This is a genomic window from Nisaea sp., from assembly GCF_034670185.1.
Classification (GTDB): domain Bacteria; phylum Pseudomonadota; class Alphaproteobacteria; order Thalassobaculales; family Thalassobaculaceae; genus Nisaea.
Window position 1 is genome coordinate 1,592,562 of record NZ_JAXMNY010000001.1, and the last position, 56,598, is coordinate 1,649,159.

57 protein-coding genes (2 of these 57 running past the window's edge) are annotated in these 56,598 nt (G+C 57.6%); 24 read left to right on the forward strand and 33 right to left on the reverse strand.

Annotated features, from left to right (window positions below; genetic code table 11):
• Nucleotides 1-221: the 3' portion of a GNAT family N-acetyltransferase gene (locus tag VOI22_RS07590; protein ID WP_323795923.1), read on the forward strand. Its footprint begins 208 nt before the window's first position; the window shows 221 of its 429 coding nt (coding positions 209-429); its start codon lies beyond the left edge, outside the window; the stop codon is at nt 219-221.
• Between the two features lie 68 nt (nt 222-289).
• Here the strand turns inward: VOI22_RS07590 and VOI22_RS07595 are convergent, their stop codons facing one another.
• The 11 genes from VOI22_RS07595 to flgB all read right to left on the reverse strand — a co-directional run bounded on the left by VOI22_RS07595 (nt 290) and on the right by flgB (nt 11,617).
• Entirely contained in the window at nt 290-658 is a 369-nt protein-coding gene (locus VOI22_RS07595; protein ID WP_028464654.1) for a hypothetical protein, read from the reverse strand.
• On the reverse strand, nt 658-1,518 hold the full coding sequence (locus tag VOI22_RS07600; RefSeq protein ID WP_028464653.1) for an AAA family ATPase: 861 nt from the start codon (nt 1,516-1,518) through the stop codon (nt 658-660). Before VOI22_RS07600 ends, VOI22_RS07595 begins: the two co-directional genes overlap by 1 nt.
• A 138-nt stretch (nt 1,519-1,656) precedes the next feature.
• Nucleotides 1,657-4,317, reverse strand: coding sequence for an alanine--tRNA ligase (gene alaS, locus VOI22_RS07605; RefSeq protein ID WP_323795924.1), 2,661 nt, complete (start codon nt 4,315-4,317; stop codon nt 1,657-1,659).
• A 312-nt stretch (nt 4,318-4,629) separates the two neighbouring features.
• A complete protein-coding gene (gene recA / locus VOI22_RS07610) occupies nt 4,630-5,706 on the reverse strand; it encodes a recombinase RecA (RefSeq protein ID WP_323795925.1) in 1,077 nt (358 codons plus the stop codon).
• Nucleotides 5,707-5,978: 272 nt separating this feature from the next.
• A complete protein-coding gene (locus tag VOI22_RS07615) occupies nt 5,979-8,006 on the reverse strand; it encodes an ATP-binding protein (protein WP_323795926.1) in 2,028 nt (675 codons plus the stop codon).
• A gap of 72 nt (nt 8,007-8,078) precedes the next feature.
• Nucleotides 8,079-9,158, reverse strand: a complete 1,080-nt coding sequence (gene flhB / locus VOI22_RS07620; protein ID WP_028464650.1) for a flagellar biosynthesis protein FlhB — start codon at nt 9,156-9,158, stop codon at nt 8,079-8,081.
• A 57-nt stretch (nt 9,159-9,215) separates the two neighbouring features.
• Complete coding sequence (gene fliR / locus VOI22_RS07625) at nt 9,216-9,980, reverse strand: flagellar biosynthetic protein FliR (protein WP_323795927.1); 765 nt, start codon at nt 9,978-9,980, stop codon at nt 9,216-9,218.
• A 15-nt stretch (nt 9,981-9,995) separates the two neighbouring features.
• The gene (fliQ, locus tag VOI22_RS07630; protein ID WP_028464648.1) at nt 9,996-10,262 is read right to left on the reverse strand and encodes a flagellar biosynthesis protein FliQ; all 267 of its coding nucleotides are present in this window, start codon (nt 10,260-10,262) and stop codon (nt 9,996-9,998) included.
• A gap of 110 nt (nt 10,263-10,372) precedes the next feature.
• Nucleotides 10,373-10,678 (reverse strand): flagellar hook-basal body complex protein FliE, encoded by a 306-nt coding sequence (locus tag VOI22_RS07635; RefSeq protein WP_028464647.1) that lies wholly within the window; start codon nt 10,676-10,678, stop codon nt 10,373-10,375.
• A gap of 68 nt (nt 10,679-10,746) precedes the next feature.
• Complete coding sequence (gene flgC, locus VOI22_RS07640; protein ID WP_323795928.1) at nt 10,747-11,157, reverse strand: flagellar basal body rod protein FlgC; 411 nt, start codon at nt 11,155-11,157, stop codon at nt 10,747-10,749.
• Nucleotides 11,158-11,203: 46 nt separating this feature from the next.
• On the reverse strand, nt 11,204-11,617 hold the full coding sequence (gene flgB, locus VOI22_RS07645) for a flagellar basal body rod protein FlgB (RefSeq protein WP_323795929.1): 414 nt from the start codon (nt 11,615-11,617) through the stop codon (nt 11,204-11,206).
• A gap of 164 nt (nt 11,618-11,781) precedes the next feature.
• Here flgB and VOI22_RS07650 point away from each other — a divergent pair, with 164 nt between their 5' ends.
• The 4 genes from VOI22_RS07650 to fliP all read left to right on the forward strand — a co-directional run bounded on the left by VOI22_RS07650 (nt 11,782) and on the right by fliP (nt 13,712).
• Nucleotides 11,782-12,150 (forward strand): EscU/YscU/HrcU family type III secretion system export apparatus switch protein, encoded by a 369-nt coding sequence (locus tag VOI22_RS07650; protein ID WP_323795930.1) that lies wholly within the window; start codon nt 11,782-11,784, stop codon nt 12,148-12,150.
• Nucleotides 12,147-12,479 carry a hypothetical protein gene (locus tag VOI22_RS07655; RefSeq protein WP_323795931.1) on the forward strand — a complete coding sequence of 111 codons (333 nt, stop codon included), beginning with the start codon at nt 12,147-12,149 and terminating at the stop codon, nt 12,477-12,479. The genes VOI22_RS07650 and VOI22_RS07655 overlap by 4 nt, the downstream gene beginning before the upstream one ends.
• A 127-nt stretch (nt 12,480-12,606) precedes the next feature.
• On the forward strand, nt 12,607-12,939 hold the full coding sequence (locus VOI22_RS07660) for a flagellar biosynthetic protein FliO (protein WP_323795932.1): 333 nt from the start codon (nt 12,607-12,609) through the stop codon (nt 12,937-12,939).
• Nucleotides 12,936-13,712: a flagellar type III secretion system pore protein FliP gene (gene fliP, locus VOI22_RS07665; protein WP_416366108.1), complete on the forward strand. Its 777-nt coding sequence runs from the start codon at nt 12,936-12,938 to the stop codon at nt 13,710-13,712. Before VOI22_RS07660 ends, fliP begins: the two co-directional genes overlap by 4 nt.
• A gap of 43 nt (nt 13,713-13,755) precedes the next feature.
• Here the strand turns inward: fliP and VOI22_RS07670 are convergent, their stop codons facing one another.
• The 9 genes from VOI22_RS07670 to VOI22_RS07710 form a co-directional block, all read right to left on the reverse strand.
• A complete protein-coding gene (locus VOI22_RS07670) occupies nt 13,756-17,472 on the reverse strand; it encodes a hypothetical protein (RefSeq protein ID WP_323795933.1) in 3,717 nt (1,238 codons plus the stop codon).
• Between the two features lie 56 nt (nt 17,473-17,528).
• Nucleotides 17,529-18,239: an OmpA/MotB family protein gene (locus VOI22_RS07675; RefSeq protein ID WP_323795934.1), complete on the reverse strand. Its 711-nt coding sequence runs from the start codon at nt 18,237-18,239 to the stop codon at nt 17,529-17,531.
• 8 nt (nt 18,240-18,247) lie between these two features.
• Nucleotides 18,248-18,892 carry a hypothetical protein gene (locus VOI22_RS07680; RefSeq protein WP_323795935.1) on the reverse strand — a complete coding sequence of 215 codons (645 nt, stop codon included), beginning with the start codon at nt 18,890-18,892 and terminating at the stop codon, nt 18,248-18,250.
• A 3-nt stretch (nt 18,893-18,895) separates the two neighbouring features.
• On the reverse strand, nt 18,896-19,366 hold the full coding sequence (locus VOI22_RS07685) for a hypothetical protein (protein WP_323795936.1): 471 nt from the start codon (nt 19,364-19,366) through the stop codon (nt 18,896-18,898).
• Between the two features lie 45 nt (nt 19,367-19,411).
• On the reverse strand, nt 19,412-19,801 hold the full coding sequence (locus VOI22_RS07690; RefSeq protein WP_028464636.1) for a response regulator: 390 nt from the start codon (nt 19,799-19,801) through the stop codon (nt 19,412-19,414).
• A gap of 189 nt (nt 19,802-19,990) precedes the next feature.
• The gene (locus VOI22_RS07695; protein WP_323795937.1) at nt 19,991-20,854 is read right to left on the reverse strand and encodes a hypothetical protein; all 864 of its coding nucleotides are present in this window, start codon (nt 20,852-20,854) and stop codon (nt 19,991-19,993) included.
• A complete protein-coding gene (locus VOI22_RS07700) occupies nt 20,854-21,303 on the reverse strand; it encodes a DUF6468 domain-containing protein (RefSeq protein WP_323795938.1) in 450 nt (149 codons plus the stop codon). The genes VOI22_RS07695 and VOI22_RS07700 overlap by 1 nt, the downstream gene beginning before the upstream one ends.
• 86 nt (nt 21,304-21,389) lie before the next feature.
• Nucleotides 21,390-22,430: a flagellar motor switch protein FliM gene (gene fliM / locus VOI22_RS07705; protein WP_028464634.1), complete on the reverse strand. Its 1,041-nt coding sequence runs from the start codon at nt 22,428-22,430 to the stop codon at nt 21,390-21,392.
• Between the two features lie 9 nt (nt 22,431-22,439).
• The gene (locus VOI22_RS07710; protein WP_028464633.1) at nt 22,440-22,979 is read right to left on the reverse strand and encodes a flagellar basal body-associated FliL family protein; all 540 of its coding nucleotides are present in this window, start codon (nt 22,977-22,979) and stop codon (nt 22,440-22,442) included.
• A 449-nt stretch (nt 22,980-23,428) separates the two neighbouring features.
• Between VOI22_RS07710 and flgF the strand changes: the two genes are divergently transcribed.
• From flgF to flgH, 4 genes are read left to right on the forward strand one after another with little or no spacing between them, the layout of a single operon-like run.
• Nucleotides 23,429-24,154, forward strand: a complete 726-nt coding sequence (flgF, locus tag VOI22_RS07715) for a flagellar basal-body rod protein FlgF (protein ID WP_323795939.1) — start codon at nt 23,429-23,431, stop codon at nt 24,152-24,154.
• Between the two features lie 24 nt (nt 24,155-24,178).
• Nucleotides 24,179-24,964: a flagellar basal-body rod protein FlgG gene (flgG, locus tag VOI22_RS07720; RefSeq protein WP_028464631.1), complete on the forward strand. Its 786-nt coding sequence runs from the start codon at nt 24,179-24,181 to the stop codon at nt 24,962-24,964.
• Between the two features lie 34 nt (nt 24,965-24,998).
• On the forward strand, nt 24,999-25,985 hold the full coding sequence (flgA, locus tag VOI22_RS07725) for a flagellar basal body P-ring formation chaperone FlgA (RefSeq protein ID WP_323795940.1): 987 nt from the start codon (nt 24,999-25,001) through the stop codon (nt 25,983-25,985).
• A gap of 25 nt (nt 25,986-26,010) precedes the next feature.
• On the forward strand, nt 26,011-26,775 hold the full coding sequence (gene flgH / locus VOI22_RS07730) for a flagellar basal body L-ring protein FlgH (protein WP_036553073.1): 765 nt from the start codon (nt 26,011-26,013) through the stop codon (nt 26,773-26,775).
• A gap of 152 nt (nt 26,776-26,927) precedes the next feature.
• On the opposite strand, the gene dksA is transcribed toward flgH, so the two are convergent.
• Together dksA and VOI22_RS07740 are read right to left on the reverse strand one after the other, a co-directional pair.
• Nucleotides 26,928-27,344: an RNA polymerase-binding protein DksA gene (gene dksA / locus VOI22_RS07735; protein WP_028464628.1), complete on the reverse strand. Its 417-nt coding sequence runs from the start codon at nt 27,342-27,344 to the stop codon at nt 26,928-26,930.
• A gap of 176 nt (nt 27,345-27,520) precedes the next feature.
• The gene (locus tag VOI22_RS07740; protein ID WP_323795941.1) at nt 27,521-27,943 is read right to left on the reverse strand and encodes a flagellar assembly protein FliX; all 423 of its coding nucleotides are present in this window, start codon (nt 27,941-27,943) and stop codon (nt 27,521-27,523) included.
• Nucleotides 27,944-28,166: 223 nt separating this feature from the next.
• On the opposite strand from VOI22_RS07740, the gene VOI22_RS07745 reads away from it, so the two are divergent.
• From VOI22_RS07745 to VOI22_RS07755, 3 genes are read left to right on the forward strand one after another with little or no spacing between them, the layout of a single operon-like run.
• A complete protein-coding gene (locus VOI22_RS07745) occupies nt 28,167-29,324 on the forward strand; it encodes a flagellar basal body P-ring protein FlgI (protein WP_416366109.1) in 1,158 nt (385 codons plus the stop codon).
• 9 nt (nt 29,325-29,333) lie between these two features.
• Nucleotides 29,334-29,672 (forward strand): rod-binding protein, encoded by a 339-nt coding sequence (locus VOI22_RS07750; RefSeq protein ID WP_028464625.1) that lies wholly within the window; start codon nt 29,334-29,336, stop codon nt 29,670-29,672.
• 1 nt (nt 29,673) lies between these two features.
• Nucleotides 29,674-30,120, forward strand: a complete 447-nt coding sequence (locus tag VOI22_RS07755; RefSeq protein WP_323795942.1) for a hypothetical protein — start codon at nt 29,674-29,676, stop codon at nt 30,118-30,120.
• Between the two features lie 54 nt (nt 30,121-30,174).
• On the opposite strand, the gene VOI22_RS07760 is transcribed toward VOI22_RS07755, so the two are convergent.
• The 4 genes from VOI22_RS07760 to flgK form a co-directional block, all read right to left on the reverse strand.
• Nucleotides 30,175-31,104, reverse strand: coding sequence for a tetratricopeptide repeat protein (locus VOI22_RS07760; protein ID WP_323795943.1), 930 nt, complete (start codon nt 31,102-31,104; stop codon nt 30,175-30,177).
• 225 nt (nt 31,105-31,329) lie between these two features.
• Nucleotides 31,330-31,719, reverse strand: coding sequence for a hypothetical protein (locus VOI22_RS07765; RefSeq protein ID WP_323795944.1), 390 nt, complete (start codon nt 31,717-31,719; stop codon nt 31,330-31,332).
• A gap of 176 nt (nt 31,720-31,895) precedes the next feature.
• Entirely contained in the window at nt 31,896-32,900 is a 1,005-nt protein-coding gene (locus VOI22_RS07770) for a flagellin (protein ID WP_323795945.1), read from the reverse strand.
• A gap of 14 nt (nt 32,901-32,914) precedes the next feature.
• Complete coding sequence (gene flgK / locus VOI22_RS07775) at nt 32,915-34,387, reverse strand: flagellar hook-associated protein FlgK (protein ID WP_323795946.1); 1,473 nt, start codon at nt 34,385-34,387, stop codon at nt 32,915-32,917.
• A 132-nt stretch (nt 34,388-34,519) separates the two neighbouring features.
• Between flgK and VOI22_RS07780 the strand changes: the two genes are divergently transcribed.
• Nucleotides 34,520-36,259, forward strand: a complete 1,740-nt coding sequence (locus tag VOI22_RS07780) for a tetratricopeptide repeat protein (protein WP_323795947.1) — start codon at nt 34,520-34,522, stop codon at nt 36,257-36,259.
• Between the two features lie 29 nt (nt 36,260-36,288).
• Here VOI22_RS07780 and flaF (VOI22_RS07785) read toward each other — a convergent pair whose 3' ends face one another.
• The 6 genes from flaF (VOI22_RS07785) to VOI22_RS07810 all read right to left on the reverse strand — a co-directional run bounded on the left by flaF (VOI22_RS07785) (nt 36,289) and on the right by VOI22_RS07810 (nt 41,491).
• Entirely contained in the window at nt 36,289-36,663 is a 375-nt protein-coding gene (gene flaF, locus VOI22_RS07785; protein ID WP_323795948.1) for a flagellar biosynthesis regulator FlaF, read from the reverse strand.
• 33 nt (nt 36,664-36,696) lie between these two features.
• Nucleotides 36,697-37,629, reverse strand: coding sequence for a flagellin (locus tag VOI22_RS07790; RefSeq protein WP_323795949.1), 933 nt, complete (start codon nt 37,627-37,629; stop codon nt 36,697-36,699).
• Between the two features lie 791 nt (nt 37,630-38,420).
• Nucleotides 38,421-38,858, reverse strand: a complete 438-nt coding sequence (flaF, locus tag VOI22_RS07795; protein ID WP_323795950.1) for a flagellar biosynthesis regulator FlaF — start codon at nt 38,856-38,858, stop codon at nt 38,421-38,423.
• Entirely contained in the window at nt 38,858-39,274 is a 417-nt protein-coding gene (locus VOI22_RS07800) for a flagellar biosynthesis repressor FlbT (protein ID WP_028464615.1), read from the reverse strand. Before VOI22_RS07800 ends, flaF (VOI22_RS07795) begins: the two co-directional genes overlap by 1 nt.
• A gap of 217 nt (nt 39,275-39,491) precedes the next feature.
• Entirely contained in the window at nt 39,492-40,319 is an 828-nt protein-coding gene (locus VOI22_RS07805) for a flagellin (protein ID WP_323795951.1), read from the reverse strand.
• Nucleotides 40,320-40,663: 344 nt separating this feature from the next.
• Nucleotides 40,664-41,491 (reverse strand): flagellin, encoded by an 828-nt coding sequence (locus tag VOI22_RS07810; RefSeq protein WP_323795952.1) that lies wholly within the window; start codon nt 41,489-41,491, stop codon nt 40,664-40,666.
• 417 nt (nt 41,492-41,908) lie between these two features.
• Between VOI22_RS07810 and VOI22_RS07815 the strand changes: the two genes are divergently transcribed.
• From VOI22_RS07815 to VOI22_RS07830, 4 genes are all read left to right on the forward strand, one after another.
• Entirely contained in the window at nt 41,909-44,065 is a 2,157-nt protein-coding gene (locus VOI22_RS07815; RefSeq protein ID WP_323795953.1) for a flagellar hook-length control protein FliK, read from the forward strand.
• 12 nt (nt 44,066-44,077) lie between these two features.
• Nucleotides 44,078-44,743, forward strand: a complete 666-nt coding sequence (locus VOI22_RS07820; protein ID WP_323795954.1) for a flagellar hook assembly protein FlgD — start codon at nt 44,078-44,080, stop codon at nt 44,741-44,743.
• A 111-nt stretch (nt 44,744-44,854) separates the two neighbouring features.
• Nucleotides 44,855-46,165 carry a flagellar hook protein FlgE gene (gene flgE / locus VOI22_RS07825; RefSeq protein WP_323795955.1) on the forward strand — a complete coding sequence of 437 codons (1,311 nt, stop codon included), beginning with the start codon at nt 44,855-44,857 and terminating at the stop codon, nt 46,163-46,165.
• Nucleotides 46,166-46,327: 162 nt separating this feature from the next.
• Nucleotides 46,328-46,642, forward strand: a complete 315-nt coding sequence (locus tag VOI22_RS07830; protein ID WP_323795956.1) for a DUF1153 domain-containing protein — start codon at nt 46,328-46,330, stop codon at nt 46,640-46,642.
• Here the strand turns inward: VOI22_RS07830 and VOI22_RS07835 are convergent.
• Complete coding sequence (locus VOI22_RS07835) at nt 46,631-47,944, reverse strand: tetratricopeptide repeat protein (protein ID WP_323795957.1); 1,314 nt, start codon at nt 47,942-47,944, stop codon at nt 46,631-46,633. The genes VOI22_RS07830 and VOI22_RS07835 overlap by 12 nt on opposite strands.
• A gap of 525 nt (nt 47,945-48,469) precedes the next feature.
• On the opposite strand from VOI22_RS07835, the gene fliF reads away from it, so the two are divergent.
• The 7 genes from fliF to VOI22_RS07870 all read left to right on the forward strand — a co-directional run.
• Nucleotides 48,470-50,161 carry a flagellar basal-body MS-ring/collar protein FliF gene (gene fliF, locus VOI22_RS07840; protein ID WP_323795958.1) on the forward strand — a complete coding sequence of 564 codons (1,692 nt, stop codon included), beginning with the start codon at nt 48,470-48,472 and terminating at the stop codon, nt 50,159-50,161.
• A gap of 49 nt (nt 50,162-50,210) precedes the next feature.
• On the forward strand, nt 50,211-51,137 hold the full coding sequence (locus VOI22_RS07845; protein ID WP_323795959.1) for a hypothetical protein: 927 nt from the start codon (nt 50,211-50,213) through the stop codon (nt 51,135-51,137).
• A gap of 28 nt (nt 51,138-51,165) precedes the next feature.
• A complete protein-coding gene (gene fliN, locus VOI22_RS07850; RefSeq protein ID WP_028464607.1) occupies nt 51,166-51,540 on the forward strand; it encodes a flagellar motor switch protein FliN in 375 nt (124 codons plus the stop codon).
• A 22-nt stretch (nt 51,541-51,562) separates the two neighbouring features.
• On the forward strand, nt 51,563-52,420 hold the full coding sequence (locus VOI22_RS07855) for a motility protein A (protein ID WP_323795960.1): 858 nt from the start codon (nt 51,563-51,565) through the stop codon (nt 52,418-52,420).
• Between the two features lie 48 nt (nt 52,421-52,468).
• The gene (locus tag VOI22_RS07860; RefSeq protein WP_323795961.1) at nt 52,469-53,947 is read left to right on the forward strand and encodes a sigma-54 dependent transcriptional regulator; all 1,479 of its coding nucleotides are present in this window, start codon (nt 52,469-52,471) and stop codon (nt 53,945-53,947) included.
• 68 nt (nt 53,948-54,015) lie between these two features.
• Nucleotides 54,016-56,151 (forward strand): flagellar biosynthesis protein FlhA, encoded by a 2,136-nt coding sequence (gene flhA, locus VOI22_RS07865; protein ID WP_028464604.1) that lies wholly within the window; start codon nt 54,016-54,018, stop codon nt 56,149-56,151.
• Between the two features lie 47 nt (nt 56,152-56,198).
• A protein-coding gene (locus VOI22_RS07870; RefSeq protein ID WP_323795962.1) for a hypothetical protein crosses the window boundary here: on the forward strand, nt 56,199-56,598 show its beginning. 596 nt of this gene lie beyond the right edge of the window; the window shows 400 of its 996 coding nt (coding positions 1-400); the start codon lies at nt 56,199-56,201; the stop codon falls past the right edge of the window.

The window sequence follows — 56,598 nt, forward strand, 5'->3', positions numbered from 1 at the left end:
TCGGCGGGCTGTTTCTTTGCCCCTCCTGCCATGGGCAGGGACTGGGCAAAATACTGGTGGATCACGCAGCAGGCCTCAAAGGTCCCTTAAGCGTTGAGGTTTTCGAGCGGAACCATATCGGCCGACATTTCTATGATCGATACGGATTCTCTGAAACCGGGCGATACAGGCATGATGCATCAGGAGAAATGACAATCAGGATGACGATGCCGTCAGTCTGAACCACAACACCGGAAGGCGCCCTTTACTGGGCGCCTTCTTTTTGAACTCATGCCACCGCAACGCGCCGCTAGTTGAGCGCAGCCTGCAGGGCCTTCTGCTTCTCAAGAAGATCGGTTGCCAGGGATCGGCCTCCGTCTTCGGTGCAATGATGATTCTCGATTTCAGCGGCAGCGCTGGACTTTTGCATCGCAATCGCGATTGCCGCCCATTCGAGCGGACCGGCGCCCGCTTTCTCGGCAAGCTGTTTCACTTGCGCGATAAAGTAGGCAAGTTCCTTGTCCGGGCCACCGCAGAACGGCACAGAGGCCGCAATCGTTCCGGCCGCGCTTCCATAGTCCTCAAGGGCTTGTTTCAAGGTCTCGTCGGCCGCGCCAGCCGGCGCTGAAAAAGCCGCGATGGTCAGCGCGGCGGATAGCATCAAACCAAGGCCCTTCATTACCCCCGTCCCTCCCGGCGGGCCATGAAAGCCAGCCGTTCAAACATGTGCACATCCTGCTCATTCTTCAGCAGAGCGCCATAAAGCGGCGGAATAATGTCCTTCTTGTCCTTGGACCGCAGCGTCTCCGGCGGGATGTCCTCGACCACCAGAAGCTTGATCCAGTCCAGCAGCTCGGATGTCGAGGGCTTCTTCTTCAATCCCGGCACCTCGCGCACCTCATAGAAGGAGGTCAACGCCTCGCGCAGCATGTTCTGCTTCAGCTTCGGGAAATGCACCTCGACGATTTCCGCCATCACCTCGGGCTCAGGGAAGCGGATATAGTGGAAGAAGCAGCGACGCAGGAAGGCGTCCGGCAACTCCTTCTCGTTGTTCGAGGTGATGATCACGATCGGCCGCTGTTTGGCCTTCACCACCTGCTGCGTCTCGTAGACGAAGAATTCCATCCGGTCGAGTTCGAGCAGCAGGTCGTTCGGAAACTCGATATCGGCCTTGTCGATCTCGTCGATCAGCAGGATCGACGGCTTTTCCGCCTCGAAGGCATCCCAGAGTTTTCCGCGCACGATGTAGTTGGAAATATCGTGCACCTTCTCGTCACCGAGCTGGCTGTCACGCAGACGGGAGACCGCGTCATATTCATAGAGGCCTTGTTGCGCCTTGGTGGTGGACTTGATGTGCCACTCGATCAGCGGCATGCCGAGAGCGCGGGCCACCTCGTGGGCAAGGACTGTTTTGCCGGTACCGGGCTCCCCCTTGATCAGGAGCGGACGCTGCAGGGTGATCGCCGCGTTCACAGCGACCTTGAGGTCCTCCGTCGCGATATACCCGTCCGTTCCGGAAAAGCGTGACGTCTCGGTCATGAAAACTCCCTCGGGCGCGTGATGCCGTCCGGCAGTAACCCACTGCGAACGGAAAGGAAAAAGCGCCCCCGAAGCGGGCGCCTCCTCGTTAAGGTAAGGCGATCAGTCGCTGCCTGTCGATGGCAAAGCTACCGCCAATCAGGCGAGTTTTTCAGCCAGGGCGGCTTCGATGGCGGCAATCGCCGCCGGCCCTGCATCCGCGTCCGGGCCGCCGGCCTGTGCCATATCCGCACGGCCGCCGCCGCCTTTTCCGCCAAGGGCTTCGGAGCCGACGCGCACCAGGTCCACCGCGCTGACCTTCTCCGTCAGATCCGCCGTAACACCGACCACCAGGGACGCCTTGCCCTCATCGGAGGACACAACAGCCACGACGCCAGTGCCGATCTGCTGCTTCAGGCCGTCCGCGACGCCTTTCAGCTCGCGCGCGGGCACGCCTTCAAGGGCACGGCCGGCGAATGTGACACCCGCCACATCCTTGCTCTGCGCCTCGCCTGCTCCGCCGCCCTCTGCAAGCTTGCGCCGCAGGTCCTGCACTTCGCGCTCTAGTTTGCGGCGATCCTCGATGAGGGTACCGATCCGGTCAGGCAACTGATCGACGGAAACCTTCGCCACCGTCGCTGCTGCCGTCAGCAAACCCTCGCGGCCATCGAGATATTCCAGCGCACCGGCGCCCGTGACAGCCTCGATCCGGCGCACCCCGGACGCGACCGCCCCTTCAGAGATGATATGCAGGACACCGATATCGCCGGTCCGGTTCACATGGATGCCGCCGCAAAGCTCGGTCGAGTAATGCTGCTTACCGGGATCGTCCGTCGCCCCGCCCATGCTGACAACCCGAACCTCGTCGCCGTATTTCTCGCCGAACAGCGCCATGGCACCGGCCTTGATAGCGCTTTCCGGATCCATAAGGGCTGTGGTGACGCCGCTATTGCCGCGAATGCGCTCATTCACTTCCGTCTCGACAGCCTTCAGCTCCATATGGGACATGGCTTTCGGGTGAGCGAAATCGAAACGCAAACGCCCCGGCGCGACGAGCGAGCCTTTCTGCGTCACATGTTTGCCAAGGTGCCGCCGCAATGCCTCGTGCAGCAGGTGGGTGGCCGAATGGTTGGCCTGCGTGTGACCCCTGCGCTCCTTGTCGACAGTGAGCTCGACCGCATCGCCGACCTCGACGACGCCTTCCGCCACTTTGGCGAAGTGAACCCAGAGATCGCCGACTTTCTTCTGTGTATCCGAAACGTCGATCTCCGTGCCGCCAAGGGTACGGGCAGCCCCCGCATCTCCGACCTGACCACCGGATTCGCCATAGAATGGTGTCTGGTTCACGATCATGGCGAACTCAGCCGGTCCCTCTATACGCGTTACCGGCTTGCCATCCAGCACCAGTGCCTCGATCTGGCCTTCCGCATGATCGGTGCCGTAGCCGAGGAATTCGGTGGCGCCGCATTGCTCACGCAATTCGAACCAGACCGCATCGGTCGCCGCCTCGCCGGAGCCGGACCAGGCGGCACGAGCCGCCGCGCGCTGGCGTTCCATGGCGGTTTGGAATCCGTCCGTATCCACAAGGCGGCCCTGACCACGCAGGATGTCCTGGGTCAGATCGAGCGGGAAACCGTAGGTGTCATAAAGCTTGAAAGCCACCTCACCGGCGAGGGTTTCGCCATCGCCAAGACGCGACGTCTCATCTTCCAGGTGCTTCAGACCCCGGTCGAGGGTTTCCTTGAAGCGGGTTTCTTCCAGCTTCAGGGTTTCCTTGATCAGGCTTTCCGCGCGGCCGAGTTCCGGGAAAGCGTCGCCCATCTGCTTGACCAGTGCCGGCACCAGCTTCCAGACCAGCGGGTCCTTGCAGCCCATGATATGAGCATGGCGCATGGCCCGGCGCATGATCCGTCGCAGAACGTAGCCTCGGCCCTCATTGGACGGCAACACTCCGTCGGCGATCAGGAAGCTTGAAGCGCGCAAGTGATCGGCGACCACCCGGTGGGAAATCTTGAATGGCCCGTCCGGGTCAACATTCGCCTCATGGGCCGACGCCTCGATTAGGGCACGCATTAGATCGATGTCGTAATTGTCATGATGGCCCTGCAACACGGCGGCGATGCGTTCCAGCCCCATACCTGTATCGATCGACGGGCGCGGCAGGTTCACCCGGTTGCCCGGCGCGATCTGCTCGTACTGCATGAAGACCAGATTCCAGATCTCGATGAACCGGTCGCCGTCCTCGTCCGGGCTGCCCGGAGGGCCACCCGGAATGTCCGGGCCATGATCGAAAAAGATCTCGGAGCACGGGCCGCACGGGCCGGTATCGCCCATCGCCCAGAAATTGTCAGAGGTGGCGATACGGATGATGCGGTCGTCGGACAGGCCCGCAATCTTGCGCCAGAGCGCCGCCGCCTCCTCGTCCTCGTGATATACCGTCACCAGCAGCTTGTCGGCCGGCAGGCCGTAGCGCTTGGTGATCAGGGTCCAGGCATGCTCGATGGCCTGTTCCTTGAAATAATCGCCAAAGGAAAAGTTCCCCAGCATCTCGAAGAATGTGTGGTGCCGGGCCGTATAGCCGACATTCTCAAGATCGTTGTGCTTGCCGCCAGCACGCACGCATTTCTGGGAAGTGGCAGCCCGGTTGTAGTCGCGATGCTCCTGCCCGGTGAAGACGTTCTTGAACTGCACCATCCCGGCATTGGTGAAAAGCAGGGTCGGGTCGTTCCGCGGCACCAGAGGACTGGAAGCGACTTCGGCGTGACCGTTCTCGACGAAGTAATCGAGGAATGTGCGTCGGATCTCGTTCGCGGTCTGCATATCGTCCCTCCGGACCGGCGGAGCGCGTCTCTTGCCGCCGGAATAACCGTGCCTGTCAGCCCGCCGCGCCATCGCAGCAGGCGGGGTCCGCTTTTACTGAAGAAGCCCTCTTCTGTCCAGCACGCGGCCATTGGGAATCCGCCATTTTCCATTTGGCAAATAGCTCGGTCGATAGGCCCGGGGGAGCCGGGTTGCAGCGGCCGGCTCCAAGCTTATTCAAAAGAAAGCCCTGGACCGAGACCGGTCCAGGGCTTTCTGCTTTTAATCTGCGGCGGAAAAGCCAGCTCTTGAGCCAGATTTCCTTATCCGGAGTCAGCCATCGGTTGCTGGTGCCGTATCGTCCGGCCCCTGCATCATCGCATCCGCGACCAGGCCCGCATTCTGCCGGATCTGCTGTTCGATCTCACTGGCGATTTCCTTGTTCTCGGTCAGGAAGCGCTTGGCATTCTCACGGCCCTGGCCGATGCGCTGACCGCTGTAGGAGAACCATGCGCCGGACTTCTCGACGATCCCGGCATTGACGCCGAGATCAAGGATCTCTCCGGTCTTGGAAATGCCTTCGCCATACATGATGTCGAACTCGACCACCCTGAAGGGCGGCGCCATCTTGTTCTTCACCACCTTGACCCGGGTCTGGTTACCGACCACCTCGTCCCGATCCTTGATCGCGCCGATCCGCCGGATATCCAGCCGTACGGAGGCATAGAACTTGAGCGCGTTGCCGCCGGACGTGGTTTCCGGGTTACCGAACATCACACCGATTTTCAGACGAATCTGGTTGATGAAGATGACAAGGCAGCGGGACTTTGAAATCGAGGAGGTCAGCTTGCGCAGCGCCTGACTCATCAGTCGAGCCTGCAGGCCGACATGACTGTCGCCCATCTCGCCTTCAAGTTCCGCCCGCGGCACCAAGGCTGCGACAGAGTCGACAACCAGCACATCGATAGCGCCGGAGCGTACCAACGTATCGGTAATTTCCAGCGCCTGCTCACCGGCGTCCGGCTGGGAAATCAGCAGCTCATCGAGATCAACGCCAAGCTTGCGGGCATAGATCGGGTCAAGCGCGTGTTCCGCATCGACAAAGGCGCAAGTGCCGCCATTCTTCTGGGCTTCCGCAATGGCATGCAGTGCAAGAGTGGTTTTGCCGGAGCTTTCCGGGCCGTAAATCTCGACGATGCGACCGCGTGGCAAGCCGCCAATTCCCAATCCGATATCGAGCCCGATAGAGCCGGTCGAGACGGCTTCGGCTTCAGCCACCTGCTCGTTCTGGCCGAGCTTCATAATCGAGCCCTTGCCAAATGCCTTCTCGATCTGGCCGAGGGCAGCTTCCAACGCCTTTGTCTTGTCCATGGGGTCCCGTTCGATGACTCTGAGTGCTAGTTCCGACATACCCGATCCTCCATATCCCACAAGGACGCCTGCAATGGCAATCAGCGCCGCCCCGTTTGTCCAATTAACGTTATGGAAGGGACTGAACTGAAATTCGGATTTCAGTATGTACCAGCTTTGTTCTCATTTACAAGAACATTTTCCCCTTTTGTTCACGTTCGAAATCTAGGATTCACTTTACGACTGCCTACGACATTTTGCGTCTGGGCGATGAGATCAGCATTATGTTCTCACCTTGTTCCAATTCCGTCGTCCGAATCACCATGGAGCACTCATAGCGGGTGGAGCACATCTTTCACCGTTCCCGCAAGCTGCTTCAGGCTGAAGGGCTTCGGCAGGAAATGAATGTTGGTGTCTTCCTCGATGCGCTGGCGCAGGGCGTCCTCTGAATAGCCTGAAATACAGATAACCCGGAGATCCGGCCGGTCCTCCCGCACCTTGCGCACCAGGGTCGGACCATCCATCCCCGGCATCACCACATCGGTGATCAACAGGTCGATCTCCTCGCTCTTGTCCGACAGCAATTGCAGGGCCGCCTCTCCGTTACGAGCCTCGATTACCTTGTAGCCCTTGTTCCGCAGGGCACGCGCGCCGAACAGACGGACCGGATCCTCGTCCTCGACCAGCATGATGGTTTCCACCCCGGTCAGATCCTTGCGTGATTCGGTGCCATCCATCTGCCCGTCGCCATGCCGGCTGAGCGCCTCCTTACCCTCGTAGGCGGGCAGGAATACGGAGAACGTCGTGCCCTCTCCGACTGTGCTTTCCACCGAAATGAAGCCGTTGATCTGCTTCACGATGCCATAGACAGTGGAGAGACCGAGCCCGGTTCCCTGCCCGACCTCCTTGGTCGAGAAGAACGGCTCGAAAATCCGGCCTATGATCTTCTCTTCAATGCCGGTTCCGGTATCCACCACATCGAGCTGCACATAGCGCCCGGCGGGCATCATGTCATCACCGCGCCGAACCGGCACCTGAGTGACAAAGTCATGGGTTTTCATCGTGATCTTGCCACCGCCAGGGCAGGCGTCACGGGCATTCACGACCAGATTGATCACCACCTGCTCAAGTTGCCCCTGATCGACCCGGATCGGTGCCAGCTCGCGGCCATGGGTGATTTTCAGAACGATGTTCTCACCGATCAGGCGGCGCAACAGGTGCGACAGGTCCGCAACGGTCTCGGTGACATCGAGCACCCGCGCGATCATCGTCTGCTGACGGGAAAACGCGAGCAACTGGCGCACCAGATTAGCCGCCCGGTTGGCGTTCTGCTTTACCTGCATGACATCCGAGAAGGACTGGTCTCCCGGCCGGTGACGGGCGAGCAGGAGATCGCAATACCCGTTCATGGCCGTCAGCAGATTGTTGAAATCATGTGCGACACCGCCTGCGAGCTGGCCGACAGCCTGCATCTTCTGCGACTGGGCGACCTGCGCCTCCAACTGACGGCGGCGACCGATATCGATCAGATATACGACGAGCGTCGCGCCATCCGGACCTTCCCCGACTTTAAGGGAACGGCAAAAAACAGCGACCTCGATGCCGTCCCCACCTTCGCGGTCGACAAGCTGGACTTCGATGTTCTCTCCATCTGCGGAGGCTCCCTCCAGGAACCGGGCCGCGGCCTCGCGGTCTTCCTGGTCGATAAGATCGACAAAGAGCGTGCCCCTGTCCGCCGCTCCCGGCCCGGTGCCTTCGACCAGCGCCCTATAAGCCGCATTCGCATGAATGGTTTTGAAATCGCCGCCGAGGAAAACAATGCCGGCCGGGGCGTAATCGAGAGCCGGAGCCGTCCAGCTATCCGTCTCGGGCAACAGCAATGCCAGAATGCTTCCGCCGTCCTCCGCGTCCCGATCAACGGCAAGCTGCACCTGCCAGGCTGACTGGCCCTCCGCCGACGGCACCGTTCCAGCCGTGACAAGCACTCCCGGCTCTGCAGCCCGGGCCTGCTCCATGTGCTTGCTGACCATGAGGCGCAATCGGAGAACAACCTTGTTTGAGGCGATATCGTCCCCGTCACCCGCAGCAAACAAATCGACGAAAGCCTGATTGGCGGACAGAAAACGGCCTTCGTCGGAAAACCTGCAGACCGGAAGCATTGGCGTGGCTTCCGCTTTCTCCGCCTGAGTTCGCTCAGAGAGTTCTGACGTCAAGGCCGCAACGTCTGCCCGTAATTGTTCACGCTCCGCCTCGAGTATTCTCAAGGCCGCGCGGGAGCGCCTGAGTTTGACAGTCGCAGCGACACCAATGGCAGCGGCCACCAAAAAGCCGCTCGCCGCGGGCACAATCATCGGATCCATCCGGTCTCCCCAAGGGTCGAGACATTTGTGCGGAACGATTGCACGTGCCCTCCGCCCTGTCTTTTTTCTAATTTATAGAGAGATGTTCGCGGGCACGTTCGATTTGTTCAACTTGAAGACATAGCTGATCACCTCGGCAACGGCCTTGAAATATTCTTCCGGGATTTCCTCGTCTATCTCGGCATTCTCGAATAGCGCGCGCGCCAACGGCCGGTTTTCAACGATCGGAACATCGCTGTCTGTCGCGACTTCCCGGATTTTCAGGGCAACAGCGTCCACGCCCTTGGCAACGACTCGCGGGGCGGCCATAGCGTCCATTTCATATTTCAGCGCCACGGCAAAGTGGGTCGGGTTCGTTACCACCACCGTCGCGTTTGGCACCTCGGCAATCATTCGCGTGCGGGCCCGTTCCGCCCGGAGCTGACGCAGCCGGGCTTTCACATGCGGATCGCCTTCGGTCTGCTTGTGCTCGTCCTTCACTTCCTGCTTGGACATGCGCTGCTGCTTCATGAACTCATAGCGCTGATAGAGGTAGTCTACGGTCGCCAACACACCCATTATCGCCAGCACACCGACGAACAACTTGATCGCCACCCAATGGGTTTCATTGAGCAGTTCCGTGATGTCCATCTGCACCATCAGCTCGACGCGCGAGAATTCCGGAGAGACGATCAGATAGGCGACGAAGCCGACCAGAACCATCTTGACGATGCCCTTGAGCAGCTCAACGACCGATTTCAAGCTGAACAGACGTTTTGCACCGGCGATTGGTGAGATTTTCTCAAGCTTCGGTTCGATCGCTGACGGAGCAATCAGCCAGCCTATCTGTGCGAGAATTCCTCCAGCCGCCAGAACGACAAGAAGGCCCAATGCCGGCGCGACTGCGATCCCCACATTAAGCAGAGTATCGTAAAGGACCGGTCCGACGGCGCTCATGTCGACACGGTCGGGACGCTCGATGAAAAACAGCAGTGCGCGGCTCATATCCGTCAGCAGAAAAGGCCCGATCAGTCCGACAATCAACGTCGCCCCCAAAAGGACGGCGAAATTGTTCACCTCTTTGGAACTGAGGGTTTGCCCTTTCTCCCGCGCTTGCGAGAGTTTTCGCGCAGACGGTTCTTCTGACTTATCTGCATCGTCCTGGTCGGCCATGCCACCGGCTCCGATCGCCCCGGCTGCCGCAACTCCATTGTCGCGGCGCCACACATTTTAGGTCGGGATCACGTAACTCCCGATACTCGCGCCATAATACTCCAAAAAGACCAGCATGGCCCCACTGAGAACCAGTGAAAGAACCATCAACCCCATCACCACCTGTATCGGCAGCGCGACGAAAAAGATCTGCAATTGCGGCATCAGCCGCGCCATGACCCCCATCACCAGATAGAAAAGCAGCCCCAGCACAATGAACGGCGAGGCAAGCTGGACCGCAAGCTGGAAGCTTTTCGAAATGATCGTCGAAATCGCATCAGCAAAACCTGCAATGGGAAGCGACTCCCCTGGAGGGAACAGGGAGTAGCTGTCAATCAAGGCGCGGATCAGCAAATGATGCAGGTCCGTGATCAGCAAAAGCAGGGTCGCGATATTCAGCAGGAAGAAGCCGGGCAGAGAGCCTTGCGTAGCGATGGCCGGGTTGAATATCTGCGCATTCGAAAGCCCTGTATTCATGGCGATGATCTGACCTGCCGTATCCATCGTCAATAACAGGATCCGCGCAACGATCCCGAAATAGAGCCCGATCACCATTTCAAAAAATATCAGGCGCGCCAGCTCCGGTGCAGACGGCGCCAGCGGGATTGTGTCCGCGACCAACGGTGCAACGACGAGGCTCAGCCCAAGAGTCAAGATCAGCCGGTACTGGACGGGAACGAAGGTCTCCCCGATACCCGGTATGAGCATCATGGTCCCACCCAGCCGGCTCAAGACCAGCAGAATGATGTAGACCTGAGTCGGGAGGAAATCCTCAAGAGGCATGAACCTGCGCCAGCCCTATCCGAGCGATATGATTTTGTCTGCTATGGACTGCATGAAGGCAGTTATTGTGTTCAGCATGAACGGCAGGAAGAAAATAAGCCCGCCGAACACGATGATGATCTTCGGCACGAACACCAGTGTCATTTCCTGCAACTGGGTCAGGGCCTGAAACAAGGAAATCATCAGGCCGATGGCAAGGCCAAGCAACATGATCGGCGTCGACATTGTCAGCATTGTGATAACGGCCTCGCGGCCGATCTCGATGGCATCAGCTTCATTCATGGTCTCATCCCGGCCACGGTCTCATCCCGGCAAACATGTGCAGCCCGGCAATTCCTGCCGGGCAATTCATGACCAATCGATTATGACCCGAAAAGGAGCCGCAAGCGCCATCAAACTGGCATGCGGATGACTTCCTGATAGGCCTGAACCATGCGATCCCGGAGGGTCACGATTGTCCTGAGCGTAATATCGGCGCTGTTCACCGCCTGCACCACGTCGGTCAGGTCCGCCTCGCCGGCAATCCCCTTCATGGACATCTGCTCGCCAGACTCCATCACACCGACTGCATCCTGAGCCGCCTGCTTCACGAAGCTGGAAAAATCGGTCCCGACCATGTCGGCGGATTTTGCTCCATCGGCACCTGGAACCTTACCGATTCCGGCAGCTCCTAGCGCATTTCCGATATTGCTTACCATGGAGAACTCCATTTCTATTCAACCCGATATTACTCGGAATCACGCTTTCTTTCCAGCCCAGCCCATATTTAGCCGCGTAACAGATCAACCGTCCGCTGCAGCATGCTACGCGCCATCTCGATCGAGGAAAGGTTGGCCTCGTAACTGCGCTGCGCTTCCCGCATGTCCATCATTTCAATCAGGCTGTTCACATTCGGGCGACGCACATATCCCTCTTCATCGGCCAGAGGATGGAACGGCTCGTATGCCAGCTCGAACTCCGAATCGTCCCGCCCGATCTTCGCAACACGGACCATTTCGGCATCCGCCTCCCGGTTCACATAGTTCTCGAAGACGATGGTTTTACGGCGATAAGGGTCTACTCCCTTGACCGAACCGAGTGAGTCCGCGTTGGCCACGTTTTCGGAAATGACCCTGAGCCGCGTGCCCTGGGTTCGCATACCGGATGCGGAAATCTTGATCGCAGAATTGAGATCCATGACTTAATCCTTTCCTGTCCACGCCTGTTTTTACTGGGGGGCCTGCTTACCGGGCACCACCGCCGCCAAGTGCAGTGCGGAACATGCCGATCTGCTTGTTGTAGAGGTTCAGCGCGAGGTCGTACTGCAGCTTGGTGTCTTGCACGGCGATCATCTGTTCTTCCAGAACGACGCCGTTGCCGTTCGGGCTCGCCTCGTAAACGTCCTTGTAACTCGTTTTATCGATACGGAAATCATTGCGCGGCGTGGTTCCGGTCATGTGGCTGCCTTCCGTCACTGCGACGGGAAGCTTGATCACTTGCTCAACCTCTCGCTTGAAGTTGATCGGTGTAAGGTCCTGCGACCGGTAGCTCGGAGAGTCGGCATTCGCGATGTTCTGCGCCAACACGGACTGGCGTTCGGAAAGCCAGTTCAGCTTGTGCTGTGCCATGTTCATCAGTGTCAGATTGGTGATCGACATATCGACTCTCGCTCGCGCACTTTTCGTTCATCTCAGAGAACCTTCATAGCTCCCGCAACAGTAAAAGCAAACATCATGCCAAGATTGGCTTGTTTGGGTTGGGCGCCTGCGCGCATATACTTCTCCCTATGACAGACCGTTCGCGAGACCTGACAGGAATTTCGGTGTCCGACGCAGAAGCCCTCCCTAATCGGGAGGGGCAGCGCGCGGCAATGGAGCGGCGTGCCGCCAAAGCCCGGCGTGAAGCCAACGCGGCGAAAGACCGCCAGATTGCAATCGCACTCGACCACGATGACGGCACCGAAGACGCACCGCGGGTGATCGCCAAAGGTTATGGCGAGGTCGCGGAAAAAATTCTGCGCCTTGCTTTTGAAAACGATGTGAAAGTGCGGAAAGATCCGGACCTGGTGCAGATCCTCGCTGCCGTCGAAGTGGATTGCGAAATCCCGGTTGAAGCCTTCGCGGCCGTCGCAGAGATCCTAACCTATGTATATCGCGCCAACGAACGGATCCGTGTCGAGGAGCAGAAATGACAGCCGCAAATCCTGAAACCCCAGCAGAACGGCTGACATCGGTGCGTGCACGCCTTGAGGCCGCCCTGAAGGAGCCGTCGTCAATCATCTCCGGCTCGCTTATCGGCCTTGAAACGGATGTAGCGTCCGTCTGTACAACGATCCCGGACCTGCCGCCGAAAGAAGCCCACGCCCTCGCTCCGGAAATGAAACATGTCATCGGGCTGCTTGAATTGCTGTCGGAGGTAATGGCCAAAAAGGCGGCTGAGGAAGCGCCCCCTTCCGATTCCGCGAACCTGCGCAGGAAGGCCGCAGCAGCCTATGGCGGCAAAGGGCGCGGCAACGGCTGACCGCATCCAAACGTGTCGCCTTGATTTCCGGCCCTGCCCGGCTTCTCTCCACAGATCACCGTTACTTCGCATCACGGACATCGGCTTGCCGGTTCCCATCCGCGACACCTTGTGAAATGCTTTCGTCATGGGTTTTGATATTTATGTTCGGTTTTTCCTCGGCTTCGCCTTCACGATCGGCTTGATCGGCGTGGTCTATTGGGTTGCCCGCCGCTATGCGGGGAGGCTTGGTATCGTGCGCACCCACAATACCGGGCGTCTCTCAGTGACCGGTCAGATATCTCTCGACCCGCGGCGTCGCGTGATGCTCGTTCGCTGCGATGACCGCGAGCATTTACTGCTGCTTGGCCCGAATAACGATCTGATTATCGCCTCAGACTTGGGCACGAGCAGCTTTCAGTCCGCCTTGAAAGCCGCCGGAACCGCCGACAAGCTGGCTGAAAAGGGAGAGCAGGCATGAGACAGGCCCTTTTCACCCTCCGCTGGCCGCACTGGGCCGGCATCGCAGGAGTTATCTGCACCGCCCTGATCTGCCTGATTATGGCGCCGGATGCAGTGGCGCAGACCCTGACTCTGGATATCGGTGAGCCCGGCGGCTCGACAACGGCGCGCCTGATCCAGCTTGTTGGCGTCGTGACACTGCTCTCCATTGCGCCGGGCATTCTGGTGACCGTCACATCTTTCACCCGGCTGGTGATCGTCTTCTCTCTGCTCCGTACCGCGCTCGGCACCCAGCAATCGCCGCCGAATATCGTAATGATCAGCCTCGCACTGTTCCTGACCGGCTTCATCATGGCGCCAACACTTGAAAAAGCGTGGCAGGACGGCATCTCTCCGTTGATCGAGGAACGGATAGACGAGTTTGAAGCCTTCGAGCGCGCTGCTGAACCATTCCGTGTATTCATGCTCAGCCAGGTCCGCGACAAGGATCTTCAGCTTTTTGAGGATATTGGCCGGGTCGGCCCGGACGAAATCGGCGCTAACGCGCCTCTTAAAGTGCTCGTCCCCGCCTTCATGATCAGCGAGCTAAGACGTGCCTTCGAGATCGGCTTCCTGATCTACCTGCCGTTCGTCATCATCGATATGGTCGTGGCGTCAATCCTGATGTCCATGGGCATGATGATGGTGCCGCCGGTCATCGTCTCCCTGCCCTTCAAGCTGATCTTCTTCGTTCTGGTGGATGGCTGGTATCTGATCGCCGGAAGTCTGGTGCGAAGTTTCGGCGCCTCATAGCCAGAGACACCGTCACACTCACAACACGAAGTGCGGGCACAACCTAGTTTGTTGCACTCAGCGGCTTGTCCTTGAGACGGTCCCGATAGGACGTCAGGAAAGCCTGAAACCGGCCAATCTCACCGAACCGGTCCGCCAACGTCCGGAAATCGTCGAGATCTCCCTCGGTCTTGTTGGTAATCAGGCGGAAAGCTTCGCGGAACGGCGTGTTGTCCATCTGCTGGGTGAAAATCTGCCGAACCCGGCTCAACTGCTCAATATTGTTGCTAAGCGACAAGGATACAGCCCAGTTCAGGATCAGAGTCGCTGCGCGATCGTCGATCCGACGCCCGTCCTGACCCGACCGTCCAACCAGACGCTGGAAAACCTCGGCAGCCTGAGCCCAGCGCTGGGTCCGCCAGAAAACATCCGCGCGCAACAAATCCGCATCCCGACTCTGATCACCGGACAGCAGCCTCAATGCACCGTCCGCATCCCCCAATTCAAACTCGGCGCGGGCGCGGAGGCGCTTACGCTCCAGCGCCAGATCTGCCCCCATACCGGGAGCGACACTTTCATCCAGCGCGGCCAGTGCTTCTTCAGGTCTGCGGTCCAACAAACGGATCAGAGCGAGCCTGGCGCCGACACGCGCCTTGTCTCCGCCCTGCAGACGGAACTTCACCTGCCGTTCCAGCAGAATGGATGCACGATCAAGCAGATCGACCTGGACCAGACGATCCGCCAGCCTCTGGATGATCTCGTCTCCGCGGGCGCCGACAGGGGTAAGTTCACGGAACTGATCGTAAAGCGACAACGCCTGGATCGGCGTCATCTTGTCAGCGTCGCCCTCGGTGAAGATCCGGCTGAAGGAATCCGTCATCTCCTCGGCGACCTGCTCGGCATATAGATTTTCCGGGAAGAAGGTCACCGCTTCACGCAGCGCATTCAGTCCGTCAATATATTCGTTTTCTTCCAGGTAAAGCTTGCCCAATTCGCGCAACAGGTCGAACTCAACCTGGTCCCCACGCCACGTGTAGCGCAGGCTCTCAAGCCCGGCGATTGCATCCGTAGGACTGATCTGGCCAGCCCTCAGACCATGTTCGATCAGAGCCCGCTCGGCACGGACCCGTGACCAGCGGTCCAGCCCCTGGGATAGACGCCGCCAGTAATCCAGCGCCGTGTCGATATCTCCCGACGCGTAAAGAATCCGCCCCCGCAGATAATTCAGGCGGGATTGCTCGCCGGGTGTCGGCTGGCCTTCAGCGACAACATCGATGAAGGCGCCAGCGCCACGATAGTCGCCAGCGCGGATCGCCGCTTCAGCGGCCAGCAGCGCCATCTGTGTCGCGACGTTTCTCGGATATCCACCCGGTATTTCACCGGCGCGGGCGAAATGCTCGACCGCTTCCGGCCACCGCCCCTGAGACGCCTTCGTCGCACCGCGCCATAGCTCTGCCTCCGATAGACCGCTGAGATTGCGGTCCATCAGATCTTCCTCGGCTTCCTTGTAACGCCCGAGCATGAAATGAGCCGCGCCACGCAGCGCTTTCACGTCCGGCCTGCGGGAGAGATCTTCGTCCTCGGCCTCGATCGTCCGAAGCAGCCCCATCGCTTCGGCGGAAAGGCCGTGCGCGAAGTAAAAATGAGCCAGCTCCAGGCGGGGACCGCTACGCGCGATACTGGTCGCTTCGGAAATCCGCCTCTGGATCGCCTGCTTTTCCTGCAGGAAATCTTCCGTGCCGCCTTTACGCCAATTGCTGAAATCGAATATCCGGCCAGGCGCCAATCCGGGCGGCAATCCATCTATACGCTGAGCAACCTGATCGTCCGTCGATTGCTGCACATTTCGAGAAATCGTCAGCCCGCCGAGCTTGGTGATGGCAACACCATCCGGCAAGGACCGGATGGTGACATCATCGGCCAAAGGCTGAACAACCACGCCCTGCGCCGAATTCAGAAGATTGAACTCGGTGAATTGCCGCAAACCGTCGACACCGCGGCTGAGCGAGGCGACCGGCACGACAAACAGCTGATCGCCGATCTCGGGGTCCCTGATAATAACGGTCGCGCCGTGGTCCTCCAGCGGGATGAAAACGCGGGGGCCCTGCGCGCTGACGAGCTGTGTTTCAACTCGCACCGGCACATCAGGCCGGCTGTTCTGGGGCCGGAAATCAACGATCCAGACGGCATTGTCACGCCAGACTCTGGGGTTAACGCCTTCGACGGTGGGGAACCGGACAGCCGATCCTCCATTTACCGGAACCTGAATTTTTTCGCCGAACAACTGATAGTCGACACTATTAAGGCCCTTGAGATCAAAGCGGGCGGGCGCTCCGAAGACCACCCACACATACCCGGCCCGCGCGAACACCGCGGCGGCAACAGGCTGGGTCCACTCAAAACGGACCGAGACGATATTGTTGTCCTGCGAGGCGGTGACCGGAATGACCGGTCCTTCGATCACCCCCTGATTTCCGGCACTGAGGCTGGAGACAAGAGACTCGCCATTCTTCATCAGCGTCTTCAGATCGATGTCCTGAAGCCGTGTCGCAGTTCCAAAAGCCTCCGGTTCTATCTCGGGTGACTTGCCCGGCGCCGTCGCTTGTGACTCTGTTTCCGTTTGGGGCAGTCCGGCTTGAGCAGGATCGGCAGCGGCTTGCTGCTCTGCCCCGGCTCCGGCGGCAGGAGGTATGGGGGCTGGGTTATCTGTCGCTTCGGTCTGCGACGCATTAACTGGTGCTGGTGCTGGTGCCGGTGCTGGAGCTGCCGCCACCGATGCCGGAGGCACGGCAACTCCGGCAGCCCCGCCGGCTTGCGGCTGCAGTCCGAACTGGGCGGCGACCTGTTTCGCGGAATCGGTCGCCTGATTTTCCGGTACCGCTGCCGTCACTGGCTCTACCGGTGCGGCACGAGGCGCCGGCACTGCAGGCTCTGTCGATGCGGATGCGGATACTCCCGTTCTACTCGGCTCACCGCCCTCCACCACATCCAGAACGACCCGCGTTCCGCTGGTGAAATGCCGAACACCTTCACGCGCCTGCAGCGGGATCGTTACATCGATCGCATTGCCGCCAGGAACCGAACTGAAATTCTTTAAACGCTCCGGAATGAACCGCCGGACCTCTTCGTCATTGATCCAGGCCGGGTTTTCGAACCGGATAACCGCGCGGTCCGGTTGCTCCGAAACGCTATAGGGCGTTTGCTTCGTCCAGTCGAAAACGAAACGATAAAATTTGTCATGCGCACCGGTCCGCACGGACAATTCAGGCACATTCGGCGGCCTCGGACTCGCCGCTGGCGGAGCCCTCTTTGCAGGGGCTGGAGCCGCTGCGGGCGCGGGTGCCGGTGCAGGCGGAGCAGGAGCGGCAGCAGCTCTCGGAGCCGGAGCTGGCGCCGCGGCAGCAGCCGGTGCCGGAGCATTACGATCAAAAAACTCCAGGACAACCGATGTTCCGACTCGGCTTGAGCGGAACCGCGGATTGCCTGTGAGATCGATCAGCACCGTTCGGTTATCGCTATCGAGGCTGACCCCGGAGATGAAATTCCCGACACCGTTTGCCACCGGGCCGAAATCGGCTGCGACCGGGCGATTGAACACGATCGCCAGAGTGTTGCCGAACTTTTGAGCCTCGTAACCGACCCGAGTTGGCCAGTCGAATCGCAGGCTATCGACGCCGTTCGCACTTCCGCTTGAAATACCAAGGGTCTGCGCCCCGGCCGAAGCCAATGTCACGAGCACCAAGCATAGCACTGCTACGGTCCGGATCGCGGCAGACCGCATCCCGGCTCCAGCAGATGCGATACGCCCTCGCTCCTCACATGTGAGCTGGCGCATGCTCATCGCCGGTCCCTCTCGTGATAAATCACGAGATCTACGCGCCGAGCCCTGCGATATCGATCTTCGAGCGGCAATGATCTGTCGATTTCTCCGAATTTCCCGTCAGCAGCACCTCTGACTTCAACCGGCTTACGATAACCGAAGCGCTGAAGCGTGTCGGCAACAGAGAGTGCCCGGGCAAGCGACAGGTCCCAGTTCGAGCGGAAAGATCCGGACGCCGATGTGAACGGCCGGGGATCCGTATGCCCCACAATGTCGATCCGGTTGTCGATCTGGGTCAAGGCAACGGCAAGATCGAAAAGCGCTTCCTCGCCGGAAGCCCGCATGGTTGCTGCCCCTGGCTGGAAAAACACGTCGCTTGCCATGGAGAGGACGAGCCGCCCGTTCTGCGCCGTAATCGTCGCGTTCTGCAGAATGGCATTGCGGGACATGGTCACTTCAAGAAGCCGTCGCAGATAGCCGAGATCGAAACCCCGCCCCGGATCCTCGGTCTCAACGCTTTCCGGCATCAGTGCTTCGCGTGATCGTTTTACCGACTCGGACGAGAACGTGGACCGAAGGGAGGCGGTGAAGGATTCCCATTGCGGCGCATCCGGCGAGGTCATGGAGAACAACAGCACGAAAAACGCGAGCAAAAGTGATACCAGATCGACAAAGGTCACCATCCAGGTGCCGCCCTGATTCCGCTCGCGACTCCCGCGCCGTGCCACCCTCCCTCTCATCGAGCTCCGTGCCCTTCAGCACCGAGATGGACGGCAATACGGACAGTATCAGGTCGTGGCAATTCGCGAAATCCGATGGAAACGTTTGCTCGGGGGGTCCCCGATGCGATCATGATCTCAGCCAGCCGGGCCGCTCTCTGTCGCGCCAGCAGCATTTCGTTCCCGGGTGCGGGAACGTTGAACCAGAACCGGATCTCGGCTCCATCGCGTGCCGTCTTTGACGCGAGAACAGCGGAGACGCGTTTTGAGAAATCGCGGAAATCAAAGATTGGATCGACCCGGTCACCCTCGAACAGGCGTCCGGATTGGAAATCTATGTAAAACGGGTTACCCGGCCGCTCCAGACGGATCTCGGTCTCGCTGAGCAGCGGATCGAACGCTTCGAGAAAATCGTCCCGCAGTCCTTTTTCGTCGGCTTTACCGGGTTCGCCTTCGAACACGCCCTCGCCAGTCCCGCCCCGCAGCACAGATGCAAAGCTCGAACGCACACTGTCGATGACGTGTTCGCTCTTGCCCGACTGACGGGTGGAGATTGAGTTGAGAAAAATGAAGAACGCGAGAAGGAGCAAAAACAGACTCAGAAACAGCGGCAAGCTGCCGAGCTGGCTTGCACCACGCGCCTTGTCTTCGCCTTGGGCCATAGACTACTTGTTGAGTTGGTCCATCAGCGCATCAATTTCTTCCTGGGTCTTCGCATCGGAAGGCAGCTGAGGACCGTTCAACAAACCCTCTTCTGAGAACGGTTCACTACCTGATTCTTCTACATTTTCCGGGTGTTTGTCACGATTTCTTTTCGCCTCGGATGAAGCGCCGCCGTGACCGTGCCCCGTATGGGCCATTACAGCCTCGACCCGATCCGCAACACCGTCGAGGGTCTTGTGGATCCGGCCCACTCTCTGGCCGGTTAAATCCTGGAAACCGCAAGCCTCGAAAATCTCGATAATTGCTTCGCCAACGGCCTCGGAAACCGCTTCCGGCATGCCTTCCCGCAACTCGTCGATCTTCTCGACGGCCGTCAGGATTCGCTCGGCTGCCTCTTCGGCAACCGAGGCCATTGCGTCAAGTTCCCGCGCTGCTTCCGGTAACAGATCCTCGCGGATTCCGTTCTCAGTCATAGACAACTACCCCGCGCTGTAACCGGCCCAAGAGAGCAACAGCTATCAGAAAGCTCCGATAACCGCGGTCATCTTCGTCTTCAGCGTCTCTGCGTTGAACGGCTTCACAATGTAATTGTTCACACCGGCCTGCTTTGCAGCCACAACGTTCTCAGTCTTGCTCTCGGCAGTAACCATGATGAACGGCGTGCTTTTCAGTTTGGAGTCTGCCCGTACTTCCTTGAGCAGCTGGAGCCCTGTCATCGGCTCCATATTCCAGTCGGAAATCACAAGACCGTATTCGTCGCCGCGACGCAGCATCTGCAAGGCAGCACTGCCATCGCTCGCTTCGTCTACATTGTTGAAACCAAGCTGCTTAAGAAGGTTCCGAATAATACGCAACATTGTCTTGTAATCATCGACAATGAGAACCCTCATGCCCTTGTCGACAGCCATCGGCACCTCTCCATTTTCATACAGGGCCGGATCCAGTCCGGCTTTCAATTAACCAACGCCCAGACACTAACAGCGATCCTATTAAAAGGTCGTTAATGCCTGATATACCGATGGAATACTGCGAATAGCAGGTCCCCGGCAAGCAAAGTCTAGCTATGCGTTCTCGAGCGCACAATGCGCGGGATAAAATCAGTTGGTATTGGGGATGGTCCGCCGCTCGGCGATTCGCGAAGTCACTTCCTTCGCTTTTTGCGGGCGCATATTAGCGAGTACGGATGCGGACTTTGATGCCTTCATCCGGTCGAAAACCCGCAGCAGAATGCTCATGTCCAGCTCATCGAAGATCCGCGCGGCATCCTTAGGCTTCATTTTCTCGTAAATCTGCACGAGGCTCTTGATCTCTTTTTCTTCCTGCTCATCGTAGGTCTTGATAAGCCCTTCGATTTCCGTCCGGACCTTCTGAAGCTCGACAATCTTCTTGTCGATTCTGTCTTCAGCGGCCGTCAGCAGGCCCTCTTTCTGGATAACGGTCTGCTCCCGGGCATCCAGCTCCTTGCGCCGCTTCGACAGATCCTGCAGCAGCTCAATTTCCGAGCGCGTGAAGAGCACGGGATCGAGTGGTTTGTCTCCATCGTTGCTATTCGCAGGCTCAGTTGCCTGCGCCAGCTGCTGTGGCTCAGCGGCACTCCCCGCTTGTCTTGACGTCGGAGCCGGGCTGTCCGCCTCGGCGAAGGCAGCAACGCTGACCGGCGATTTCCCGTTCTCCAAAACATCCCAGATGCCGACAACCTTGACCCCCATGAGGAACATGGAAACAACAACCACGACGGGGAGAACACGGATAAAAGCGCCTGAGCGCTTGCTCTGCTTGCGCGGGATACCCGCCTGACGATGATCCCCTGCAGCTGGCGATTTCTTCCCCGCCGCACGCCGAACGGGTGCTTTGCCTTTAACGGCTTGTCCACCCTGAACACGCGCGGCATTCGGCGTCGCCGTCTGCCCGGCATCTTCCGGCTTTACCGTGGCTTTCCGTCCCTGCCTGTCATATGCCATCAGCGTGCGTTCCTCAGTGCTTTCAGCAACTCTTCCTCGGCTTCCGAACGTGGGGACCCGGCATCATCGGCTGGCGCCGCCCGCCCGGCCCTTGCCTGCTCCTGCGATCGTCCGGCTTCCTGCGCACGGCGGGCAGCCGGAGCAGGACGCTTCGATCCCGGCTTTCTGACCGGGTCGGGCTTTGCCGCAGCAACCTGACCCTGAGCTTCCTTCGAAACGATTTTGGTGCCTTCACTCGCAGTTGCAAGGCGCCCAGCCACGATATCGGCACGCTCGACCAGGAAAGCAAGCTCATCGCGCAGCGCTTCAGCCTTGGACGCGGCTTCCCTGAAGACCGCCTTGCCGTTCTCCCCTGCATTGCGCAGGCCCGCAGTTGCAGATTCCGCCCGCGCGCATGCGACGTTCAGTTTATCGACAAAAACTTCCATCTCATCGTGATTGCCGCGCAAACGGTGTAGACGATGGTCGCCAGCAAAAGTACGACCAGAAGGCCATCAAGGATCAGGGGCAGCATCGTTTCTGACATGCGGTCCGCCTACATCTTTCGCAGCTTCTGCTTGATCTTCACCGCGATGTTGCCGTTGCGCTGCCCCATCCCGCCGATAAAGAGCGGGACCTCGCCGCATCGCATGTCGATCGTCGATTTCGGGCTGGCGTTCAGCTGCAGCTTCGTGCCCGGCTTCCAGTTCAAGACATCGTTCAGCGACAGGACAACTTGGTCCAGCACCGCTTCAAGCTCAATATCCGTTGCCCAAAGCTCGTTCGCCAAGTGAGTTTCCCAGATGGAGTCACGGCCGAATTTCTCGCCCATGAACATCTGCAGCAGCAGCTCACGGACCGGCTCCAGTGTGGCGTAGGGAAGCATCAATTCAAGACGCCCGCCACGATCTTCCATATCGATACGGAGCCGCGCCAGCACTGCCGCGTTCGCAGGCCGCGCAATGGTGGCAAATCGCGGGTTCGTTTCCAGACGATCGAAGCGGAATGTCACCGGGCTCAACGGGTCGAACGCAGCGGACAGATCGCTCAACACGACCGTGACCATGCGTTCCACCAGATTACGTTCGATCGTGGTGTAGGGACGGCCTTCAATACGCATGGCCGCCGTGCCCCGGCGACCACCGAGAAGAACGTCGACGATGGAATAGATCAACGCCGAATCGACAACGAGCAGCCCGTAGTTATCCCATTCCTCCGCCTTGAACACGCTCAACATCGCCGGTAGCGGGATAGAGTTCAGATAATCGCCGAAACGGATGGAGGTGATGTTGTCGAGTGAGACCTCGACGTTGTCGGACGTAAAGTTACGCAGGCTTGTCGACATCATCCGGACGAGGCGGTCAAACACGACCTCGAGCATCGGAAGGCGTTCGTATGAGACGAGAGCCGAATTGACGATGGCCTGGATACCCGAGGTATCGCCATCACCGCCGGCACCCTCGTCAAATCCAAGCAGAGAGTCGATTTCGTCCTGGTTTAGAACCCGGGCGCCAGTACCACTGCCGCCACCAACATCATCGTCCTCGTCGTCTTCACCCATCGCCTCCCATTCGGCGGCGAGATCATCATCGGCCATGCGAATTCCTCACTGAACCAGCATTTCCTTAAATAGTACATCTTTCACCCGCGCCGGGCGAACAGCCAGGTTCACACGGCGGAGCAGTTCCTCACGCAGACGATACATGCCAGCAGACCCTTGCAGGTCGTCCACGCGGAGTTCACGTAAATATACCTGAAAGTTGTCAACGATACGCGGCAAGTTCTGATTAACGACATCCACATCGGCTGGATCGCTGACTTCCAACGCGATTTTAATCTTCAGGAATGCCGTTTTGCGGCTGTTCGTATTCAAATTGACGATAAGGTCGGGAACTTCGAAGAAGATTGCCTGGGCAGAGGTTTTTTCTTCCACCACCTCCTGAGGCTCCGCGCCTGCCGCGACTTCGGGAGGAGGCTCCTCGCCGCCCAGCATACCAAGCATGATCGCCGCGCCCGCGCCGGCCCCAACCAGAAGCAACAGGGGCAGCAACACGAACAGGATGATTTTTTTGGGGCTTAGCTTTCGGCTGGCTTCTTCCTCACCCGCTTCACCGCTGTCCTCAACGACTTCGCCTTCCTCGGCCATGCGTTCCGTCCTGTTCCAAGCCCATTAAAACAGCCAGCACCTGGCTGAATATAGCAAAGCGTAACCAGCCCGACCCGATCGGGGCGCGATCCAAACAGTGCATGCAGCCCCAAGCATCGGGAAACCCAGACGCACCTAAAGAGTAAAGCATATAACGCACCAATTCTCCATATTTATCATAAACTTCGCGAAATGAGCGCACCCAGTCTCTAAAGACGCGCGTATCGGAGACTTGAGGTCCATTCAAGCAAGGCCCGGATCAGCTCCGGAACACCGCCCGGCAAAAGCTTCCATCTCGGCGCGACTTGCCGAGCGACGCGATCCAGAGCCGTCGGCCTCATATTTAACCTGTTGATTTTCCCTGACTTAATAACTGGCACGAAACCTGCTTATTCCTCGGCAACGGCCGTAGAACGCGGCGATTTGGACACTGGTTGGGAATTATCGTCATGGAAAATGCGATCTATATCGGGCTCTCCCGGCAATCCGCCCTCCGGCGCGAACTGTCTTTGGTCGCCAATAACATCGCGAACTCAAGCACAACCGCCTTCAAGCGGGAAATCGCTCTCTACTCGCCTTATGAAACTGACACCAAGATGGACGAGAAGCTGGACTTCGTGATCGACCACGGAACCATCGTCATCCATCAGCCCGGCACACTTCAGCCGACGCAGAACACGTTCGATGTCGCCATAGAAGGCCCAGGGTTCTTCACGGTCGATAACGGCCGGGAGCAAATGTACACCCGGAACGGTAACTTCAAGCTCAGCCCGGACAACCAGCTGATAACCGGCAACGGTGAGCTGGTCATGGATACGGACGACAACCCGATTTTCATCCCGCAGGACGGTCGCAAGATTGAGATTTCGCCGGATGGCACCATCAGCGCCGGGCCGGAAGTGCTCGGAATTCTGAAAGTCGTCGAATTCGACGACCTGCCGCGCATGCAGAAGCGCGGCGGCAGCACCTTCGAGACGACCGAACAACCCCGCCCCCCCGAGCGCTCCAAGATGCTCCAGGGTCACCTCGAGACTTCTAATGTCTCCGCCATCTCGGAACTGACCAGACTGATCGACATTCAGCGCAGCTATGAAAGCGTGAAGAACATGCTGGATCAGGAAGCCGAAAGACTTCGCACCTCGGTCCGTAAACTCGGCACCGCCACAGCCGCTTAATTTGCCGGAAGAAGGAAGAAAACCATGCAGTCACTAAACATCGCCTCCACCGGCATGCTGGCTCAGCAGACCAACGTCGAGGTTATTTCGAACAACATCGCCAACATGAACACCACCGCCTTCAAGAGGCACCGGGCCCAGTTCCAGGATCTGCTGTATCAAGATCTGCGGCGGGTAGGCTCCAACTCCTCTGATGCGGGCACGATTGTTCCCTCAGGCATCCAGCTCGGTGTCGGTGTCCGCACGGCAGCGACCTATCGTGTGAACGAGCAGGGATCGCTGATCCTCACCGACAACCAGTTCGATCTGGCGATCCGCGGCAACGGCTACTTTCAGGTCCAGCTTCCGGACGGCGAAACGGCTTATACCCGTGACGGCTCCTTCCAGGTGAGCCAGACGGGCGAGCTGGTGACCGCAGATGGCTACACCGTCCAGCCGGGTATCACTGTTCCCGCCGGCGCAGTCGGCGTGACCATCAACCAGTCCGGCCAGGTTCTGGTGAAGCTGGACGGCCAGACGGCAGAATCAAATGTCGGCCAAATCCAGCTGGCGACCTTCCAGAACGATGCCGGTCTCGAACATGCCGGTAACAACCTGCTTCTCGAAACCGAAGCTTCCGGCGCGCCGAGCACGGCCAACCCGGAAACGGACGGCTTCGGCGGCCTTTTCCAGGGCTACATCGAATCCTCGAACGTGGATCCGGTGCAGGAAATCACCGACCTGATCACGGCCCAGCGCGCCTACGAGTTGAATTCGAAGGTCATCGAGACCTCGGATCAGATGATGGCCACGGTCAATCAGGTTCGCTAACGCGGCCTGACCCCGGAAACCAGGGAGTAACGACATGACACGCAAAATGCTGAAGCCACTGAAGCTCATCACGGCCGCCGCGCTCTTCGGGATTGCCCTCGGCATCCCGCAGACGGCGACAGCGAGCGAGACCAAGGGCGTGCCGCTCTTTGCAAATGAGACCGTCATGCTCGACCGGGACACGCTGATGCTGAGCGATCTTTTCTTAGGCCTGCCGGCCGGAAAGGACGCCCGCGTCGGCGATGCCCCGCCCCCTGGTGAAAACATGGTGGTCCGCCTGCGCACGCTGCAAAAACTGGCTTCCATCCACGACCTGGACTGGACACCTCCGCACAATCGGATCCGTGTCGCCGTCCAGCGCGAAGGTCGCGCAGTACCGCTGCAGTTGATCCGGGAGGCCATCGCAGAACGGCTGCAACGGGACTATGTTGCCGACAACATCGATGTCGAGCTGACCAACCGTCGGCTGACAATGATGATCCCGGCAGATATGCCGCCGGAAATCTCGGTCGACACCATCGACTACAACAGCCAGAACCGGCGCTTCGCAGCTTCGGTCTCCGTGCCGATCGGTAACGGCAAGAGTGTCCGCGCCCAGGCACAGGGTGAAGTATATCCGGTTATCGAGGTTCCGGTGCTGAGCCGGCATGCCGCGCCCGGCGAGACGATCCATGCCAGCGACATCGTCTGGACGGAAATGCGTGCCCGCCGCAGCAGCTACAACACGGTAACTTCTGCCGACCAGCTTGTCGGCATGAGCGCCCGCCGGCCGATTACCGCCGGCCGCGTGATCCGGCGAACCGATGTGAAGCCGATTGAGCTGATCCACAAGGGCGATCTGGTGACCCTTATCTTCAAAACATCCTTCATGACACTGACACTTCGCGGTCAGGCTCTCGAGAGCGGCGCACGCAAGGACACGATCCGCGTGAAGAACCTTTCCAGCGGCAAGACAGTTGTCGGTTCGGTCACCCAATCCGGCATCGTCTCCGTCGCCGGCCCGCGTCTTGCGATGAACTAGGCACTCCTTTCAAGGAACCGGAACAATGAAAAACAAGTCCCTCCCCGCTCTGCTCTCCCGCATCACCGCGGTTGCCCTGATCGGAATGTCCGTCAGCGCCTGCAATCTCTTCCAGCGCCTTGCCGACATCGGCAAAACGCCGGAGCTCTCGGAGATCCAGAACCCGACCCAGGCGGAAAACTACAGGCCGGTCTCGATGCCGATGCCGGCACCGGTCACCGCGACCCGGCAGGCCAATTCTCTATGGGTGGAAGGCTCCCGCGCCTTCTTCGAGGATCAGCGCGCCAGCCAGGTCGGCGACATCATCACCGTTGTCGTTGAAATCGCAGACGACGCCGCAATCGACAACCGCACCCGGCACGACCGCACCCATACCGACGGCCTCAATGTAAACGGCCTGTTCGGAGCGCAATCCCTGCTGAGCGATGTCTTCGCCGAGGGAACGACGGGCGCCGGCCTTGTGGATCTGAATTCATCCCTAGCCAATGACGGCCGCGGCCGGATCGACCGGAACGAGACCATCAACCTGCGTGTCGCCGCCGTGGTGACGCAGCAGCTGCCGAACGGCAATATGGTTCTCTTCGGGCGCCAGGAAGTTCGGGTGAATATGGAAGTTCGCGAGATCGTCGTCGGCGGCGTGATCCGCGCGGCGGACATCACTTCCGAGAATACCGTCAGCTATGACGAGATGGCAGAAGCCCGCATTGCCTATGGAGGCCGCGGCCAGATCTCCGACCTGCAGCAGCAGCGCTACGGTGCTCAGGCTCTCGAAATCCTGATGCCCTTCTGATCCCCTCATGATCCAACAACTCCGGGCGGTAAGATTTACCGCCCGGCTTTGTTCTGGCCGCATGCGGCCCTCATCGCGATGATTTCATCCAGACTCAAAAAGGCCGCTCCCTGAGGAACGGCCTTTTCTTTATTCATTTAGATATATCAGGGTCAGTCGTCGCGGTGTGTCCGCTCAAGGCGCTCATGCCTCTCCTGAGCTTCGAGGCTCAAGGTCGCGATCGGCCGAGCTTGAAGACGCCGCAAGCCGATCGGCTCATCCGTCTCCTCACAATACCCGTAACTGCCGTCCTCGATCCGATGCAGCGCCGCATCGATTTTGCTGATCAGCTTGCGCTCGCGATCACGGGTCCGCAGTTCGATCTGCTGGTCAGTTTCCAGAGAGGCACGATCAGCCATATCCGGTTTCTGCAGATTTTCCTGGGTCAAGTGGCTCAGCGTCTCGTTCGCTTCATGCAGAAGCTCAGCACGCCACTTAAGCAGCTTCTGGCGGAAATATTCCTGCTGCTTTGAATTCATAAAATCTTCGTCTTCCGACGGCGAATAGTCGGGCGGCAAAGTGACGCTCATCCCGGTCCTCCAAGACAAAGGCCAATGAAAGGCAAGATTCCTGCCCTTTTCGAGCGGCCGGAGTATATGTCCGGGGCCCACTCGGTTTCAACCCTCTGATTGCAGATGGAACGCATCACTTTTCATGCGCACAAATAATTGAAATTAAATAACAATTTTAAAACCAAACCTGAAACTCACAAAAAAGTGCCCAGTTTTGCGAGTTCGACCCGTGCCCGAAGCTCGATTTCATCCAGAATTTCACCCAGCCGGGGATCGGTAAATTTCCGCTCACGCGTTGTCGTGATACTGGTCGCAAGAGCCCGCAATTCGGATTCGGGGATGGCTCCCATAAGAAGGCCGTCGCGAATCCGTTCCAGCCGGACCAACAGATCTTCTCCGCGCTCAGCCCCCTGCTTTCCCCGACCGCGTCCATCCGGGTTTGTTTCCTGAACGGCCAGCAGCCCATCGACCGACATGGCGGGGCCGGAACCCTGCGCGGACGTACTTTCCTGAGCTCCGTCGAGAAGACCGGAAAATTGTGTCCCTCCTGCGCTGCCCGACTTTGAGGTTTTTCGGGTGGCGGGGGTACTGACACGGCGTGATGGATCTATTTTCATAGTGCAAATCCTACCTATTCCGGAGTCATACACTATCGGCAAGACACCTTCATAGCGAATAAAGCCTTACGATTTTCAGCCTATTCAACGTCTGGAAAGCTCAGGAATGGAGGTGACTGAAGCCCCTGATCATACTGACGGAATAACTGGCATGGTATTCGCATAACCTTCATCGACTGGGGTCAGAGAGACGACTCCAAGAGAACACGAGGAACCGATAGAGATGCGGCCGCAAGAAAACAAACAGACCCGCTCATCGCTTTTTACAAGCTCGATCCTTGGCCTTCTGGCCATGGCCGCGCTGATGATCGCCGCGCCGACGCAGCACGCGTATGGCCAGACTCGCATCAAAGACATCGTCGATTTCGAAGGCGTCCGGGAAAACATCCTCGTCGGCTATGGCCTCGTGGTTGGCCTGAACGGCACCGGCGATGCACTCGATAGCGCGATCTTCACCCGGGAAAGTCTGGTCGGCATGCTGGAGCGGCTCGGCGTCAATGCCCGCGACGACAACCTCGATACCGCCAATGTCGCTGCCGTAATGGTAACGGCCACCCTTCCCCCCTTCTCAAAACAGGGTAGCCGCATTGACGTCTCCATTTCCGCCATTGGCGATGCCGAGGACCTGTTGGGTGGCACCTTGCTGGTGACCCCGCTGGTCGGCGCAGATGGAGAGGTCTATGCCGTGGCCCAGGGTCCCGTGGCAACCGGGGCAATTTCTGCCGCAGGTGACGGGCAGAGCGTTATCCAGGGCGTCCCTACCAATGGCCGGATCGCCAACGGAGCAATCATCGAACGGGAAATCGCGTTCTCTATGGCATCCATGGAGACCGTTACCATCGCCCTGAAAAACCCCGACTTCACCACGGCGCGGCGGATCTCCCAGGCGATCAACGCCTTTATCGGCTTGCCGATCTCACAGGCAAACGACCTCGCCTCGGTTCGGATGATCGTTCCTGAGAATTACCGTGGCAATGCCGTCGGCCTGATCACGGACGTCGAGCAGCTTCGAGTGACCCCGGACATTGCCGCCAAGGTGGTGATCAACGAGACCACGGGCATCATCGTGATGGGCGAGAATGTCCGAATCAGCACGGTCGCTATCGCCCAGGGCAACCTGACGATCCGGATCACGGAAACGCCGCAGGTATCGCAACCCCAGCCGTTCGCGCAGACCGGTGAAACCGTTACCGTCCCGCGGACCCAGATCGAGATCGATCAGGATGAGGACAAGCAGCTCTCCGTACTCGCCCAAAGCGTGACGCTCCAGGAATTGGTAGACGGGCTGAATGCACTCGGTATTGGGCCACGCGATCTGATCTCTATCCTGCAAGCCATCAAGGCTGCAGGCGCCCTGCAAGCCGAAATCGAAGTTCTTTAAGGGAGCCGAATGATGCAGACCACATCCCTCACCGACTCCGCCGCCGCCAGCGCCCAGGCGCAGAGCGCCCGCACAACCGCAGCAGTGCAGAAACTTCAGGCAGCTGGCAGTGACAAGACGGAAATCCGACAGGCGGCCGAGGAGTTCGAAGGCATCTTCATCAGCCAGATGCTCGGCCACATGTTCAAGGGAATGGAAAGCAACCCGATGTTCGGCGGTGGCCAGGCCGAGAACATCTACCGCGATCTGCTGGTCGATGAGTATGGCAAGCAAATGGCCGGCACTGGCGGCATCGGACTTGCCGATAACATCGAACGCCAGTTGATCTCGTTGCAGGAGGTACGTTGAGATGCCTGATTATTCCATCGTCGAGGCATTCCGCGAGAGCATGATTGGGCTGATGAAGCTCTTGAATGAAGAAACCGCGTTGTTGAAAAAACGCGAATTCAAGACGCTGGACAAGCTCCAGGCCCGAAAGCGCCAGCTGTCCGTCGCCTTCGACAAACACCAGACAGAGGTGCGTGCGAACCCGGAAGTGCTGGATGATGTGCCCGATGACGACCGGGCAGAGTTGCGGGAACTTTATCAGCGCTTCCGTTGTACTCTGTCGGACAACATGCTGGCGCTGCGCTCCAGCCACGATGCTGCAGAACGGGTTGTGTCACTGATCATGGAATCGGTACGCAAGCAGCGCGGGATCGATGCCGATGCGCCAACTTTTGGGAAGACCCGCACAGGCTACGCAGCCTACGCGCCCCTGGCCCAACCGATGGTAGCCGTCAGCAAAAGCCTCTAATAGAAGAGCGCTCGCAGGCCGCGCTTATCAGATTCCTGTAAACCGGACGAGCCGTCAGGAAAGGGCAGACGCCCTATCCTCGGCATCTTTTGCCGCTTCCTCGTTTCCAGCCTTGCCATGAAGACGCGCGAGCAACTCAAAACTTGCCGCATTGCCGGCATCTAGCGCAACCGCCCGTTCAGCTGCAACGATGGCATCGTCGTCGTTCCCGAGAGATTCAAACAACAATGCCATTTCAGTGAAACTGTCGCTTTCGGCAGGTGCCTGGGCGAACGCCGCCTCCAGTTCAGTAACTGCTTCGTCGCGCTTGCCCAGACGTTTAAGCAGAACGGATAAACGGCACCGCGTCCCTAGATCTTCCGGTACACGCTCCTTGACCGAAACGTAGCAGCGCTCCGCGATATCAAGTTCATCAAGCTCCATCATGACGTTACCGAGCGTAACCATCGCTTCGATATTCTCATTGTCGGCATTGATCGCCTGATGCAGGAACTCGCCGGCACTCGGCAGGTCATCCCGATCAATCTCAAGAACACCGCGCCAGGTCAAAAGCCGACTATTGTCCGGGTCATGAGAAAGACCGTTTTCGATCACGGCAATCGCATCTCCGATTTTTTGCTCCGCCCGGTAAACCAGAGCAAGAGACAGAAACGCCTCACTGATTTCGGGATCCTTGGCAATCGCCTTCTTCAACAGCTCGGTTGCGGTCTCTAAATGACCCCGGTGCAATTCAAGAGTGCCTGCATGACAAAGATAGCGGCCCGATTCAGGGTCAAGCTCTATGGCAGAGCTGAAGAAATCCGCGGCAGCATCAAGCTCATCGCACTGCATGCAGAGCAAACCGGCAAGATCCAGAGCCTTGTGATTTTGCGGATCCCGTTCGAGGATCTCAATATAGATGTTGCGCGCCTCAACGACCTCGTCGGCTTCATGATGGCTGATACCGCGCTTCAGCAGCTCATTGATCGCGTCTTCGTCACTCACGCTGGAACCCTCCATCGGAATACCCAAATCAATTCTATCAATTCGTAACATAGTTGGATCTATAGGGGAATTTTAGGAACCTCCCCTTACGCCAATTACTCAGCATCTATCCAGAAAATTGCGGCCCTGACATAAAACAAGGGCGCCGGACCCATGGCCCTCGCCCTTTAATTCCTGACCCGCACAAGATTCATAGCAGCACTCACTCAATGCCGCCGCCCCGACTCAGATCAGAACGTCAACTTCCTGATCCGCTACAGCATTTGCAGACGACTCGCCACTTCCCACAGCACCAGAAATGGATTCCTCGCTGGCGCCACGAGTCTTCTCCGAAGCCTCGACAGGTTCCGGCACAAGACCAGCGCTTTTTTGAAGTTCACGAACGACCCGCTCTGCCGGAAACTGTTTCGTCACTTCGCCAGAGCGGCTGTCACGAAGCTCAAAAATCACAGCCAAGGCCTCCGGGTCGAATCGAATGACCGGACTCAAGTAAAAATCGGAAGATGATTTTTTTGGGACGCTGGCAGAATCAGAAATCGCCGCCTGCAGCGATGGCGGTGAGACGGATTTCGCAACAGGTTGCGTGGCGGTCACCCCCGAGAGGATTTCGACCATGACCATCTCCATTCTGGAGTAAAGTAACCTACCTTTTATCGGCAACTGGGAATGTATATAACACCCCACAAAAAGAATGTCGAGTCATTCACCTTTAATTATTCAATTTTAGGGAAATGCACAGGCAAAATTAAACCCATATATTCCAACTAGTTCAAGGCGAAATTGAGTCCAATCTAAATGTAATTAGCGAGCGAGAGCTGCCGCAGCGATGCGGTTGTCTGATAGGCTGCCTGGAGCTGCCCCTGAAGCAGCTGAAACTCCGCTGCGGCTTCAAAAGGATCAACATTTTCAACGCCATCAAGCTGGTTCGATAGCAGTGTGTTGTCGTCTTTATGCTGCGCTTCGATATCCGTCATTCGCGCCTGGGTCGTACCAACTGACGCAACCATCAGTCCGATCTCATCGGCCGCCGCCTCAACCCGTGTCAAACCGTCGTCAACCAAGGCACGAAAGTCGGCATCGAGACCGGCGGCGAAATTAACATCCGCAAAGATAGAGAATACCTCGAAGAGCTCCTCGAAGGTTGAATTGTCATTAGCCAGCTCGCCAAACTCAAGACGCACACCTTCCGCCGCATCAAATGCAAACGGCTTTGTCTGGCCTGGTACAATCCCGGCAACATTGTTCCAGTTTGCGTCGGTTCCGAAGTTAGTAGCCGACGCGGCGATCACTGCCGCAGAGTTGCCAACGGCGAGCGCAGGAATAGCGGCATAAGCGGCTGTTTTAAGAGTTGCGGCATCATCCACAGGCGCCGTCGAAACATCCGTTCCGTTGAAGAGATATCGCCCCTCGGATTGAGTGTTCAGAAGGCTTACAAGCTGGTCAATGGCGGAATCCGCAAACTGCTTCAACACCGGAGCCGTATCGTCGAACTTGCCCTCCTGCTGGTTGATAAGCTCAACCCGCATTTGCTCGGCAAGATCCTGTATACCGTTCAGTGCCGCTTCCATGATCTTGGTCCGCGTTCGCACCTGCTCAATGGTGTTAACGTAAGCCTCTTTAGTCTGAATTTCCTCACGCAATTGAATTGAGACACGCGCATCGTCGCCTCTCAGACCACTGTAAATCTGTGAGATCTTGCCGGTTGAAACCTGCTCCTGCGCACGTGAAAACTGGTTCTGAAGGTTCAGAACGGTATTCTGTGCCCGTAGTGACATTGTCAGGGTGGCGACACGCATTGTCTCACTCCTTCCTAACGTATAATGTTAACGAGTTCGTCAAGCGACTGCTGGACAGTCTGCAAGACACGCGCAGAGGCCGCAAAAGCGGCCTCAAGCTCGATAAGTTTGGCGAGCTCTTCATCCGTATTGACCCCGCTCTCGTCCCGATATGTCTGTATCAGAGTGTCGCGGAAGTTGGTTTCGAATGTCAGCTGGCTTTCAAAGGTCGCATGCTGGTTAGCCTGAAAACCAACCATCTCAGCGGCAAAACCTTCGATGCTGTTATTGGCGGTCAGACCGAAGCCGGCAACGAAAGTTTGCGTATTCTGGAACACATCGAGCATGGCATTCGCGACACGATGGTCACCGGAGCCGATGGCAACATATGTGTTCGCTCCGTTCCCGGTATCGCCGGTAACGAGAAATGAAGGCGTGCCGGTCACCAGGGCATTAACCTGGATAACTTCCGCGAAGCCCTGCTCGTTACCGAGAGCGTCAACCGGAACCGCGCCACCGCCATCAACGAACAGGTTAACCACCGCAGTCGTGCCGTTGATCGTGAATGTATCCAGATCGTTCGCCAGCTCGTGCGCTAGTGTATCCAGCTGATCCTGGGCTTCGACCAACAGCGTATCGCGTACCCGAAGAAGTCCGGCGAGTTCACCGTCCTTACCGGATATCTCGGAAGAGATGTCCGGGTTCGTAGCAATGCCAGGGAGGCCGTCCTCCAGCCGCAAGGGCTGGCCAACCGTAGTCGCCGTGAAAATAGACGTTTCTACGAAAGTCAGCGGGAACTTTGTATCATCGAGCATCAGCCGGCTGTCGCCGGTCAGAATGGTCAGCTCGCCGTTCGAACGCTCGATCACGTTGATGTTCATATATTGCGATAATTCTTCAACGAACTGATCGCGGCTATCCTCAAGATCGGCTGTGGTCAGACCCTGTACTTTGCGCGTCGCAATAGAATCGTTGAGCGTTTCGATATTCGTCAGTGCCGTGTTCACCAGATCCACTGTGTCCGCGATCTGCCGATCTGCTTCTTTCCGAAGGTTGCTGATGGTCTGCGAGAGCTGCTGGAATTCGGCCGCTACGCTTTCCGCGGCACGCAGGACTTCAGCCTGGTTCGCTCCAAGCTCCGGAGCAATCGACAGGGCCTGAAGTTTTTCCTTCAGATCAGTAATCTTAGAGGAGATAGAGTCGTCGTCGCCTGGACGACCGAAAGACTCGACCATACGCTCAAGAAAACTATCTAGAACAGTCAGCTCGGAAACGGTTGCTTGCTGGGAGCGAATATCTTTCTGCAAGCCTTCATTTACCGTACGCACCACCACGCCGAGATCAACACCCTGCGCCTGACCACCGATGATCCGGGTCTGGAGCTCCTGCGATTTCCGCGTATATGTCTCGTTCGCGGCATTCGCCACGTTTTGGGACACTACATCGATTCGAGCCTGAGCTGCCGACAGACCGGATGTTGCCGCAATAAGAGCGCTGTTAATTGACATGGTGGCTATCACCTCCGAAGTCTCATAGGCAAAGTGCCTCGAAAGCATGAAAGCAAGAACCGGGCCAGCTTCAATTTCAGGACGCGAACAGAAAGACTTTCCGATATACCGTCGTTAGTGCAGCATCGTCGAATGTCGACTCTTTCCCGAGCTGCTGCGATCCAGATCCTCCAGAACGCCCTCGCGATACATAATGCGGGCCGGATTGGAGAGGCCGTGCCCCTCTATGAAGCCGCAGCCCCTCAATTACAGGATCTGAGCCACTTCTGGCATTTTTACGGGCTGGCTCTTTTTCAGTCGGGCGCCACTGAAAAAGCTATCGATTGCTTTCGCCGTTCGCTCTTGCTTGCCCCAGGCGACGCCAACTGCATCAATCGGTTTGCTTGCGTCTTCCTGTCCAGCGATGATCCAGACGACGCGTGGGCACAGTTACGACACGCATTGGTCATCGCGCCCGATCATCCGGAGGCCTGGCGGAATATCGCCGAAGCGGAGCGGCTCCGCGGCGATGCTTCCAACGCACGTATATCGCTCGAAAAAGCAATGGCTCTGCGTCCCGAGGAAGCAAGTTGGAAGATGTCTTACGCTGCGGTGCTCAACGATCTGGAGCTGCCGGAGGAAGCGTTGTCAGCCTTGCAGTCCTTCGCCAAATCTTCGGCGCCAACTCCGGAATACTATTTCCAGGAAGCCCGGGCTTTCTTCGACGCCTTCAAGGCAAGCAGGGCAATTATTTCCTACCGCAAATCCTTGCTCATGACCCCGGGAGCGCCGCAGGCGCTGAACAACCTGCAACTGCTTGAACGAAGAGTCGGCCGTATGCAGGACGGCGTGAAAAGCGCCACGCGCGCGTGCGTGCTGGAGCCAGGGAATACGGGCTTACAACACGGTCTGACAGACGCCTTGCTGAGTGCCGGCGAAATCGCACGTGGGCAGGCCCGCAATTTCTGGCGCCATTTGAAGCCGGAAATCCTGATCATCCGCCAAGGGTTGCCTGAAGAATGGGACGGTGAGCCATGCAGGGACGGGCAAAGCTTATTGATCTGCCACGAGCAGGGCATCGGAGACGAGATCCGCTTTGCCTCCTGCATCCCGGATATACAAAAACGCTTCGGCGGCCCTGTCATTCTGGAATCTGACAAACGCCTGACAGCGCTCTTCGCGCGCTCTTTTCCAGGCCTGACGGTCGTCGAGAAAGTCCAGCGCTCGGACACCGATCCGCCGACAGCCCTATACCAACCGCTTGTCCAAGAACATGGCATTGGTCGGTACATGATGCTCGCCGACTTGCAATCCGTTGTCCGCCCGTCTGTCGAAGCTTTTCCCGATCAAGCCGGATATCTCGCACCGGACGCCACTGAAACGGCGCATTGGAAAGACCGTTTTCGCGCAACCGGAAGCGGGCCTGCTGTCGGCATAAGCTGGCGCAGCGGTATGCGCAGGGCCGGAGCCCGGCACAATTACCCAGAGCTGAAAGATATCGTTCCGTTGCTGGAAGTGGCTGAGTTCCTGCCCGTCTGCCTTCAGTATGACGCTTCAGGCTCTGAAACAGAGGCCATCCAGGCCACTTCCGGCCGGCAATTGTATATCCCGCCGGGGATCGACCAGAGAGAGGAGCTGGACAGGGTGGCGGCAATGATTGCCGCCCTAGATCTGGTTATATCGCCTAACACATCCGTACTGATGATGGCGGGTGCGGTGGGGACACCGTCGATCGGACTTCATTCCCAGTGCGGCGCCATTTTCTTCGGTGCCGAGAGGGACCCTTGGTTTCCTGGGGAATGCAGCCTCGTAAAAACAGGCGACCGCTCTTGGCCAGCTCTGATAGATGAGGCAATCCCACACCTGATCCGGATGCTGTCAAGCAGCGGCTAGCGGAGTTTTACTGGCACGGGAATGATCCGTTAACTGGCCTCAGCAAGTCGGAACTGGTCCTGAAGCCCTTCCATGATCTGACGGTTCACGTTGATCATCGCGTTCAATTCGGCCTTACCCTCGATAACAAGATCGGTTTCCAGGGCAACCCAGCGGGCGAGTTGCATCAAACTGTTCTTGAGCTGATCCGGCAATGTGTTTCCCGGTTCGGACAGATCGCAGAGAAAAGCGTCCCAGACCTTCCCGTTCCACAGAGCCGCATTCAACTTGTCCTGTAGCGTGGCCGTATCTTCCTGCGCCTTGCGCAAGGCGCTCGTCACCTGCCCGAGCAAGCGATACTCGATCTGCTGAGGGCTCTCTGTCTTGGTTTGAACTTTCGAATATGCGGCATAGCCCCGGCGCATTTTACGATCCTCCAAGAACTATAGATCCGCTACTTACTGGAACAGACCCAAGAGGACCTGCGGCGCGTTGTTGGCCACACTGAGAACCTGGATGCCGAGCTGCTGTCGCACCTGCAAAGCGGTAAGCTGCGCAGACTCACGGGCAAGATCGGCATCAACGATGTTTCCGAGCCCCTCTTCCGTCGCATCGCTGACCTCGGTCAGAAATTCTGTCTGGAAATTCAATGCCCTTGTATCGGCACCAAGCTGACCGAGCGCAATGTTGATCGTCGATTCCAGATTTGAATACTGAAACGTCAAAACGCTCTGGGCATTGGTTGCAGTGGTCAGCGTAGCTCCGCCAAGCGAGTTGATGTCAGTCAGCAGGTTTCGGGCCCGCAGAGTAATCGTGTCGTTGTTCAGGTTCGACAGCGTATTCACCGCTGTTGAAGTATCGAGGACATTCACCCCGTTAAACACAGCATTAGCTACAAAGTTGCGCGCCTGGGAAAGCAACTCGTTGAAGTCATCCTGCAAGATACTGCGCTGCTGCGTCGTAATACCTTCGTTCGAAAGTTCCGTCAGCTTCTGCCGGACATCCGCGAGCAAATCCGAAATAGAGGTTGTACCAGCGAGAGCGACCTGGGCGATTCCCTTGGTATTGTTCAACCCCTGCTGAATTGCACTTAAGGCTCGCAAGTCTCCCCGAATCCCCTGCGCAATGGCAAAGTTCGAGGCATCATCCTCGGCTCCAGTCACCTTCAGACCAGTCGAGACCCGGTCCTGTGTCTGCGCCAAGAGGGAGTTGGTGCGCTCGAGATTACGTAGAGCGACCAAAGCCTCCGGGTTCGTCAGAATTGAATTGCTAACCATTACCAGTGTTCCTTCTCTCTTCGCGTCGCCTCCGCCCTTCAGCTCCCAGTCCATTTCTTGGACATGGTCTTTTTTGCCGGGCTGTAACAGCGACGAACCACTGTCTTGGCCCATCTGACGCAATAGTCGGGCCAACCAGAGAGGGGCATCTAATTATCTGATATTTAATGATTTTTTATTAAACAAGGTAACTTACAACCTGTACTCAGCCGCATAGTAGGCGTCGGATCGGCATTTTTTGCAGCTGCATCCGGACACTATTTACCGTGACTGGAAACCTTGAGGGTCCTCGGCAATGCTTTTGCCGCTCTGGACAAAGATACATTCATGTCGAAACGTTCAATATTTCAGGCCATCGGATGACAGGATCCAAGTATGGCATCATAAGCGTCACTTAAAAGGAGATGGCTCCGCCCGAGCTGGATAGTCGGGGTGCCGATTGAGGCCGTTAACGGGGAGATGGCGGTATCCACGAAAACGCCTGCACCCTAGACGATCCAGTTCGTTTTTCTGATCAATACCTTCAGGATCATAAATGACACAGCCAGGGAGTTCCCGCACTGCATCCAATTCACCAGGCTGAAGATTCTAGATAAGGCTTACCTAGTTTGCCGTGCGCGTGCCGAGCGCCCTTACCATATCCACCACACAACCATAAAGCTGATTGCGTAAGCCTCCCAATCCGGGCCCGGTTGGGAAGGCAAAGGTCAAAGAAATCAAGTTCTGTGAGGGATCCGGAAATAGAGAGCACAGTTCACGAAGCTCGGATTCCATCTCGGAAAAAACGTCTGTTCGATGAGCACTGAAAGGCTTTTCAAGCAGCTTTGAAAGAAACGGCGCTCGTTGTCCGGCCCTATGACCGTTCCAAGTCTATCGTTTACGACGGTAGTCCGTAACGGCTTGGTTTACGCTTGGTCCAGAATAGAACCCACAGTACCGGACGGTTTGAGCGTCGTCTGGTTTTCGGTCGACTGGGACGGCTTGAGGCCCTTCATAATGTCTCTATTCACGGCAACGAGAGAATCAAGATCCCCCTCACCTTCCAGAGCTATTGCGGTCTCTTTTGTTACCCATATACCGAGACTGACAATTGCGGCGCGCAGGTCCCGGGGCAACTGGTTACCAGCCGTGCCGCAGTCTTCGACGAATACATCCCATACCTGCTTGTTCCAGTTCAGCGCGGTAGCGACCTGGGCCATCTTGGTTGGATCATTGGCCGCCCCTTTTTTATTCTCAACGGCTTTGATCAATTCAGCTGTAACTTGCGCCAGAAGGCGATACTCGGTATCGCGCGACGTCGCAGTTTGCGTGATTGTTTTTTTATAGGCGTCAATGCCGGACATTAATTACTCCCAGCCACTTCTGGCGCGCCAATCTTGAAAATTTCAGCCTCATAAGCAATGAGGGCTTTACAGGTTTTCAAAGCTCTGTAGAAGCGCTTTTCGTTCACATCCTGAACCAGATTCAAAAGCGTCATCCGCACTTCTTTGAACGTTGTCGCTTCTAAAAAGCTCTCAACCAATTCAAGGAACATGCCACGATATTGATCGGGGTCATCGTGATCCAGATACATTAACAAAATGGTAAAGTAGATCCGTTTTGCCGGCGAGGTTGCATCCTCTTCCTGCATGATGTCTTTGCCGAGAAGGATAGTCGCCTCGTTCTGGAGCACCAGAGACGCTCCTTTTTTGCCGGCCACCATAACCGCGCCGTTAACGACAAACTTTTCACCCGGCTTCACATTGATTTTTAAAGGCATTCTACAGAACCTGCGCAACCGACTTGATTACATATCCATAACACTAAATCAGCAAATCGGAAAATGCGCTTCCTCACACCGTTAAGGATATCGATGAGGATCAACGAGATGTCTTGGATGAAATGAGTAAATAAATGGCTGTGGATATAAGGGAATTCCGGACAAAAAAAATCGGGGGAATTTCTTCCCCCGATTTCCAAGTAGGTTTGGTCCGCGATTAACGGAACAGGCCAAGCAAAGACTGCGGGCGCTGGTTTGCGATCCCGAGAGTCTGCGTGGACAGCTGCTGCTGCACCTGCAAAGAGGTGAGTCGGGCAGATTCGCGTGCCAGATCGGCATCGACCAAGTTGCCGAGACCTTCGTCGGTTGCGTCACGAATTTCCTCAAGGAACTGCGTCTGCAGATTGAGGGCACGAACTTCGGCACCAAGAGAGCCAAGCGCCGTGTTCACGACGGATTCCAGATTTGCATACTGGTTCGCGATAACACTCTGGGCGTTGGTAGCTGAAGCCAGCGTGGCGCCAGCAAGGCTACCGACCTGGGTATTAACCGCACTCTGCGACGTCAGTGACAGTGTACCGCCAGCCAAGTTCGAGAGCGTATTGATGTTGGTTGCACCGGACTCGATCAGGTTCACGCCATTGAAGGATGCATTGGCGATGAAGTTACCAGCCTGCGAAACCAGCTCGTTAAAATCGGCCGACAGAATATTACGCTGCGCAGTGGTGATACCTTCGTTAGCCAACTCCGTCAGCTTGCCGCGAATATCGGTAAGGAGATTGGAAATACCAGTTACACCGGCAATCGCAACGTTACCGATACCCTTGGCACTATTCAAACCCTGGGTAACCGCATCAATGCCACTCAACTCAGCCCGGATACCCTGCGCGATAGCAAAAGTAGAGGCGTTGTCGAGAGCACCCGCGACCTTCAGGCCCGTGGAAACACGGTTCTGTGTGGTATCAAGATTACGGTTGATAGAATTCAGGGTACGAAGCGCCGTGAATGCGGACGGATTCGTCAGGATAGAGTTTTGAACAGCCATTTTGGCCTCCTCTTTCTAAGGACAGCGGAATTTTTTCCGCAGTAATTAGGGGCAAGCCCCAGAGCAAAACCCGCTTCTTTGAGCGGATACTTCATATTAACACACAAAGAAGTTGCTAAAAGATTAATCTCAGTAAGGGATTCGGAAAAGCCAGAGAGAACTTCTGGTTGCATGAAATTAGAACATTGAAATATTTAGAAATTCACGCCGAATTCTAGGAATTTCAAACTGTGAGATTTCTCTCACCAGGCAGCCCAAATAAGAGCCGACCTTGCGATTGGAAACGCGGACACAAAAAAGGGCGGCCGAAGCCGCCCTTTCGCAGAAATGTGTTTGAACCAACCTTAACCGAAGAGACCGAGAAGGGTCTGGGGGCGCTGGTTCGCAATACCCAAGGTCTGTGTGGACAGCTGCTGCTGAACCTGCAGCGACGTCAGCCTAGCGGACTCGCGAGCCAGATCGGCATCGACGATGTTGCCGAGACCTTCGTCGGTTGCATCCCGAATTTCCTCAAGGAAAGCGGTCTGCAAGTTGAGCGCACGAACTTCCGCGCCGAGGGAGCCAAGTGCCGTGTTCACGACAGATTCCAAATTGGAATACTGGTTCGCAATAACGCTCTGCGCGTTGGTCGCCGACCCCACGCTTACACCAGCGAGACTGCCAACTTGAGTGTTGACCGCACTCTGCGACGTCAGGGTAAGCAGACCACCGGCCAAGTTGGAGAGTGTATTTACGCTCGTAGCACCAGACTCGATCAGGTTCACACCATTGAAAGCTGAATTGGCGATGAAGTTGGCTGCCTGCGAAACCAACTCGTTAAAGTCAGCCGCCAGAATATTCCGCTGCGTGGTTGTGATACCTTCGTTGGCAAGCTCGGTCAGTTTACCGCGGATGTCGGAAAGCAGATTGGAAACGCCGGTCACTCCGGCGATTGCAACATTACCAATACCTTTGGCGTTGTTAAGACCCTGGGTAACCGCATCGATCGCCTTAAGTTCGGCCCGGATACCCTGCGAGATAGCAAAGTTGGACGCGTCGTCCAGAGCACCCGCAACCTTCAGGCCCGTGGAAACACGGTTCTGGGTGGTGTCGAGGCTACGATTGATGCCATTCAGGGTACGAAGGGCAACAAAGGAAGACGGATTGGTCAAAACAGAGTTTTGGATAGCCATTTTTCAAGTCCTCTTTCTAAGGGCTCAGGTTAAGTCAGCTTTTTGCTGACGGCGGGTATTACCCACGAACCTATAATCCACATTTGCCTAAATGTTGTCAATAAAGAATTTAAAATTGTAATTAAATTGTTTTTATATTTATTATCAATACGTTAAGCGGAAAATTCATTCCATCAAACCAAAGACAGCATCCTAAAACAGGGTACTAAAACCCGCGCCATACCCCCTTCATGTAGCCTGATCATCCACAAACAAAAAGATACGAAACTGCCCCCATACCCGGAAAATTCTTCCCCCCTCTACCCGCTCGAGATCCCCATTTCACACCGAAAGAAGCCATAACCCGGCAATTTCTGCCTGAAATCTCTGGCCCGCTCCTTGCTTCTATCCCCGCAGAACAACACGCGAGGGCGAAACATGTCTCCCGTATCAACGACAAACGATCCGTCGATCGGTTACACAGGCAAGATTGGTAATGGATTAGGCTTTGATCCGATCGCCGCCCGTAATCCTGATCGCCCGAAATTCCGGCTCGACGACTATAATGACGCTAACGAGCCGCGGGAAACAAAGCCCTCCCGCGCGACAAGCGGTCGATCTGAGCGGGATCCCAAAACCGTAGACACGCGGGATCAGCGCCAATCGTATAATGTCGCCAAAAAACAAACCGATGCAGCGGGCGCTGCAACCGCAGCTAGTGCACAAGACAAGCCTGAGACGAAACAAACCCAGGCTAACGTCCAGACCAGCACTGCTGATACCAAAGCTGCTGATGCCAAAGCTGCTGATGCCAACACTGCTGATGCCAACACAACTGATACCGAGAACGGGGAATCCAGCGGCACAACGGCAGGCAATGCCGACTCTGTGAAAAAGCCCATTAAAGGTCAGCCGACGGAAACATCAGCACCATATGCCGAAAAAGCAGAAGGTGCGACTGATGAAAACGAAGAGGGTACGACCAACGTTTCTCTCTCGACAGAAGTCGCAGCAGCAGCCAGCGCGCAAAACGAAATTTCCGCATCTGAAGTAGCCGCAACATCCGTTCCGGAGCAAGAAATCGTGCCGGAATCCTCCACGACAGCAACTGTTGTCGTGAGCAAGCCCGCTGATGCTGTCGCGAGCAGGGGCGATACACCGGAACAGCCCACAGCGGCCGCAGCCCAGAAGACCGTTCCCCAGGAAGCGGCGGTAATACCCGCGTCCACATCCAGGGATCCAAAACTCGCTGCACTTGAGAAACTGACCCAAACCGGGCCGAGCACAGCGACGACAACACCGAGCGCTGTATCTGGCGATGATGCAACGACCTTTAAACTACCCGTCCCTTGGCCCCCACAGACACAATCGGAGGCAACTCCAGGCGAAAAAAGCGCCCCCGGCCAGACAACAGCAGCAACACAGACAGCTGTTACTCGACCTCAGGCCACATCTCCGACACCAGTTAATCAGGCAACGATGCCTAAGAAGGTGCAGCCGGCAATCGTACCCGCCGATGCTGAAGCAGGCCGGTCGACGGAAGGCAGTAAGCAGGCGACTATGGCCTCCGCCACCCAGACCGCCAGAGAGACCAAGCCGAAGATTGAGATCGTATCTCAGACACCAGCCAAACCTGCCACCACAGCGGATACGGCTCTCATCGCCAACAATCGCGCGGCCCAGGCAGATGGACCGGTCAAGCAGACTGCCCTTCCCAGCCCCAGCGAGACGATTGCGGCTGCAACGGCCCTGAATAGCAGGCCCGTGCGGTCAAACGCGCTCGGCAGCTCCAATGCGAAACGCAGCAATGCCGTGACGGCTTCAAACGAGAACAATGGCAATGGTGCGAAGGCTGGGGCCAACCAGGGCCAGCCGAACCCGGCTATCGTGAGCCAAACCAATCAGAACAACCCGGCCGCAGCGGCGGTCACAACCGCCACGCAGGTGCAAGCTAGTGTCACGACACCGGAACAACTGGCATCCGTCCGGCAGCAGTCGTCATCCGCCCAGCGAGGACAAGCCGACCCGACCGGCTCAACGTCAAACACATCACGTGCCGCCGATCTTCCGGCCCAAGGCACGAACAATGGTTTTGCCGACACACTGAGAACAGCATCTGCCGACCGCACGGCGGCCGCTCAGGATCGGCAGACTTTGCCCACTCCGGCGACCGAACAGGTCAAGGTAAAGCTGATCAAAGCCGCCCTGGGTGGGCTGGACAAGATCAAAATCCAACTCAATCCGTCAGAGCTTGGCAAGGTAGAAGTTCGCCTCGAAATTGGCTCTGACGGCGCGATTCGGGGAACAGTGATCGCCGACAAACCGGAAACCATGGAACTTTTGCAGCGTGATGCGAAGCAATTGGAACGGGCCTTGCAAGACGCAGGACTCAAGACCGGTGGCGATAGCCTCGACTTTCAGATGAGAGGCGGCGGCACCAACGAGAGGCAACAACAGCAAGCCGGCTCCGGAAACGGGCCCCTCTCGCAAGATGGCGGTGACCTTGATGGCAGCGACGAGCAGCCGGCAACGGACACCACCGGTTCTGAACACGACGGTATCGGCGACGACGGGTCGCTGAACCTGGTAGCCTAGGAGGCTGATGACATGGTGGACGCAGTTTCAAGCACAAGCAGCTCCAGCATCTTTGCGACACAGCAGACAACCGAGGAGCGGCTCGACGATGAGCGCGCGCAGTTCCTCACGCTGTTCCTGACCCAGCTGCAGAACCAGGATCCGACAAGCCCGATGGATACGAACGAGATGACCAACCAATTGGTCCAGTTCACCGCCGTCGAACAGCAGATCGAGACCAACAAGTCCCTGGCTTCCCTGGTTTCCGCACAGGCCGCTAACACGAACGCGGCGGCGGTCAACTATATCGGCGAGCATGTGATCTTCAACGGCAACAATACCAATCTCACCGATGCCGGTGCGAGCTGGGGTTATCTGCTTGAAGGCGAGGCAACCTCAACAACGGTCAACGTCTTCAACGCGGCCGGTGATCTGGTTTATTCGGAAGACGGCTCAACCGGCTCGGGCAAGCGCTTTGAATTCAACTGGGACGGCACCGATGCAGACGGCCAAAAACTGCCGAACGGCCCCTATTCAGTTCAGATCAATGCGCTCGACGCCGACAACGAAGGCATAACGGCCGAGGTTGAGGCTGTCGGCCTGGTAACCGGTGTTGTCACCGGCGAGGACGGGCCGAGCCTGATGGTCGGAAAGATCATCGTCGAAATGAATGAAATTACACGCGTTTCCGCCGTTTAAGGCGGAAGGACCGGGCGGCCATAGAGAAGCCCCCGGCCACGATGCCAGACCGGCATCATCGGTAGAACCGGCCAGTGGGTCATACCCTGGTCATGTGAATGGAGATTTAACATGAGTGTTACCGGTGGACTTTTCGCGGGTGTTGCGGCGATCGCGTCGCAGGCAACCGCATTCGGGATTATCTCTGACAACATCGCTAACTCGCAGACCGTCGGCTATAAAGAGACGCAAGCGCGCTTCCAGACGCTGGTCACCCGCAGTCCGTCCGCAACGGCCTTCACACCGGGCGGTGTGCAGAGCAAGCCACTGACGGACCCGGGCAGGCAGGGCCTCCTGCAGGGCACGACCAGCACCACGGACATCGCCGTCGACGGCAATGGCTTCTTCGTGGTTAACGGCGCGGCAGAGCCGGGCCAGGATGACGAATATCTGCTGACCCGTGCAGGTGCGTTCAACACGGACGAGAACGGCCGTCTGGTTAACACGGCTGGCTACTACCTGCAGGGTTGGCGCACCGATGCCTCGGGCAATATCGTCAATCAAGACACACGCGACCTGTTGAGCAGCCTTGAGACGGTCGACCTGTCCCAGTTCGGCCAGATTGCGAACCAGACCGACGAAGTGACGATCAACGCTAACCTGCCGGCCGACACAGCCACCGCCGCGACGGTCGTAACCAACATCACGATCTACGATTCCCAGGGCTTCGATTACCTGCTCAGGACCACCTGGACCAAATCCGCAGCAGCGAATACCTGGACTTACGATTACACTCTGGTCCGCAATCCCGGCACGATCAACGCGAGCTCCATGTCCCTTGGCGGTGCGGCACGAACCATGGTGTTCAACCCGGACGGCAGCCTGAACGCGGTCAATACCGGCGTTGCAGGCACAACCAACGCCACCGCCACCGAGACATTGACAGTCAGCTCAGGCGAATTCAGCAGATCTGTCGCGCTCAACACGATCACGCTTAACTGGGGGACATTCGGGCAACCGACCGGCATGTCACAGTTCAACGGAAACTTCGAGACCTCACTGCTGAACCAGGACGGTTCCGGCCCGTCAGCACTGACAGGGGTTTCAATCTCAGATCAAGGATTGGTCGCGGCTAACTTCGCCAACGGGCAATCTCGAAATATCTATCGATTACCACTCGGGACAGTCCCCGCCGCCACACAACTAAGTGCGTTGAACGGTAACGCCTACAGCACCACGTCCACGTCGGGTGACATCGTCCTTAGCATCCCGACAAACGGCGGCACTGGGCGGGTTCAGTCCGGCGCACTGGAAAACTCAACGACGGATATCGCGACCGAGTTCACCGATCTGATCATCACGCAGCGGGCTTATTCCGCCGCAACACGGATCATCACAACCGGTGACGAATTGCTCGACGAAATCATCCGTATCAAGCGGTAAGCGCTGTCCCCATTCACTTTCTACCGATTTTCTTTTTGCCCCGGCATTTTTGCCGGGGCTTTTTTCAATCGAAGTCATTTCGGAAAGCGCGGGGTCTTAAGGATTCTTTAGGGAGCGGCCTCTATTTTCAAACAACCGGCATTTTTATGATGCGTTGAAAAGATGACCGCAGACAAACATCAGGATAAAAAATTGAACGCTAACTCAGCAGAGCCCGTTCAGACCTCGGACGACCCGTTTGCTCAATTGCCACCGGCAAGCACCAAGCGTTGGGTCGTCAGCCGGAAAGCGCAGGTCGTGCGCGCTGTTGAGGAGGATCTGATAACGCTTGAACAAGCTTGCGAGCGATACAGCCTCAGCCATGAGGAATTCGCGAGTTGGCGGCAATTGATCAAGGTCCACGGAACACGAGCCCTGCGCGCCACGCGCGTTCAGGACTATCGTCGTGCGTCCAGGCGGCTCCGGTCAGGAAGCTGAACCAGTTTTCAGAGCCTCAATTTCGGCTGCTATCTTTCGAAACATCTTGCTCCATTTTTCCGATTGCCGTTTCGCGAAAAACCGGACACTCGGAAACCATGGGCATCGGCCGTCTTTGAAATAACTGTCCGGTATCGGGAATGGCCGAAACTCAACTGTTTCGACGCCGAGCGCACCAGCCATGACCGCAACCGATGTCCCCGGACTCACAACAAGATCCATGCAGCTTGTGAGGGCCGCTGCTTTCTCAAGCTCCATCTTGAGGTCAACGTCGTCCCAATCGACCAGATCGACACCAAACTCCGACTTCACAATGTCGAATTCCTCAGGTTTGGCGTCATATTGCAAATTCACATAGGTCACGCCGTCCACTTTCATAACCGGCCTCATGTCTTCAATCGTCGAGTAATGTTCAGCCCGGTACGCTCCCGCCAATCCACTACGCCAGCATATTCCGACATAAGGTCCCGGCCCTGCCTCATTCAGTCGCTCCCGAAACATTGAGACCAACCTCGGATCCGGCTTGATGTAGCCGGAATGCATCGGAAAGCTCTCCTTGCTGTTCCGGAACAATCGCCCAAGCGTTCCGAGCGGGCAGGCAATATCAAACGGCTCAACACCTTCTTCCGCTGGCCAGTATTTGGCCGGAACGACCCTTGCTTGCGGGAAAGAGCGCTGAAACAGCGATACGAGGCGCGGCGCGCATTCGACCACGACCTCCCCTCCACGGGCGATCGCTTCTGGAATCATGCTCGCATGTCTGAGCTCGTCACCAATCCCCTGCTCGGCGTAGAGAATCAGGCGCGCGCCCTGGAAAGGGTTTCCGTTCCAGAGTGGCTGCGAAAACTTTCGCCATGGAACACCATTGTTTGTCGCAACCATGCGCCATTCGCAGTGCTCCCAAGCTTCGCCCCATTCACCTTGCCGCAGCAGAATAACACCGAGATTGTGGTGCGCATGCGCATTCTCAGGATCAATCTCCAACGCTCGACGGAAATAATAGCCGGCTTGTTTGTAATCGCCGAGATCGCCTAGCATCGTCGCCATATTCGTCATGGCTTCAGGAAATTCGACCCCGTACTTGAACGCTTTTCGAAACTCGATCAAAGCCTCTGTACGGCGCCCCAGCTTGGAGAGAACACTGCCTATATTGTTGTGGATGATACCATCGCGAGCGCCCCATTTAACCGAGTTCTTGTAACAGGCCAGCGCCTCCTCATAGTTCTTCATGGCCTCATAGATCGTCCCCAGATTGCTGGCGATCATCGGGTTCCGGGGATCGAGCGAAAGCGCCTTCTTCATCAGCTCAACGGCAACCGGCAAACGCTTCATTTCCCGCGCGACAAGGGCGATGCCGTGAAGAGCAAAGACGTCATCCTCGTTCTCGTTCAGGATATCCATGTATATCTTGCGTGCAGATTCAAGCTGCCCTGCGCTCAGGAAGCGCGTCGCCTTGTTTGCCAGGGTGACATGGCGTGATCGCGAGATATCCATTGCACCGCTGTAAGACAATCCGGTCTGCGAAGCTGCTGGCATCCGTTTCGGAGATTCAGTTTTCGCCATTCTTTCGCTCCACTGCGCTATCGACAGACCAATCAGATAGGGAGATGAACATTCTCACTCAATATTTCCTTAACCAATACCACAAGTTTCGCCGCTAATTAATTGTTCTCTTTCGATTCATTGTCGGATATATTCACTAGGCAGTTTTTGCCCAGAAGGTTCTTTCAATTTTCGAAAGATACATATAAAATGCAATGTATTAGCGAGAACCTCCCGGACCGCTTTCGGGCACTTACCTGTACGCAATTACGGGGATTATAACCCATGAATCCTCTCGTAGACCTGATTCGTAATCTCGGCCCGATCCGCATTGCCGCCCTTGTCGGCACGGCAGTCGCAGTGCTCGGCTTCTTCATCTTCCTTGCCTCCCGCCTCTCAACCGGCGGGATGTCACTGCTTTATGGAGATCTCGATCCGGGTGACAGCGGCGCCATCGTCAAAGAGCTCGAAGCCCGTAATATCCAGTATGAGCTGAAGGCTGGCGGTCAGCAGGTTTACGTCCCCGGAGACGAGGTCCTGAAACTCCGCGTCACCCTCGCCGAACAAGGCGTGCCGGGCGGCGGAACCATGGGATACGAGATCTTCGACAAGTCCGACGGTCTCGGAACCACCAATTTCGTTCAGAACGTGAACCTCGTCCGCGCGCTTGAAGGCGAACTCGGACGAACCATCGGGGCGATGAACAATGTCCGCGGCGCCCGTGTGCACCTGGTCCTGCCGCAGCGCGAACTTTTCAGCCGCGAACGCCGCAAGCCGAGCGCATCCGTTGTGCTCCAGGTTCAGGGTGCCGGTCGCCTTGGCCGCGAACAGGTTCTGGCAATCCAGCATCTCGTTGCCGCCGCCGTTCCGGATATGGAACCGCAGAACATTTCAATCCTCGACAGCCGGGGCCAGCTGCTGGCCCGGGGCACCAATGACGAGGACGGCACCCTTCCCGGACAAAGCTCCGAGGAAATGCGTCTGGCCTTTGAAAACCGTGTGCGTGGCGCCGTTGAAGAACTCGTCGAACGCATCGTCGGCCTCGGCCGCGTGCGGGCCGAGATCAGCGCCGACATCGATTATGACCGCTTCACGGAACAATCCGAGATCTACGACCCCGATAGTCAGGTCGCCCGTTCGACGCAGACCATCGAAGAGAGCGAAAGTTCTCAGGAACGGAACAAACAGGACACGGTTTCAGTAGAGAACAACCTGCCGGAATCCGAGGCTAATGCCGGAGCCGGTGATCTCTCCGCCCGATCCGAGTCAGCCCGTACCGAGGAAACAGTCAACTTTGAGATAAGCCGCACTGTCCGGAACCGCGTCAAGGAAGCAGGCCAGGTCCAGAATCTTTCCGTCGCAGTTCTGGTCGATGGCCGCTATGTCGAGAATGAGGACGGCGACAAGGTATACCAACCCCGGACACCGGAAGAGTTGGAACAGATTGCCACACTCGTGCGTTCCGCCGTCGGCTATAACGGCAGCCGTGGCGATACTGTCGAAGTCATAAACATGCAGTTCGTCAAACTGGAACCGCTCGACCTTGGCGACGGCTCGCTCCTGTTCGGCATTTCCAAGGACGAATTCCTGCAACTCGCAGAAGTTCTGGTTCTCGCCGTTGTCGGGCTTCTCGTCATCCTGCTGGTCGTACGCCCGGTGTTGACCCGCCTGTTTGAATCCATGCCCACCACGCTTGCCGCCAGTGGCGGTCCGGGCGGCATGATCGCCGGTGCCGATGCCATCGCCCAATTGACTGGCCCCGGCGCCACTGCCGACATGGCTGAACTTTTGGAAGGCGAAGACGAAGAGGAAAGCCTGCTCGACCAGATGATCGACATCAACCAGGTCGAGGGCCGGGTTCGCGCATCTTCCCTGAAGAAAATTGGCGAGATCGTCGAGAAGCACCCGGAAGAAGCTGTCGCAATCATCCGCAACTGGATGTATCAGGAAGCAGGCAATGCCGGAGGCGGCGGTTGACGGTTATTAAAATCGCTTTTGCCGCCCGATGCCTGACGGGTCAGGCGGCATGACAACACAAAAATCACCCTTCCTCTTCGACAACATCTTCGACGAGGAATATCAGCAGAAGATGCGCCGCGCGGCCGAGGCTGCGAGGATGGCGGAGCTTGAAGCCGAGGAACACGCACCGCCAACCTATACCCAGGAAGAGGTCGACGAAGCCAAGGAAGCCTCCTACCAGCTTGGCCGGCAAGAGGGCATGTCCTCCGCGATGGCCGGGATTGAACAGCAGGTCGCCATTTCGCTCGAAGGCGTGCTGAGCAAGATTGGCGAACTCAATCAGGTGCACCGCAAATGGACTGCGGAAATTCAGCGCGACGCGGTTCGCCTGTCCGCCACCATCATGCGCAAGATGGCACCGGAACTGACGCGCGGCACGGAATTGCCGCAGATCGAACATGTTATCAATCAGGCGTTCCAGTTTCTGACGGAGCAGCCGAAGGTGATGATCCGTGTCGCTGCCGAGCTGGAAGCGCCGCTCCGCGACAAGGTCCAACTGATGGCGTCCCGCGTCGGCTACGAGGGCGAAGTGGTCCTGGTCGGCGACCCGGAACTCGTCGCAACCGATTGCCGCGTCTCCTGGGCTGCGGGCGCTGTTGAGCGGGCTCTGGACGAGACCTGGGGCGAGATTGATGAAATGGTGGAACGCACCCTTTCCTCCCTGCCCGTCCGTTCAAATATCGGCTCCGACATGCCGCCGGAAACGGAACAAGAAGCCGAAACCGCCGGCGAGGCGGAAGCCGCAACCGATGATCATGTAACACCTGATGAACTGTCCGAACTCACGCCTGAGTCCGCGATCGATACGGCAACCGATGAGCTGTCAGCGGACGACGTGCCCGCGCCCGACCAATCCTACGCAGCCCCGGAGATGCCCAAAGAGGGTGTGGACGTGGACGGCGATCCCAGTAAAGCTGAATTGATCCAGAACTAGCGCCGCCTGGCCGCCAGAGGAGAACCACATGTCTGACGAAAGCGATGTCGAGTTCGAAGATCTCGAAGAATTGGATATGGCCGCTGCCATGGAGCAGCAGGCCGCGGAGGAGCCACCGGAGGTCGTCCCGGAGGAATCCCGCCAGCAGATCAGTGCGCGGGAACTTGAAGCCGTCTACGACATTCCGGTGCAAGTCTCTGCCGTGCTTGGCAAATCCAGCATGCAGGTCAGCCAGCTTCTCAAACTCGGTCGCGGCGCTGTTGTCGAACTGGACCGTAAGGTTGGAGAGGCGATAGACATCTATGTGAATAACCGTCTCGTGGCCCGTGGCGAAGTCGTCATCGTCGACGAACGCCTTGGCGTCACCATGACGGAAATCATCAAGTCCGACAGAACCGGCTAAGCGACGGGATCGGGAAAAGTCTATGGCAGATCGCGCGACCGTAGAGAATGGTGGAGTCCGTCCGCGTGCCGCCCGGACCAGAACGTTCGACGTTCCGGCGAGTGGGCGTACCGTTGATATTGCCTTGATCCTGGGGCTGTCCGTCGCTTTCGGGTTGGTCGTGACAGCACTGGTTATCGGCGGTTCGGTCAGTTCATTCTACAATCTTCCCGCGGTCCTGATCGTTCTCGTTGGCACCTTTGCGGTGACCCTTGTCTCATACAACATGTCCGAGTTGTTCGGTGCCATTGGCGCCGTTCTGGCAACGCTTTTGCCGCAACGTCATGACCTGCGGCTCGCCGGCGAACGGTCGCTCAATCTTGCAGCGATCGCACGGGATAACGGGGTGCTTGCGCTTGATGCTGTAATTCCATCCGTGGACAGCGAGCCATTCCTGCAGCGTGCCGTGGCAATGGCGGTGGACGGCGCCACGCCACACCAGATCGATCAGGTCCTGGCTCAGGAAATAGATGCCATACAGGACATCAGGCATCGTCATGCCGGTGTGCTCCGTCGGGCCGCCGAAGTCTCCCCGTCCATGGGGCTGATCGGCACCCTGATCGGCCTCATCCAGTTGCTTGGCAACCTGAACGATCCAGGGTCCATTGGGCCGGCGATGGCCGTCGCCCTGCTGACAACCTTCTACGGCGCCATCCTCGCCTACATGGTGTTGGCCCCGATTGCGGCGAAGCTGGAACGCAATGCAGAAGCCGAACTGCTCGAATGCGAGATCTACCATGCCTGTGCGATGTCAATCGCCCGGCAAGAGAACCCGCGGCTTCTTGAACGCATGCTGAATACCAAACTGCCGCCCTCGCAGCGGCTTGATTACTACGATTGAAGGATATGGGCGGCTCGAACACAGCCGCCCAAACGGGAGAATTGACAGATGCGATTGCTGATCGTCGGCACACTCGGCGGACATATTAGCGCAGCCGGTCAGATCGCCCTGAAAAAGGGCGCGAAGGTGAGCCACCTCGACAATGTCGAGGGTGCTATGCATGCCCTGCGTAGCGGCCAGGGCGCCGACCTCGTCATGATCGACGTAGCCCAACCGGTGGCGAAGCTGCTCCGCGCGATGAGCCAGGAGCGGATCAACACGCCGGTTGTCGCCTGTGGTCTCGAAAACGATTCCGATGCCGCCGTCGCTGCTATCAAGGCCGGCGCAAAGGAATATATCCCCCTGCCCCCGAACGCCGAGCTTATTGCCGCTGTGCTTGCGGCCGTTACCGAGGAACAAAGCTCGGTGATTTTCCAGGACCCGATCATGGGCGCGGTGCTCAAGCTCGCCGACCAGATCGCGCCGTCCGATGCCAGCGTTCTGATCACCGGTGAATCCGGTACGGGTAAAGAAGTTCTCGCCCGGTACCTGCACGAGAAAAGCAAACGGTCGGATAAGCAGTTCGTTTCCGTGAACTGCGCGGCGATCCCTGACAATCTCCTGGAATCCGAACTTTTCGGCCATGAGAAAGGCGCCTTTACCGGTGCCTTGGCCCGCCGCATCGGCAAATTCGAGGAAGCAAACGGCGGCACCCTGCTGCTTGATGAAATCAGCGAGATGGATATCCGCTTGCAGGCCAAGCTGCTGCGGGCGGTCCAGGAACGCGAGATCGACAGGGTCGGCGGCAGTCAGCCGGTGAAGGTAGACATCCGGCTCCTCGCAACCTCCAACCGGGATCTTGAGCGTCACGTCCGGGAAGGCAATTTCCGCGAGGATCTCTATTTCCGGCTCAATGTCTTCAATCTTCAACTTCCGCCGCTGCGCCAGCGTCCGGCAGACATCAAGCTGCTCGCCAATCATTTCGCGAAGAAATATGCCGAAGCCAACGGTGTTGCAGAAAGGCCGCTTAGCGATGAGGCAATTGCCCGTCTGCAGGGCCATCATTGGCGCGGTAACGTGCGGGAGCTGGAGAACACCCTGCACCGCGCCGTCCTGCTCGCTTCAGGTGACGAGATCGGGGTAGACGCGATCATCCTGACCGGCGAGCAGACAACGCCGGCCGCTCAGGAAGCTCCGCCGTTACGGGCAACACCGGCTCCGCAGCCGGCCGCACCGCCGACACCCGATACATTCCAACCGGCATCTTTTGATGAGCCGGAAACGGCACCAGCGGCACCGGCCACACCGCCAACAGCGGCTGCCCCGGCGCAGGAAAGCAAAGCTGGCGGAGATCTCGTTGGCCGCACCGTTGCCGATGTCGAGCAACAGCTCATTATCAATACGCTGAGCCATTGTCTCGGAAACCGAACCCATGCCGCCAATATCCTCGGCATCTCCATCCGGACCCTGCGTAACAAGCTTAAGGCTTATTCGGAGGATGGCGTTAGTGTACCGCCGCCAGGTGAAGCGGATCGGGCGACCGTCTGAAGCGCGGTCGGGATGATGTCAGGCAATCTGAAACTGGAGAAACGAGCAGGCATGATGAGAGGCATTGAATGACCGACGCCTCCAATCAGCCTCCGCCGCCGGAAGGCGGCGGTTCCGGTACGGCCTTGCCGTCCTTTAATCTTGCAAGCTTCAAAGCTGCGGCTCATCGGGGTGATATCTATCTCGCGCTCGGCGTGATCGGGATCCTTGCAGTTCTGATTCTACCGGTCCCGACAATGTTGCTCGATATCCTGCTCGGGATCTCGATCGCTTTGTCCGTGATCGTTCTTATGACCGTCCTGTTCATCGAAAAACCTCTGGATTTCAATGCGTTCCCGACCATCCTTTTGATCGCGACCATGTTGAGGCTGTCGTTGAACCTGGCCTCAACGCGCCTGATATTGGCCGACGGTCATACAGGCACGGACGCGGCCGGTGATGTCATTCAGGCCTTTGGTGGCTTCATGATGGGCGGAAACGCCGCCATCGGAATTATCGTCTTTTCGATCCTGGTGATCGTGAACTTCATCGTCATCACCAAGGGCTCGGGCCGTATCGCGGAAGTGGCCGCCCGCTTCAGCCTCGATGCGATGCCCGGCAAGCAGATGGCCATCGACGCTGACCTGTCATCGGGCCTCATAAATGAGGACCAGGCACGGAATCGGCGCGAAGAACTGAGCGCCGAGAGCACTTTCTTCGGCGCCATGGACGGTGCCTCCAAGTTTGTCCGCGGAGACGCCGTCGCCGGCCTGCTGATTACCGTGATCAACGTGATCGGCGGCATGGTCATCGGCATCGCCCAGCAAGGGATCAGTTTCTCCGAGGCCTTTTCGACCTATACGCTGCTCACCGTTGGCGACGGTCTCGTCAGCCAGATCCCGGCCCTGATCGTCTCCACCGCCGCCGGTATGCTGGTCACCAAGGGCGGCACCACCGGTACCACCGAAAAAGCCGTGTTCGGACAACTCGGCGGCTATCCCAAGGCGCTCGTTCTCTGCGCCGTTCTGCTCGTCATCCTGTCTCTGCTACCGGGCTTTCCGACATTTATCTTCCTGTCGCTCGCCGCGGCTGTCGGTGGCCTCGCCTTCATGATCAATAGCGGGCAGGAGAAGGCTGCGGCCGAGGTGGTACAACGCGAAGTGGACGAAGCGTCCGCGCCGCCGCCGGAAGAGCCGATCTCGGCCGCCCTGCATATCGATCTCGTCCGACTGGAACTCGGCTATGGCCTGCTGCCCTTGGTCAACGAGACCACCGAAGGTCAACGTCTGACGGACCAGATCCGTGCGCTGCGCCGGCAACTCGCCGTGGAGAGCGGCTTCATCATGCCGCAGGTCCGGATCCAGGATAATCTGCAGCTCCCCGCCAATACCTATGTCATTCGCGTCAAGGAGATCGAGGTCGGGCGCGGCGATATCCGGCCTAACCGCCTTCTGGTCATGGATCCGGGAGGCAATCCGATCGATCTTGCGGGTACCGACACACGCGAGCCAACATTTGGTCTGCCCGCCATGTGGGTCGGCCCGGAGCAGCGCGAGGAAGCTCTCTTCAAGGGCTATACCGTGGTCGATCCCTCGACCGTGGTCACGACCCATCTGACGGAACTGATCCGCGACAACATGCGTGATCTGCTGTCCTATACCGAGACCCAGAAGCTGCTGGATGAGTTGCCTGATCAATATCAGAAGCTGGTCACAGACGTGGTGCCGTCGAACATTTCCGTCGGCGGCCTGCAGCGCGTCCTGCAGAACCTGCTGAGCGAGCGTGTCTCCATCCGTGATTTGCCAACGATCCTGGAAGGCGTGTCCGAAGCGTCTACCTTCACCCGCAACATCACCCTGATCACCGAGCATGTCCGCACACGGCTCGCCCGGCAGATCAGCGAGCAGAACACTGCGGATGACGGCGTCATCCATCTGGTCACCCTGTCCCCGGACTGGGAGCAGGCATTTGCCAATTCGATCATCGGTCAGGGTGAAGACCAGCAGCTGTCAATGCCACCGAGCCAGCTGCAGGACTTCATTACAGCGCTCCGAAACGCACTCGATCAGCTTGCAGAGGTCGGTGAATTCCCAGCGGTCCTCACCTCTCCCGGTATCCGGCCCTATGTGCGCTCCATCGTCGAGCGTTTCCGGCCGCAGACTGTGGTAATGTCTCAGAATGAAATTCACCCCAAGGCACGGATAAAGACTCTTGGCCAAGTATAGCTTTTGTCTAGGGCGCACAACGGGAGCGCGTTGCCGGTGAGAACTCCATGCGCCTGAAAACCTTTTCCGCCGACACGATGAACGAAGCCATGATGCTCGTGAAAGAGCATTTCGGCGAAGAAGCCATCATTGTTTCAACCCAGACCGGTGAAGATGGTGTGGGCGTTCGCATAACGGCCGCCATCGATCAGGTCGAAGACGAATTCGAGTACGAGGAAGACAGTTACGACGAGGCCTATGACGACCCGGTCGAGATCATCACGGACGCCCTCCTCAATAACGGCGTCCCGCCGCAAATATCCGACGAGTTGATCAGTGCCGCCGAAGAACTCTCGATGGATGATCCGATCCTCGCTCTGGCTGGCGCCCTTGACCGTTATTTTGCCTTCTCTCCGATGCCACTCGGCACAGCGGATAAGCCAATCGTGCTGGTTGGCATGCCCGGCG

Excerpts from the sequence above, each read along its gene's own strand:
- VOI22_RS07595 (WP_028464654.1), bottom strand. The coding sequence starts at position 658 with ATGAAGGGCCTTGGTTTGATGCTATCCGCCGCGCTGACCATCGCGGCT.
- VOI22_RS07600 (WP_028464653.1), bottom strand. The coding sequence starts at position 1,518 with ATGACCGAGACGTCACGCTTTTCCGGAACGGACGGGTATATCGCGACG.
- alaS (WP_323795924.1), bottom strand. The coding sequence starts at position 4,317 with ATGCAGACCGCGAACGAGATCCGACGCACATTCCTCGATTACTTCGTC.
- recA (WP_323795925.1), bottom strand. The coding sequence starts at position 5,706 with ATGTCGGAACTAGCACTCAGAGTCATCGAACGGGACCCCATGGACAAG.
- VOI22_RS07615 (WP_323795926.1), bottom strand. The coding sequence starts at position 8,006 with ATGGATCCGATGATTGTGCCCGCGGCGAGCGGCTTTTTGGTGGCCGCT.
- flhB (WP_028464650.1), bottom strand. The coding sequence starts at position 9,158 with ATGGCCGACCAGGACGATGCAGATAAGTCAGAAGAACCGTCTGCGCGA.
- fliR (WP_323795927.1), bottom strand. The coding sequence starts at position 9,980 with ATGCCTCTTGAGGATTTCCTCCCGACTCAGGTCTACATCATTCTGCTG.
- fliQ (WP_028464648.1), bottom strand. The coding sequence starts at position 10,262 with ATGAATGAAGCTGATGCCATCGAGATCGGCCGCGAGGCCGTTATCACA.
- VOI22_RS07635 (WP_028464647.1), bottom strand. The coding sequence starts at position 10,678 with ATGGTAAGCAATATCGGAAATGCGCTAGGAGCTGCCGGAATCGGTAAG.
- flgC (WP_323795928.1), bottom strand. The coding sequence starts at position 11,157 with ATGGATCTCAATTCTGCGATCAAGATTTCCGCATCCGGTATGCGAACC.
- flgB (WP_323795929.1), bottom strand. The coding sequence starts at position 11,617 with ATGTCGATCACCAATCTGACACTGATGAACATGGCACAGCACAAGCTG.
- VOI22_RS07655 (WP_323795931.1), top strand. The coding sequence starts at position 12,147 with ATGACAGCCGCAAATCCTGAAACCCCAGCAGAACGGCTGACATCGGTG.
- VOI22_RS07660 (WP_323795932.1), top strand. The coding sequence starts at position 12,607 with ATGGGTTTTGATATTTATGTTCGGTTTTTCCTCGGCTTCGCCTTCACG.
- fliP (WP_416366108.1), top strand. The coding sequence starts at position 12,936 with ATGAGACAGGCCCTTTTCACCCTCCGCTGGCCGCACTGGGCCGGCATC.
- VOI22_RS07670 (WP_323795933.1), bottom strand. The coding sequence starts at position 17,472 with ATGCGGTCTGCCGCGATCCGGACCGTAGCAGTGCTATGCTTGGTGCTC.
- VOI22_RS07680 (WP_323795935.1), bottom strand. The coding sequence starts at position 18,892 with ATGGCCCAAGGCGAAGACAAGGCGCGTGGTGCAAGCCAGCTCGGCAGC.
- VOI22_RS07685 (WP_323795936.1), bottom strand. The coding sequence starts at position 19,366 with ATGACTGAGAACGGAATCCGCGAGGATCTGTTACCGGAAGCAGCGCGG.
- VOI22_RS07690 (WP_028464636.1), bottom strand. The coding sequence starts at position 19,801 with ATGGCTGTCGACAAGGGCATGAGGGTTCTCATTGTCGATGATTACAAG.
- VOI22_RS07695 (WP_323795937.1), bottom strand. The coding sequence starts at position 20,854 with ATGGCATATGACAGGCAGGGACGGAAAGCCACGGTAAAGCCGGAAGAT.
- fliM (WP_028464634.1), bottom strand. The coding sequence starts at position 22,430 with ATGGCCGATGATGATCTCGCCGCCGAATGGGAGGCGATGGGTGAAGAC.
- VOI22_RS07710 (WP_028464633.1), bottom strand. The coding sequence starts at position 22,979 with ATGGCCGAGGAAGGCGAAGTCGTTGAGGACAGCGGTGAAGCGGGTGAG.
- flgF (WP_323795939.1), top strand. The coding sequence starts at position 23,429 with ATGGAAAATGCGATCTATATCGGGCTCTCCCGGCAATCCGCCCTCCGG.
- flgG (WP_028464631.1), top strand. The coding sequence starts at position 24,179 with ATGCAGTCACTAAACATCGCCTCCACCGGCATGCTGGCTCAGCAGACC.
- flgA (WP_323795940.1), top strand. The coding sequence starts at position 24,999 with ATGACACGCAAAATGCTGAAGCCACTGAAGCTCATCACGGCCGCCGCG.
- flgH (WP_036553073.1), top strand. The coding sequence starts at position 26,011 with ATGAAAAACAAGTCCCTCCCCGCTCTGCTCTCCCGCATCACCGCGGTT.
- dksA (WP_028464628.1), bottom strand. The coding sequence starts at position 27,344 with ATGAGCGTCACTTTGCCGCCCGACTATTCGCCGTCGGAAGACGAAGAT.
- VOI22_RS07740 (WP_323795941.1), bottom strand. The coding sequence starts at position 27,943 with ATGAAAATAGATCCATCACGCCGTGTCAGTACCCCCGCCACCCGAAAA.
- VOI22_RS07745 (WP_416366109.1), top strand. The coding sequence starts at position 28,167 with ATGCGGCCGCAAGAAAACAAACAGACCCGCTCATCGCTTTTTACAAGC.
- VOI22_RS07750 (WP_028464625.1), top strand. The coding sequence starts at position 29,334 with ATGATGCAGACCACATCCCTCACCGACTCCGCCGCCGCCAGCGCCCAG.
- VOI22_RS07755 (WP_323795942.1), top strand. The coding sequence starts at position 29,674 with ATGCCTGATTATTCCATCGTCGAGGCATTCCGCGAGAGCATGATTGGG.
- VOI22_RS07765 (WP_323795944.1), bottom strand. The coding sequence starts at position 31,719 with ATGGTCGAAATCCTCTCGGGGGTGACCGCCACGCAACCTGTTGCGAAA.
- VOI22_RS07770 (WP_323795945.1), bottom strand. The coding sequence starts at position 32,900 with ATGCGTGTCGCCACCCTGACAATGTCACTACGGGCACAGAATACCGTT.
- flgK (WP_323795946.1), bottom strand. The coding sequence starts at position 34,387 with ATGTCAATTAACAGCGCTCTTATTGCGGCAACATCCGGTCTGTCGGCA.
- VOI22_RS07780 (WP_323795947.1), top strand. The coding sequence starts at position 34,520 with ATGTCGACTCTTTCCCGAGCTGCTGCGATCCAGATCCTCCAGAACGCC.
- flaF (WP_323795948.1), bottom strand. The coding sequence starts at position 36,663 with ATGCGCCGGGGCTATGCCGCATATTCGAAAGTTCAAACCAAGACAGAG.
- VOI22_RS07790 (WP_323795949.1), bottom strand. The coding sequence starts at position 37,629 with ATGGGCCAAGACAGTGGTTCGTCGCTGTTACAGCCCGGCAAAAAAGAC.
- flaF (WP_323795950.1), bottom strand. The coding sequence starts at position 38,858 with ATGTCCGGCATTGACGCCTATAAAAAAACAATCACGCAAACTGCGACG.
- VOI22_RS07800 (WP_028464615.1), bottom strand. The coding sequence starts at position 39,274 with ATGCCTTTAAAAATCAATGTGAAGCCGGGTGAAAAGTTTGTCGTTAAC.
- VOI22_RS07805 (WP_323795951.1), bottom strand. The coding sequence starts at position 40,319 with ATGGCTGTTCAAAACTCTATCCTGACGAATCCGTCCGCATTCACGGCG.
- VOI22_RS07810 (WP_323795952.1), bottom strand. The coding sequence starts at position 41,491 with ATGGCTATCCAAAACTCTGTTTTGACCAATCCGTCTTCCTTTGTTGCC.
- VOI22_RS07815 (WP_323795953.1), top strand. The coding sequence starts at position 41,909 with ATGTCTCCCGTATCAACGACAAACGATCCGTCGATCGGTTACACAGGC.
- VOI22_RS07820 (WP_323795954.1), top strand. The coding sequence starts at position 44,078 with ATGGTGGACGCAGTTTCAAGCACAAGCAGCTCCAGCATCTTTGCGACA.
- flgE (WP_323795955.1), top strand. The coding sequence starts at position 44,855 with ATGAGTGTTACCGGTGGACTTTTCGCGGGTGTTGCGGCGATCGCGTCG.
- VOI22_RS07830 (WP_323795956.1), top strand. The coding sequence starts at position 46,328 with ATGACCGCAGACAAACATCAGGATAAAAAATTGAACGCTAACTCAGCA.
- VOI22_RS07835 (WP_323795957.1), bottom strand. The coding sequence starts at position 47,944 with ATGAAGAAGGCGCTTTCGCTCGATCCCCGGAACCCGATGATCGCCAGC.
- fliF (WP_323795958.1), top strand. The coding sequence starts at position 48,470 with ATGAATCCTCTCGTAGACCTGATTCGTAATCTCGGCCCGATCCGCATT.
- VOI22_RS07845 (WP_323795959.1), top strand. The coding sequence starts at position 50,211 with ATGACAACACAAAAATCACCCTTCCTCTTCGACAACATCTTCGACGAG.
- fliN (WP_028464607.1), top strand. The coding sequence starts at position 51,166 with ATGTCTGACGAAAGCGATGTCGAGTTCGAAGATCTCGAAGAATTGGAT.
- VOI22_RS07855 (WP_323795960.1), top strand. The coding sequence starts at position 51,563 with ATGGCAGATCGCGCGACCGTAGAGAATGGTGGAGTCCGTCCGCGTGCC.
- VOI22_RS07860 (WP_323795961.1), top strand. The coding sequence starts at position 52,469 with ATGCGATTGCTGATCGTCGGCACACTCGGCGGACATATTAGCGCAGCC.
- flhA (WP_028464604.1), top strand. The coding sequence starts at position 54,016 with ATGACCGACGCCTCCAATCAGCCTCCGCCGCCGGAAGGCGGCGGTTCC.